General features: G+C 49.6%; 59 protein-coding genes, 1 tRNA gene and 1 pseudogene (1 of these 61 running past the window's edge). 27 read left to right on the top strand and 34 right to left on the bottom strand.

The features are described 5' to 3' along the window. From rpmA to L2082_RS02380, 5 genes are all read left to right on the top strand, one after another. Nucleotides 1-60, top strand: partial view of a 50S ribosomal protein L27 gene (gene rpmA, locus L2082_RS02400; protein ID WP_446007774.1) — the 3' end only. Its footprint begins 198 nt before the window's first position; the window shows 60 of its 258 coding nt (coding positions 199-258); its start codon lies off the left edge, out of view; its stop codon occupies nt 58-60. 262 nt (nt 61-322) lie between these two features. After that, nucleotides 323-1,360, top strand: coding sequence for a GTPase ObgE (gene obgE, locus L2082_RS02395; RefSeq protein WP_446007773.1), 1,038 nt, complete (start codon nt 323-325; stop codon nt 1,358-1,360). Continuing rightward, on the top strand, nt 1,357-2,553 hold the full coding sequence (proB, locus tag L2082_RS02390; protein ID WP_446007772.1) for a glutamate 5-kinase: 1,197 nt from the start codon (nt 1,357-1,359) through the stop codon (nt 2,551-2,553). The genes obgE and proB overlap by 4 nt, the downstream gene beginning before the upstream one ends. A 132-nt stretch (nt 2,554-2,685) precedes the next feature. Further along, nucleotides 2,686-3,213, top strand: a complete 528-nt coding sequence (locus tag L2082_RS02385) for a bacteriohemerythrin (protein ID WP_446011411.1) — start codon at nt 2,686-2,688, stop codon at nt 3,211-3,213. Nucleotides 3,214-3,717: 504 nt separating this feature from the next. Beyond that, nucleotides 3,718-3,864 (top strand): hypothetical protein, encoded by a 147-nt coding sequence (locus L2082_RS02380; RefSeq protein ID WP_446007770.1) that lies wholly within the window; start codon nt 3,718-3,720, stop codon nt 3,862-3,864. A gap of 70 nt (nt 3,865-3,934) precedes the next feature. On the opposite strand, the gene cobA is transcribed toward L2082_RS02380, so the two are convergent. From cobA to L2082_RS02310, 14 genes are all read right to left on the bottom strand, one after another. Continuing rightward, nucleotides 3,935-5,488, bottom strand: a complete 1,554-nt coding sequence (gene cobA, locus L2082_RS02375; RefSeq protein ID WP_446007769.1) for a uroporphyrinogen-III C-methyltransferase — start codon at nt 5,486-5,488, stop codon at nt 3,935-3,937. Between the two features lie 60 nt (nt 5,489-5,548). After that, nucleotides 5,549-6,475 carry a hydroxymethylbilane synthase gene (hemC, locus tag L2082_RS02370; protein WP_446007768.1) on the bottom strand — a complete coding sequence of 309 codons (927 nt, stop codon included), beginning with the start codon at nt 6,473-6,475 and terminating at the stop codon, nt 5,549-5,551. A gap of 27 nt (nt 6,476-6,502) precedes the next feature. After that, the gene (locus L2082_RS02365; protein WP_446011410.1) at nt 6,503-7,189 is read right to left on the bottom strand and encodes a nitroreductase family protein; all 687 of its coding nucleotides are present in this window, start codon (nt 7,187-7,189) and stop codon (nt 6,503-6,505) included. Next, nucleotides 7,189-7,800: a hypothetical protein gene (locus tag L2082_RS02360; protein WP_446007766.1), complete on the bottom strand. Its 612-nt coding sequence runs from the start codon at nt 7,798-7,800 to the stop codon at nt 7,189-7,191. The genes L2082_RS02365 and L2082_RS02360 overlap by 1 nt, the downstream gene beginning before the upstream one ends. Nucleotides 7,801-7,915: 115 nt before the next feature. After that, nucleotides 7,916-8,215, bottom strand: coding sequence for a hypothetical protein (locus L2082_RS02355; RefSeq protein WP_446007765.1), 300 nt, complete (start codon nt 8,213-8,215; stop codon nt 7,916-7,918). Between the two features lie 8 nt (nt 8,216-8,223). After that, a complete protein-coding gene (locus L2082_RS02350; protein WP_446007764.1) occupies nt 8,224-8,568 on the bottom strand; it encodes an element excision factor XisI family protein in 345 nt (114 codons plus the stop codon). Next, nucleotides 8,556-8,855, bottom strand: coding sequence for an element excision factor XisH family protein (locus L2082_RS02345; RefSeq protein ID WP_446007763.1), 300 nt, complete (start codon nt 8,853-8,855; stop codon nt 8,556-8,558). Before L2082_RS02345 ends, L2082_RS02350 begins: the two co-directional genes overlap by 13 nt. 8 nt (nt 8,856-8,863) lie before the next feature. Further along, the gene (locus L2082_RS02340) at nt 8,864-9,721 is read right to left on the bottom strand and encodes a hypothetical protein (protein ID WP_446007762.1); all 858 of its coding nucleotides are present in this window, start codon (nt 9,719-9,721) and stop codon (nt 8,864-8,866) included. A gap of 91 nt (nt 9,722-9,812) precedes the next feature. Next, a complete protein-coding gene (locus L2082_RS02335; RefSeq protein ID WP_446007761.1) occupies nt 9,813-9,974 on the bottom strand; it encodes a hypothetical protein in 162 nt (53 codons plus the stop codon). A gap of 270 nt (nt 9,975-10,244) precedes the next feature. Further along, nucleotides 10,245-11,408 (bottom strand): RNA-binding domain-containing protein, encoded by a 1,164-nt coding sequence (locus L2082_RS02330; RefSeq protein ID WP_446007760.1) that lies wholly within the window; start codon nt 11,406-11,408, stop codon nt 10,245-10,247. A gap of 50 nt (nt 11,409-11,458) precedes the next feature. Continuing rightward, nucleotides 11,459-12,415: a hypothetical protein gene (locus L2082_RS02325; protein ID WP_446007759.1), complete on the bottom strand. Its 957-nt coding sequence runs from the start codon at nt 12,413-12,415 to the stop codon at nt 11,459-11,461. Between the two features lie 15 nt (nt 12,416-12,430). Next, nucleotides 12,431-13,357: an Rpn family recombination-promoting nuclease/putative transposase gene (locus L2082_RS02320; RefSeq protein ID WP_446007758.1), complete on the bottom strand. Its 927-nt coding sequence runs from the start codon at nt 13,355-13,357 to the stop codon at nt 12,431-12,433. Between the two features lie 27 nt (nt 13,358-13,384). Continuing rightward, nucleotides 13,385-13,978 carry a D-sedoheptulose-7-phosphate isomerase gene (locus L2082_RS02315; protein WP_446007757.1) on the bottom strand — a complete coding sequence of 198 codons (594 nt, stop codon included), beginning with the start codon at nt 13,976-13,978 and terminating at the stop codon, nt 13,385-13,387. Nucleotides 13,979-14,084: 106 nt separating this feature from the next. After that, complete coding sequence (locus L2082_RS02310; RefSeq protein WP_446007756.1) at nt 14,085-14,759, bottom strand: adenylate kinase; 675 nt, start codon at nt 14,757-14,759, stop codon at nt 14,085-14,087. Between the two features lie 279 nt (nt 14,760-15,038). Here L2082_RS02310 and L2082_RS02305 point away from each other — a divergent pair, with 279 nt between their 5' ends. From L2082_RS02305 to L2082_RS02270, 8 genes are all read left to right on the top strand, one after another. After that, on the top strand, nt 15,039-16,343 hold the full coding sequence (locus L2082_RS02305; protein WP_446007755.1) for a homoserine dehydrogenase: 1,305 nt from the start codon (nt 15,039-15,041) through the stop codon (nt 16,341-16,343). Between the two features lie 72 nt (nt 16,344-16,415). Further along, complete coding sequence (locus L2082_RS02300; RefSeq protein ID WP_446007754.1) at nt 16,416-18,425, top strand: tetratricopeptide repeat protein; 2,010 nt, start codon at nt 16,416-16,418, stop codon at nt 18,423-18,425. A 477-nt stretch (nt 18,426-18,902) separates the two neighbouring features. Further along, the gene (locus tag L2082_RS02295) at nt 18,903-19,973 is read left to right on the top strand and encodes a hypothetical protein (RefSeq protein ID WP_446007753.1); all 1,071 of its coding nucleotides are present in this window, start codon (nt 18,903-18,905) and stop codon (nt 19,971-19,973) included. A 159-nt stretch (nt 19,974-20,132) separates the two neighbouring features. Continuing rightward, nucleotides 20,133-21,122 (top strand): hypothetical protein, encoded by a 990-nt coding sequence (locus L2082_RS02290; protein WP_446007752.1) that lies wholly within the window; start codon nt 20,133-20,135, stop codon nt 21,120-21,122. A gap of 59 nt (nt 21,123-21,181) precedes the next feature. Further along, the gene (locus L2082_RS02285; protein ID WP_446007751.1) at nt 21,182-22,432 is read left to right on the top strand and encodes a cofactor-independent phosphoglycerate mutase; all 1,251 of its coding nucleotides are present in this window, start codon (nt 21,182-21,184) and stop codon (nt 22,430-22,432) included. Next, entirely contained in the window at nt 22,425-22,880 is a 456-nt protein-coding gene (locus tag L2082_RS02280) for an acyl-CoA thioesterase (protein ID WP_446007750.1), read from the top strand. The genes L2082_RS02285 and L2082_RS02280 overlap by 8 nt, the downstream gene beginning before the upstream one ends. Nucleotides 22,881-22,958: 78 nt before the next feature. Next, nucleotides 22,959-23,035 (top strand) — tRNA-Met (locus L2082_RS02275). Nucleotides 23,036-23,225: 190 nt separating this feature from the next. Beyond that, the gene (locus L2082_RS02270) at nt 23,226-23,840 is read left to right on the top strand and encodes a flavodoxin family protein (protein WP_446007749.1); all 615 of its coding nucleotides are present in this window, start codon (nt 23,226-23,228) and stop codon (nt 23,838-23,840) included. Nucleotides 23,841-23,954: 114 nt separating this feature from the next. On the opposite strand, the gene L2082_RS02265 is transcribed toward L2082_RS02270, so the two are convergent. From L2082_RS02265 to L2082_RS02255, 3 genes are all read right to left on the bottom strand, one after another. Next, nucleotides 23,955-24,260: a hypothetical protein gene (locus L2082_RS02265; protein ID WP_446007748.1), complete on the bottom strand. Its 306-nt coding sequence runs from the start codon at nt 24,258-24,260 to the stop codon at nt 23,955-23,957. A gap of 123 nt (nt 24,261-24,383) precedes the next feature. Beyond that, entirely contained in the window at nt 24,384-24,728 is a 345-nt protein-coding gene (locus L2082_RS02260) for a two-CW domain-containing protein (protein WP_446007747.1), read from the bottom strand. Nucleotides 24,729-24,893: 165 nt separating this feature from the next. Continuing rightward, the gene (locus tag L2082_RS02255) at nt 24,894-26,270 is read right to left on the bottom strand and encodes a substrate-binding domain-containing protein (protein ID WP_446007746.1); all 1,377 of its coding nucleotides are present in this window, start codon (nt 26,268-26,270) and stop codon (nt 24,894-24,896) included. Between the two features lie 315 nt (nt 26,271-26,585). On the opposite strand from L2082_RS02255, the gene L2082_RS02250 reads away from it, so the two are divergent. Beyond that, entirely contained in the window at nt 26,586-27,119 is a 534-nt protein-coding gene (locus tag L2082_RS02250; RefSeq protein WP_446007745.1) for a Uma2 family endonuclease, read from the top strand. A gap of 10 nt (nt 27,120-27,129) precedes the next feature. Here L2082_RS02250 and corA read toward each other — a convergent pair whose 3' ends face one another. The 13 genes from corA to L2082_RS02185 all read right to left on the bottom strand — a co-directional run bounded on the left by corA (nt 27,130) and on the right by L2082_RS02185 (nt 38,026). After that, nucleotides 27,130-28,317 carry a magnesium/cobalt transporter CorA gene (gene corA / locus L2082_RS02245; protein ID WP_446007744.1) on the bottom strand — a complete coding sequence of 396 codons (1,188 nt, stop codon included), beginning with the start codon at nt 28,315-28,317 and terminating at the stop codon, nt 27,130-27,132. Nucleotides 28,318-28,360: 43 nt separating this feature from the next. Further along, entirely contained in the window at nt 28,361-28,768 is a 408-nt protein-coding gene (locus tag L2082_RS02240) for a type II toxin-antitoxin system VapC family toxin (RefSeq protein ID WP_446007743.1), read from the bottom strand. Beyond that, on the bottom strand, nt 28,765-29,004 hold the full coding sequence (locus L2082_RS02235; protein WP_446007742.1) for a hypothetical protein: 240 nt from the start codon (nt 29,002-29,004) through the stop codon (nt 28,765-28,767). Before L2082_RS02235 ends, L2082_RS02240 begins: the two co-directional genes overlap by 4 nt. A 163-nt stretch (nt 29,005-29,167) precedes the next feature. Further along, a complete protein-coding gene (locus L2082_RS02230) occupies nt 29,168-29,803 on the bottom strand; it encodes a GyrI-like domain-containing protein (RefSeq protein WP_446007741.1) in 636 nt (211 codons plus the stop codon). A gap of 118 nt (nt 29,804-29,921) precedes the next feature. Beyond that, on the bottom strand, nt 29,922-30,479 hold the full coding sequence (locus tag L2082_RS02225) for a hypothetical protein (RefSeq protein WP_446007740.1): 558 nt from the start codon (nt 30,477-30,479) through the stop codon (nt 29,922-29,924). Between the two features lie 41 nt (nt 30,480-30,520). After that, a complete protein-coding gene (locus L2082_RS02220; RefSeq protein ID WP_446007739.1) occupies nt 30,521-30,994 on the bottom strand; it encodes a hypothetical protein in 474 nt (157 codons plus the stop codon). A gap of 65 nt (nt 30,995-31,059) precedes the next feature. Further along, nucleotides 31,060-31,518 (bottom strand): hypothetical protein, encoded by a 459-nt coding sequence (locus L2082_RS02215; RefSeq protein WP_446007738.1) that lies wholly within the window; start codon nt 31,516-31,518, stop codon nt 31,060-31,062. Nucleotides 31,519-31,747: 229 nt separating this feature from the next. Next, nucleotides 31,748-32,317: a hypothetical protein gene (locus tag L2082_RS02210; RefSeq protein ID WP_446007737.1), complete on the bottom strand. Its 570-nt coding sequence runs from the start codon at nt 32,315-32,317 to the stop codon at nt 31,748-31,750. Then, nucleotides 32,295-33,176 carry a hypothetical protein gene (locus L2082_RS02205; RefSeq protein ID WP_446007736.1) on the bottom strand — a complete coding sequence of 294 codons (882 nt, stop codon included), beginning with the start codon at nt 33,174-33,176 and terminating at the stop codon, nt 32,295-32,297. Before L2082_RS02205 ends, L2082_RS02210 begins: the two co-directional genes overlap by 23 nt. Nucleotides 33,177-33,312: 136 nt before the next feature. After that, nucleotides 33,313-33,789, bottom strand: coding sequence for a hypothetical protein (locus tag L2082_RS02200; protein WP_446007735.1), 477 nt, complete (start codon nt 33,787-33,789; stop codon nt 33,313-33,315). Then, complete coding sequence (locus L2082_RS02195) at nt 33,786-34,598, bottom strand: hypothetical protein (protein ID WP_446007734.1); 813 nt, start codon at nt 34,596-34,598, stop codon at nt 33,786-33,788. The genes L2082_RS02200 and L2082_RS02195 overlap by 4 nt, the downstream gene beginning before the upstream one ends. 175 nt (nt 34,599-34,773) lie before the next feature. Next, entirely contained in the window at nt 34,774-35,292 is a 519-nt protein-coding gene (locus tag L2082_RS02190; protein WP_446007733.1) for a hypothetical protein, read from the bottom strand. Nucleotides 35,293-35,350: 58 nt separating this feature from the next. Next, nucleotides 35,351-38,026, bottom strand: a complete 2,676-nt coding sequence (locus tag L2082_RS02185) for a bifunctional acetate--CoA ligase family protein/GNAT family N-acetyltransferase (protein ID WP_446007732.1) — start codon at nt 38,024-38,026, stop codon at nt 35,351-35,353. Between the two features lie 258 nt (nt 38,027-38,284). On the opposite strand from L2082_RS02185, the gene L2082_RS02180 reads away from it, so the two are divergent. Beyond that, the gene (locus L2082_RS02180) at nt 38,285-40,090 is read left to right on the top strand and encodes a tetratricopeptide repeat protein (RefSeq protein ID WP_446007731.1); all 1,806 of its coding nucleotides are present in this window, start codon (nt 38,285-38,287) and stop codon (nt 40,088-40,090) included. A 72-nt stretch (nt 40,091-40,162) separates the two neighbouring features. Continuing rightward, complete coding sequence (locus L2082_RS02175; RefSeq protein ID WP_446007730.1) at nt 40,163-41,359, top strand: TraB/GumN family protein; 1,197 nt, start codon at nt 40,163-40,165, stop codon at nt 41,357-41,359. 57 nt (nt 41,360-41,416) lie between these two features. Here the strand turns inward: L2082_RS02175 and L2082_RS02170 are convergent, their stop codons facing one another. Beyond that, nucleotides 41,417-42,817 (bottom strand): hypothetical protein, encoded by a 1,401-nt coding sequence (locus L2082_RS02170; protein WP_446007729.1) that lies wholly within the window; start codon nt 42,815-42,817, stop codon nt 41,417-41,419. 122 nt (nt 42,818-42,939) lie between these two features. Further along, nucleotides 42,940-44,268 carry a glutamate synthase-related protein gene (locus L2082_RS02165; RefSeq protein WP_446007728.1) on the bottom strand — a complete coding sequence of 443 codons (1,329 nt, stop codon included), beginning with the start codon at nt 44,266-44,268 and terminating at the stop codon, nt 42,940-42,942. A 410-nt stretch (nt 44,269-44,678) separates the two neighbouring features. Here L2082_RS02165 and L2082_RS02160 point away from each other — a divergent pair, with 410 nt between their 5' ends. The 7 genes from L2082_RS02160 to L2082_RS02130 all read left to right on the top strand — a co-directional run bounded on the left by L2082_RS02160 (nt 44,679) and on the right by L2082_RS02130 (nt 52,775). After that, entirely contained in the window at nt 44,679-45,326 is a 648-nt protein-coding gene (locus L2082_RS02160) for a TetR/AcrR family transcriptional regulator (protein ID WP_446007727.1), read from the top strand. Further along, nucleotides 45,323-46,477, top strand: a complete 1,155-nt coding sequence (locus L2082_RS02155; protein WP_446007726.1) for an efflux RND transporter periplasmic adaptor subunit — start codon at nt 45,323-45,325, stop codon at nt 46,475-46,477. Before L2082_RS02160 ends, L2082_RS02155 begins: the two co-directional genes overlap by 4 nt. A gap of 128 nt (nt 46,478-46,605) precedes the next feature. Next, on the top strand, nt 46,606-49,851 hold the full coding sequence (locus L2082_RS02150; protein WP_446007725.1) for an efflux RND transporter permease subunit: 3,246 nt from the start codon (nt 46,606-46,608) through the stop codon (nt 49,849-49,851). 567 nt (nt 49,852-50,418) lie between these two features. Then, nucleotides 50,419-51,003, top strand: a complete 585-nt coding sequence (locus L2082_RS02145) for a LemA family protein (RefSeq protein WP_446007724.1) — start codon at nt 50,419-50,421, stop codon at nt 51,001-51,003. A gap of 21 nt (nt 51,004-51,024) precedes the next feature. After that, on the top strand, nt 51,025-51,933 hold the full coding sequence (locus L2082_RS02140) for a TPM domain-containing protein (protein WP_446007723.1): 909 nt from the start codon (nt 51,025-51,027) through the stop codon (nt 51,931-51,933). Between the two features lie 3 nt (nt 51,934-51,936). Beyond that, entirely contained in the window at nt 51,937-52,566 is a 630-nt protein-coding gene (locus L2082_RS02135) for a TPM domain-containing protein (protein ID WP_446007722.1), read from the top strand. Between the two features lie 5 nt (nt 52,567-52,571). Next, nucleotides 52,572-52,775, top strand: a complete 204-nt coding sequence (locus L2082_RS02130; protein ID WP_446007721.1) for a hypothetical protein — start codon at nt 52,572-52,574, stop codon at nt 52,773-52,775. 33 nt (nt 52,776-52,808) lie between these two features. Here the strand turns inward: L2082_RS02130 and L2082_RS02125 are convergent, their stop codons facing one another. Next, nucleotides 52,809-54,026: a TMEM43 family protein gene (locus L2082_RS02125; RefSeq protein WP_446007720.1), complete on the bottom strand. Its 1,218-nt coding sequence runs from the start codon at nt 54,024-54,026 to the stop codon at nt 52,809-52,811. 122 nt (nt 54,027-54,148) lie between these two features. Here L2082_RS02125 and L2082_RS02120 point away from each other — a divergent pair, with 122 nt between their 5' ends. From L2082_RS02120 to L2082_RS02105, 4 genes are read left to right on the top strand one after another with little or no spacing between them, the layout of a single operon-like run. Then, nucleotides 54,149-54,787 (top strand): NADAR family protein, encoded by a 639-nt coding sequence (locus L2082_RS02120; RefSeq protein WP_446007719.1) that lies wholly within the window; start codon nt 54,149-54,151, stop codon nt 54,785-54,787. Beyond that, on the top strand, nt 54,784-55,128 hold the full coding sequence (locus L2082_RS02115; protein ID WP_446007718.1) for a zinc ABC transporter substrate-binding protein: 345 nt from the start codon (nt 54,784-54,786) through the stop codon (nt 55,126-55,128). The genes L2082_RS02120 and L2082_RS02115 overlap by 4 nt, the downstream gene beginning before the upstream one ends. Nucleotides 55,129-55,164: 36 nt before the next feature. Beyond that, nucleotides 55,165-57,144, top strand: coding sequence for an ATP-binding cassette domain-containing protein (locus L2082_RS02110; RefSeq protein WP_446007717.1), 1,980 nt, complete (start codon nt 55,165-55,167; stop codon nt 57,142-57,144). Nucleotides 57,145-57,187: 43 nt separating this feature from the next. After that, nucleotides 57,188-57,502 carry a hypothetical protein gene (locus L2082_RS02105; RefSeq protein WP_446007716.1) on the top strand — a complete coding sequence of 105 codons (315 nt, stop codon included), beginning with the start codon at nt 57,188-57,190 and terminating at the stop codon, nt 57,500-57,502. Here L2082_RS02105 and L2082_RS02100 read toward each other — a convergent pair. Next, nucleotides 57,450-57,671: pseudogene (locus L2082_RS02100) on the bottom strand (IS66 family transposase); the annotation flags it as partial. The gene L2082_RS02105 and the pseudogene L2082_RS02100 sit on opposite strands and share 53 nt — an antisense overlap.

The raw sequence follows: 57,671 nt of genomic DNA, 5'->3' as shown, positions 1-57,671 counted from the left end.
GTCAAATTTGAAGACTTTGGCAAAAATCGCAAGCGAGTGTCTGTTTATCCTGAGGCATAATGCCCAGACAAAAAAACAGGACAAGGATAGCTGACCTTGCTTCAGCATACGACGAAGTTACTCGACATCATTTTTGTGGTGTCGAGTTTTTTTTTGCTCGGTAGGGGCACGGCGCGCCGTGCCCCTACGGCCCTCGGAACATCAATGACCCCGTAGAGGAGGGCGACCACCGGTCGCCCCTACGGCATTCGAAAGAACGGGTAGAATATTTATTATCCCTCCCCAAGGGGAAGGATGAAAATCTATACGACAAGAGAACATAATGGGTTTTGTTGACGAAGTAAAATTCTTCGTAAAAGCTGGTGACGGTGGTAATGGCTGCGTTAGTTTCCGGCGGGAAAAATTTGTACCCAAAGGCGGCCCCAACGGTGGCGATGGCGGGCGAGGCGGCTCTATCTTTATTGAGGCTGATTCCCGCAAACATTCATTAATAGATTTCCGCTATCGTTCCCATTTTAAGGCAGAACGAGGCGGTAACGGCCAAGGCAGCGACAAACACGGTCGCAGCGGCAAGGATACCATCATTTATGTTCCTCCAGGCTCTGTGGTTAAAGATGGAGAAACCAGCCAAACCCTTGCAGATCTCACCCAGGCTGGTCAACGTTTTATTGCAGCCCAGGGCGGTAAAGGCGGCTTTGGTAATGCCCGCTTTGCCACCTCAACAAACCGGGCCCCGCGCAAGGCCACGCCTGGCGTTCCTGGTGAAGAATTCTGGCTCAAAATCGAACTCAAACTGCTGGCAGATGTGGGACTGATCGGTCTGCCTAATGCAGGCAAATCCACCCTGCTCTCCAAACTATCTGCGGCCAATCCCAAGGTGGCACCCTACCCCTTTACCACTCTGACCCCCCAGTTAGGGGTTATGCACCTGAAGTTCATGGATCCTTGTATCATTGCCGATATTCCCGGCCTGATTAAAGGGGCCAGTGAAGGCGTCGGGCTGGGGCATCAATTTCTCCGTCATGTGGAACGAACCAGCATTCTCCTCCATGTTATTGACGCTGCAAGCGAGGATGAACAGCCTCTCCAGGATTACCAGGTGTTGGCAGCGGAACTTGCCGCCTATAATAATGAACTCCTGAATCGGACCCACTTGATAGGCCTGAATAAAATTGATTGCCTTGATAAGGACAGAATTGCAGAACTCCGGCTTCTTTTTCAGGAACAGGGCATTGAGGTGCTCACCTTTTCTGCAAAAGAAAACATTGGGCTGGATATACTCAAAGAGCTGCTTGCCGATCTTCTCGAAAAAAAGCGGGAGGCAGCCTCAAAAAGACAAGAGGAGAAGAACACATTATGACCTTTCAGGTTCCTCGGGATGATGGTCTCTATTACCGCCAAACCCTCTTTGACCAGGCCAGGATCGTGGTCCTTAAGGTAGGCAGTGCTGTCTTGACCACAGCAGACGGGCTGGATATTGATTTCATTGATACACTCTGTCATCATATCGCCTTTCTTCGTGCCAGTGGACGCGAGGTCATCCTGGTCAGTTCCGGTGCTGTGGCTGCCGGCAGAAAACGCCTTCAGGTCCATCACCAACCAGGAGAGGAACTCAAGGTCAAACAGGCCCTTGCTGCTGTGGGACAAGGACTCCTTATGCAGGCTTATGAGCAACGCTTTGCCCGCCATAGCAATCAGCAGGTGGCCCAGATCCTGCTCACTCATACGGACCTTTCCCAGCGCGATCGCTATCTCAATGTCCGCAACACCATCCTGACCCTGTTTGAATTCGGGGTGGTTCCCATTATCAATGAAAATGATACAGTTTCTGCCCTGGAACTGCGCTTTGGTGATAATGATACCCTTGGTGCTCTGATCTCCAATATGATTGGAGCAGATATGTACATCATGCTGACTGATGTGGATTGCCTGTACACAGCAAACCCGGCAACAGACCCCACAGCCAAGCCAATCTACACTGTAGCCGCTATTGACAGCAAGATTGAGATGATGGCGGGCAATACCAGTAGTGTCCTGGGAACCGGTGGCATGCAATCCAAAATCAAAGCAGCCAGGATGGTTGCCGCCTGTGGCAGCTCTTCCTTTATCGGACCTGGCCACAACAAAGATGTTCTCAAAGAACTTTTTTCCGGTGACATGGTGGGAACCTTTTTTCTCCCGGAACAGGAAAAAATAATCAAAGGAAAAAAACACTGGATAGCCCATGTGCTCCGGCCATCAGGAACCTTGTATCTGGATGCCGGGGCCTGCCGGGCCATTGTTGAACGCGGCAAGAGCCTGCTCCCTTCAGGAATCACCCGGGTTGAAGGCGATTTTGAGGTCGGTGATTCGGTGCAATGTCGTTGCCCTGGCGGACAAATGGTTGCTGCTGGTCTGACCAACTACACATCTGATGATCTGGATAAGATCCGAGGGAAAAAAAGCGCTGAAATAGAAAGTATTCTTGGATTTTACGATAGCGATGAAATTATTCATCGGGACAACCTGGTGCTCTTTGACAGAGAATTCGAACCGCTTCCCCAAAAGACATAATAATCTCCTTCCAGATTCCCAGGCTGGGAGAACAACATAGACAAATTACTTCTGACTACCGCTGACTTAAGGAAGCGCTGGACAATTCTATAGAAACCATTATTACTACCTACTTTTTCTCAAGGAGTAACTATGAGACTGCAATGGGATCCCCAAAAATACAATACAGGCTTTACTCACATCGACAAACAGCACCATGAAATGTTTGAGGGCGTCAACGGCCTCATACTCTTCCTCAAACAGTCCACACCAAAAGAGGACGAGAAAAACATAGAAAAAATCCTTGAAATGCTCAACTTCCTCGGTGAATATGCGCAACAGCATTTTCGGGATGAAGAAATAATTTTTGAAGAATATGACCATCCGATGAAGGATGTTAATAAAGAAGAGCATCGGCTATTCCTTGAAAAATACGTTCATTATCAAAAAAAACTGCAAGAAAAAATGGACCAGGGCCGTCTGACCCGAGGTGTACTCATTCAAATCCACATCTTTCTCCAGTCCTGGTTGGTAAAGCATATCCTCAAGGTTGATGTTTCTTTACGGGAATGTGCGGTACATATTAAGGAGGATGAATATGAAGAAGTGCTCCCTGAAGGTGTTTTTGCCCGTTTCCTTTCCTTTTTTAAGCGAGATACAACTGCTCAGGCAGCTTCGTGATACCCTCCCTCCTTTCCCAAAGAACCCTTTCGCAGGAACAGCAAACGATCTACCATGCATTTAAATTTAGAGAACGTAACTATTCAGAAGGCAACATCCAAACATCTCAAAGACATATCTATCCTTGCTCGGTCACCGAGCCTTTAACGAATACCCTCTGATCTCTCTGAACAACTCGGGTTCCTGGTATCAGAATTTCTGATTATAACGGATTCTATTGATACGGCAACGCGTTGTTTTCTCATGATTAATATTTGAAGCACCAGCTCATTTTTCGGCAACTGTGTCCTCAAAAACGTCTAAAACGGAATATCACCGGTATTATTTGCATCCATAACAGTTTGGTTTATATACGGAAAGTAAAATAAACAGAATCCGTTATAAACAGAAGAACCACCCTAAATGCGTACGACAATGTATGCAAAGGGCATACTGCCAGTGGTAATCTGCAAACCAACTGAACTCCGCTGTTGGTGTGCCTTGCACAAGACAACCAGGAGCATCTTGAAAACAACGGACTTCAAAGGCCAGGCCAGCAGGGTTAAAAAAAGCATGTTCGTGCTGGCCTTGCCTGCTTATTGCCTGATCCTGATTGGTGATCAGGGCTTGGCAGGTGCGACAGCGTATGGGATTTTTGCCTTTTTTCTTTGATCTGCTGGTTGTTGTACTGAGCAGATCGTTTTTCGGCTCTTTTTCAGAAAAGACTTGTCGGAGAAGAACCTCAGGTAGCTTCAGGGCGGTAATAGTCCACAATACTGGTCACCATATCGGGAATGGTATAATTGTCTGGCTGGATATCAACGGTCAGGCCATTTGTACGGGCAGTCTCTGCGGTAACAGGGCCTATGGCAGCAATTTTTACCCCGTCCAATAGTTGATGGAGTTTCTGGTCATTGTCAGCGTCAATCATGCTCAGAAAATTGGTCACTGTTGAAGAACTGGTAAAGGTGACCAATTCGATATTGCCGTCAGCCAGTTCTTCCCGCAGTTCATCCTTGCGTCCCTGGGGAGGAATGTTGCGATACACCGGAGCCACGGTTACGTTTGCACCTGCGTCTTCCAGCATCTCTGGCAGGGTCTCCATAGCCTTTTCAGCCCGTGGTAACAGGACATGTTTTCCTGAGATATTGCCGTTGACCAGGGACTCTGCTAAACCAGCCCCAGTAAATTTTTCCGGAATCAGATCAGCCCGAATACCGTGCTTGAGCAGCTCATCCGCTGTTGCCCGGCCCACCGCACCAATGCCGCAACCGGCCAGGATACGGCTATCTTGACCTGTCGCCTCCAGTCGTTTGAAAAAATAGGTGATCGCGTTCAGGCTGGTAAAGAGAACCCAGTCATAGCTGCTTATGTTCTGAACAGCATGATCCAGCAGGCTGTAGTCATCCACCGGTTCAATGTGGATAGTGGAGTATTCCAGGCAATCAGCTCCGTTTTCTTCCAGCAGGGAAACCAGCTCACTGGCTTGTTCACGGGTGCGGGTCACCACCATTCGTTTACCAAACAGAGGGCGTCGCTCAAACCAGTCAACGCTGTCGCGCAGGTTCACCACTTCACCGACAATAACCAGGGCAGGGGGGGTGATGCCCGTTTTCTGTACCACCTCGCTAATAGTTGACAGGGTGCCGACCACGGAACGCTGAATTGGGGTTGAGGCCCAGCGGACCACAGCTACTGGCGTTTCCGGGGCACGACCGTGCTCCATAAGTTTTGACGTAATAATAGGCAGGTTCTTGATCCCCATATAGACGACAATGGTGCCCGCACCAGTGGCCAGTTTATCCCAGGCCACAGTGGACTGCCGTTTACCAGTGGCTTCATGTCCTGTGATAAAGGCCACGGAAGTGGTGTACCCCCGATGGGTTATAGGAATACCAGCATAGGTGGCAGCAGCTGTTGCCGAGGTTACGCCGGGAACCACCTCAAAATCAACCCCTTGTTTTACCAGCTCCTGAATCTCTTCAGCGCCGCGTCCAAAGATAAAAGGGTCGCCACCCTTGAGACGAACCACTCGTTTGCCGGAAGCACCGTACTCGACCAGCATTTTGTTGATCCCTTCCTGGGTGTAGGCATGGAGCCCACCGCCTTTTTTACCGACATAAATCAGCTCGGCGGTGTCAGGTACATGGTTCAGCAGTTTTTTGTTGACCAGATAGTCGTAAAACACGACTTCTGCCCGCTGAAGGAGATATTTTCCCCGCAGGGTGAGCAGGCCCGGATCACCGGGACCGGCACCGACGAGGTATACTTTGCCTTGTATATTTTTTTTGCTCATGAGTTATTTACTTTTTGTTCAAATTTGAAACAGCAGACAAATTTTACGATCAGGGCGTCATCACGCCTCATAAACCTCATCCAGAATCGCCTTGCCGCCTCTGTCCAGCAGGATTTCAGCAAGAGTGATGCCGATTTTTTCTGCATCAGCTGTCGTGCCGCTGAGTTGCTCTCTGAGGATAGTCTTACCATCTAGCGAGGCGATCAGACCGGTGAGGGTGATGGTCTCCTTATCAATCGTGGCAAAGCCGCCGATAGGTACTTGGCAACCGCCTTCGAGGCGAAGGAGAAAGGCCCGTTCCGCAGCAATAGCGGTAGCGGTTTTCTGGTCATGCAGGAACTGCAAGCCTTCCAGCAACTCGTTGTCCGCAATTCGCAGCTCAATGCCCAGTGATCCCTGTCCGATGGCAGGCAGCATCTGCTCCGTGGTGAACAAGGTCGTAATTCGTTTTTGCATGCCAAGACGATTCAGACCAGCTCCTGCCAGAATAATGGCATCATATTCTCCTTCATCCAATTTCCGCAGTCGGGTGTCCAGATTACCACGGAGATCTCTGATTTCCAAATCGGGACGCAGGTAGCTCAACTGGGCCTTGCGTCGGAGACTGGAGGTGCCGATGACTGCTTCTTGGGGTAGGGCCTCAATATTTTTATAGCTCACAGAAACAAAGGCATCCTGAGGGACTTCCCGCCCCGGCACAATAGCGACGTGCAAACCCTCAGGTAACTCGGCAGGTACGTCCTTTATGGAATGCACGGCCAGATCCACGCGTCCATCCAGCAAGGCATCTTCAATCTCCTTGACAAACAGGCCTTTGCCGCCCACTTTAGCCAGGGGAACATCCAGGATTTTATCGCCCTTGGTGACAATTTTCACCAGTTCTACAGTGGTGTCGGGGTACTGCTTTTCGATCTGATTTTTTACCCAAGTTGATTGAGTCACAGCCAGGAGGCTGGCCCGGGTTCCGATGCGTATTTCCTTTCTCATATTTTTCCCAAGTTTAGCCAGTACATTTCACTGGTTATTTTTTTTATTTTCGCCGACCCAATGGATAAAATATTCCGTATCCCGTTTTCTTTTGTTATTGGGCGGATGTTTCGGCATTCCTACAACACAGCCGTTCAAGGCCCATTGTCCTGGGGGCAGGTTGAGAAGCTGCATAAAACCTTTGTGCTGAGTTAATCCGTTGGTGACCGAAAGTATCTGGATCCCGACTCCGTGCGCTGTTGCAGTCAGCCACATATTTTCCATAACATGGGCCAAGGTCTGACTTGCAAGCGGAGGAAAGCCTTTTTTTTCTGCTGCCACGATATAGAAGGCCCCCTCAGTAAGGCCGGGGATTCCCTGCGTAGCTGTGGTGCTGATCCGGTCAGCAAAGAATCCCATCTTTTTGCGGAGAAAGGGAAGGAATCGGACTGCCATGCCAATCCTGGAGGCTCCACTGCGGAGTTGGGCCTCAATGATCTGTCGGGCCTGATCCATCGCTTCTGTACCTTGGCGGAAGATAAAAATCCGGCGTCCTTCCTTCAAAGATATCCCGGCTCCGGCAGCAAAGGGGGCATAGATCGCAGATTCAACGATCTTTTGCAGTACCTCATCAGGAACCTGACCAGCAAAGCTCCGGCAGGAACGCCGGGAGCGGATAACCTTCTCAAGGGCGTCAATCCGGGTAATCTGTTGTGGATCAGTCATGACAGTCATTAATACGGAGGTTCCGCAGGGCCGCTGTAGCCACACCGTCCGGTTCTCGGTGAATTGAGGATGGGCATCAGGGCGTGATCCTGGTGCTCGTCCTTGGCATGTTTATCGCACAAGAGGGCAACTTCATCATCTTGCTCTGCGCAGTCCAGGCATAACCAGGCACCGGATTTGCCGCAGGTGCAGGTCGCCACTTCCGGCAGCTCGTTACGGGCCATTAAGTAGATCGGGTGCTCGGTCATGGGCGTGCCTTCGCGTTCGGAGACGACTTTGATTTGCGTTTCTGAAGACTCTCCAAAATCATAGATATGGGTCAGTATCAGGCCAGGGCGAAAGATGGACTGGACATTGGTATCCATTGCGATTTCTTCGCCTTTCCAGCCTCCAACGGAAAATTGGCTCAGGTGGCCGCAACATTCCAGCCAGATTGATCGCAAATAGCTGTCCAGATCCTTTAAGATTGCTGAACCGCATATCTCCAGGTGGAGCCAAAAGTCGTTCAGCCAAGCGTCTTGGACTTTGAGATGATAGATTTTCTGTTTTTTACCGGTTTTCTGGTCGTTTTCGCTTAAGGTATCTTTGCGTTTGGGGCAGGCGGATAGATGTTTCACCATGCCGTTTCCGGTCATCTTACGACCGCAGAAGGCGCATGCACCGCGAGTTTGTTTTGTTTGAGTCATGTTATTTTTTTATAAGGGATGTCCTTGTTAGCATGATCGGCCAGCTTTTTTATACGACCGTTATTGCCTTATAGATTTCGTTCAACGAGTTGAACTCTGTGAATGCCATAGATATTTCCGTATTTCTGTTCATTGTCCGCAGAACTTGATCTATTCCTTGCCGTTTTTGCTTTGCGTAATCCGTTTTTTCAGGTTGCGGATAAGTTGCCTGTGGCAAATCCGCTTCCGGCTTTGCAGTTTCCCGTTCATCCAGAACCTTGTCAGCTTCGGAAGCCGAAAATCTGCCCCATTTATCCAAAAGGGCGTCAAAAGAGGTTTTCTGTTCTGTTGCATCTTTCTTGAGAACCATATTAAACCTCATTTTTTCTGTTTATCCGGCCCGAATCCTGAGTACGGTCTCTTGTACGGCGGATGATAGGCTAAGATTATATCCTCTTTGGGAACGCCAAGTTCTGCTAATTCATCGGCAATGCCGGTTTCAGTGCCGTCGTACTGTATCCATATTCTACCGTCTTTTATATCTAGATGGGCAATACAGCCGTACATACGTTCCAGCTCGAACCAGCCTGTATGGACAAGCTGATAGTGGTCGCGTTCCGTATCAAAAATTTGCTGCACTTCGGCATCGCCGTATGATGAGGGAATGCTGTGGCGGGCGATTACCTCTTTGATATACTGCCGGTAACGGTCTATTTTTTCCATGCTGTCACAGCCTCCTTTACAGGGTCGTAAATTATCAATTTCAGATTGTAATCCGCAATACACTCCGAAATAAACGGGAGGGTGAAAAATGAGTTGAACGTCTCTTTCGGAACAGCCAGATATAACAGACGATCCGGCTCACTTTTTCCAAGAGCCTTCCGGTAATTCATATACTGTCCCACTGCTGCATGAAACTCGGAAACAGCCGAGGGCCTGACAAAGCTCTTAATCTCTATCGCTATTTTTTCGTTACCTTTTTCCGCAGCAATTACTTTTTCGGCTCCCAAGTCAATCTTTACTTGTGCTTTGAATAGTTCATCTGATTGACATCAAAAGGTATTGTATCCCCTCCTGATATACTGATCGCAATCTTTAGTAGGGTTTGACGTGCGTCAAGGAGCATTTGGAGTATGTCGGTATGGAGGGTTAGGCTATGCTTTCCGTATGTTAAAATACCTTCTGTGAATATTTTTTTTTGATCGAATATCGTAAAAGCGTCAGGATGTATTTTATTTCTGACTTTTCCTAACGCACGATCTTCAATATGTTCAAATGCGTTGCGAATTTCTCGAAGTGACTGCACATTGCCTGTTATCGAATTTGGCAATTGTAGATTAATTGAAAAATTTCCAGAAAGTTGTTGAAGCATGTTAACTGCTCGGTTAAGAGCGATGCAGAGAAATTCGGATAGTCCAAGAACCGTAATTATCTGCTGGCACTGGTGCGGAAAAGATCCAGATATGTCCTTTGCTATAGATGTAATTTGACTATAAGCAAAGTATGCCGTATCAAGACGCTTAGAAGCGGCAACAAGAAAAAGGAAGAGATTCTGATCAACAGGTGCGCAAAATTTCAGCCATGTTTGGATAGTATATGTAACAGGTGCATATCCGTTTGAATCGACCTCTGCTATCCGATCTATATCGTAGATAGTAAATTTAAGATCACCCGGACGAAATTCAATCTTTTCCCCGGCACTCGGATTATAACTTATCGGAACACCAGAATCTTCTTCGCCAGGCATTAAGGTGCGTCCATAAACTGTCGTGCCATCACGACCGGCTGGTACAACACGTACAGCGACTACCCAATCATTTGCCCCAACTTCTGGGGTGATATTTATTGAGATGTATTTAATTTCAACTGTTGACATCTTGCCACCCATCACTTTTTTTCAGCACTGTGAGATGAATTTGCAACATTTTGTTATCATAGAATTAAAATTACAAAAAAACTGACTTATATCAAAGCTCCCCCAACCTGTCCACAACCGCCGCAGCCATCATCGCAGCCACCTCACTGGCCTCTGCTCCGCAGTCAGTCTCATCCGCCACGAAAGCCACACCATCCACAGCCCCAACCCTGTTTTGCCTGCCACAAAACCCACGTAAATCACCCCGATTCACACTTAAATTGCCCCGTTTTACGCTTAAATCGTCTTAATTCAAATTTAAATCAGAGCAATTTAAGTTTAAATCATCTTGATTCACACTTAAATCACCCCGATTTACACTTGAATCGTCTCAATTTCAATTTGAATCAGGGTGATTTCAATTGAAATCGTCTTGATTCAAGCGGCAGATTGCGCGTTGCAAGCGGCAGAAGATTCAATTAACACGCCATGCTATTCAGTCATAGCCAGCTTATCCACAATCGCCGCCGTCCGCAGCGGAATCTCAATCCTGCTTCATCCCAGCTTCCCAAAGCGTCACCCTGAACGAGGCATGATCCACATCAAAAACAGGCGGGCGCAGGCCGCGTTCCTGGTAATAGTTGACCACCTTCTGCAATCCGCGTCCCACCCGGTCTGCCATTTTGTAATCTTTGAGCATCTGTGAAATAATCGGATTACGGTAATAGGAAATGCCGGATAATGCACGGGTTAAGTTTAATGTGTTCGGCAAGCTGCCCGGAGAAAACACCTCCATGCGGTCGGTAAAGATGTTGAGGCGTATTCTCTGTCCGAAAATCGACCAGTCGCGGTGCATAAAGGCATTGACGATCAGCTCCCGAACGATGCCTGTATCATAGGTCGGAAGTTCTTTCCTGTGCCCGGTCGCCGGATCAAAGGCAAGCTGGACACGGCTGTGTCGCTTGACGAATCCGATGGCGTATTCAATACACTCGACAATGCTGCAATCTTCAGCCTGATAGTCTGTAATCTCGCTGCCAGTGTCCGGTCCGGCGAAACAGTTGCACTCTATGCCGCTTTGGGGAAGAAAACGCGAAGGAGTTCTGGTAAAGAAGAGGGCACCAAGTACGCTCACACGATTTTCCTCATCAATGCAGTGCAGGTTGTACAGGAGCCGGTCCAGTTCTGTCTCGTCGTAGTCTATCCCCCGATAGGTTTCCACATAATCACGAAAACGCAGTATGTCGAACTGGTTGCGTTGATAGGGAAAGACCGGGGAGACCTCAAAATGGAGCTGCTCGCCGTCCTGAAATAAACGTACAAGCTCCTCGTTACTCGGTTCGATAGAGACCGAGCCAGCCCGAATGTAGAACTTATTTGTTTTTTTTACCTTATACGGTTTATATCGGCCTCTGTCTATATGAATGCAGAGTATTCGTTTGTCCTCAATCAGTAATGTTTCTATATCAGGGATGATTGAGGGAAGAATATTGTTTCTGCATATATTAACAATGCGTTCTTCGATTTTTCGGTCAACGCCTTCAAGCTCTCCATTATCGCGCACACCGATATAGATTCTTCCGCCTTTCATATTGGCAAAGGCCACGATTTCCTTTGCTAAGGAATCATTATGAAAGTCGCATGCTTTAAACTCAACGCGCGAACTTTCGCCTGCTCTTACCAATCTCTTAAATTCGTTGAGCTGCATTGGATACTCTCTGCTGAACAAATTATTTTCTGGAATAATCCCTCACTCTATCAAGTATCCCCCAGCCTGTCCACAATTGCCGCAGCCAGCAGCGGAATCATTAGCTCATGATGTCCGGTGAAATTGAATCCCTTGCCGCCTTCCAGGGTAGGGCGATGCACCACATTGGTGGCAGGTCGATAGGCCCGGATAAAATCAAAATTCGCCGTGGTGAACCGCTTCACCTCATGGCCCAGATTTCGGACCACAGTAAGGGCCTTGAGAAAGACCTCCGGCAGCAGCACCGCTGAGCCAACATTCATATAAACCCCGCCTTCCAGCTCACTGACCAAGCTACAGAAGACCCGGAAATCATGATGGCTACACTGACCAATGGCTGCCCCATCAGCATCAGGATGGATATGGATGATATCTGTGCCCACGGCCACATGCACGGTCACAGGGATGTTCAGCCGTCGGGCCTGGGCCAGAAGGCTCTGCTCGTTAAAGGGAAAGTCTTCCCGGAGCAGGGTGTTGCCAACAGCCTCACCTAAGCCGATGCCTTGTTCTGCCCCCTGATTTATGGCCCTGTTGAGCACCTCGCCGGTCTCTTTGGCTGCCCCGAAAGCCCCGGCCCCTAGCACATCAGCTACATCCTCGGAGGTGCGTCCCACCATAGCAATCTCTGTGTCGTGGATGATGCCTGCTCCGTTCAGAGCGATAGTCGAAATAATTCCTCGCTCCATCAGGTCAATGAGGATGGGATTCAGACCGACCTTGATGACGTGTGCGCCCATGCCCAGAAGGATTGGGCGATCATTATGAAAAGCGGTCATCATCCGATCAATAAACTCTGGAAAATCTACCCCGGCAAACTGCTTGGGCAGGCCATTGATCAGCTCAGCAACGGTCATGCCGGGATGAACCGGGCGGGCGAAATCCTCCACTGTTACCTTGGAGTGGCGGTCGTGGACGGAGTAGGTGTTGAGACCGGTGAAGTCAAGTGGTTCGATATTTCGTGCATTCATGGAGTTGAAAAAGAATCAGTTATCAAAAATATCGTTGAGTGTTGTCGCGGTCAGGATGCGCTTTCCCCATTCTTCAAGCTGTTGATCATTGGCTGCTTGGAGTTGCTCAACAATTCTTGCTTCAAGGGTGCCGAATTTATATTCGAGTAGCTGATGCAACATACTGAATTTTCCTTTTTGAAGTCCTTTTTGAAGTCCCTCTCGCAGTCCTTCTTGGATGGCCTCTTTTTTCCACTCTTTTTTCCATTCCTGTACACGTTCAGCAAGCATTACTCGTACCTCACTCAGTTCATTTAATGGTCCGATTTTTTTCGGTACCGGCTTGTCAGCAAAAAGTACCCGATGAAACCAAACAGTAAAGGCCCGGCGCAAAGAAGCCTGTTCCGGTTCTTTGAGCCAATCGAGTAGATTTTCAACCACTGCGGCGAGATGAGCCGGTTCTTGACTGATTTCAAGTCGAAAAAGGGCGGCAACCAAATTTTTAAGCGGTTGCAGCTCCTGATCCCGGAAGTTGTGCTCCGCCAGCAGCAGATAAGACATGGAAGGCTGATAACGACGCAGACTGCCGGGGATTTCCTCCACAAGTTCATTAAGATCCGTGGCTGCATTCCAGCACGTCTTTCCATTATACAGAACTATCGGGAAAACTGGTGGTAATTTTTTGGTCTTGGTCAGCTTGCCCGTTCTTATGAGATCCTGATATAATAGCCCAACATAGGTCATCATCCGAACACCCATCCAGTGATCGACCGTTGATTGAAATTCAAGCAGCAGATAAATGTAGATCCAGCTTTTGCCCCAGCGCACCCGCCAGACAATATCATCCTCACGATCCCGGATGTCATCGCTGATATAGGATTCGCTGACTTTTTCAAGCGTACTGAAGTCAAGCTGTTCCACCCATTCTCCCCGCACAAAGCCCTTGAGCAGGTCTTCGACCATGTCGTTTTTCGGTTAGCTAGCTCGCAGCTATTCCTCATCCCAGCGGCCGAACATCATTTTTTCCACGATCTCGCAGACAAGGTGCTCAATCCAGAGGTGGGCTTCCTGGATGCGAGGCGTGTAATTGGAGGGCACATTGAGCACCATGTCGCAGTGGGGGTGTACCCCGTTTTCAGGGATAATAGTGCCGCCGGTCAGGGCCACGGTTGTCAAACCCATCTTTTTTGCCTCAGCAAGGGCCTGCACGACATTAGGGGAAGTACCGGAGGTGGTCAGCCCCAAGGCCAGATCTTCGGGCTTTCCCAATGCCTGGATTTGTTTGGTGAACACCATTTCATACGAAAAATCATTACCAATAGCGGTCAGGATAGAGGCGTCAGTTGTTAAAGCAATAGCAGGTAGTGGAGCGCGATTGAGGAGAAAGCGATTAATAAATTCTGCTGCCACATGTTGGGCGTCAGCAGCACTGCCGCCGTTTCCAAAGATAAGCACTTTGCCTCCTTTATTAAAGGTAGCAACAATCTCTTCAGAGAGCTGAATGACCTTTTCGGATGATTCTTTAGCAAAGTCTTCCTTAGCGAGAATAGATTGACTCAAACGGGTATATATAAATTCGTTCATCGGTGATACTGATCAATGTACTGATGTTACAGTTGAGAGAAATGAAAAGCGTTTCCGTACCCGGACGCACGAAAACGCTTTTTGTGATCATAAAGTGATTGAAGAGTTAGGTCAGTTGGTTCATGATTTCTTCAGAGATCTCCTTGATCGCTTTGGAACCATCCACGGAGATAACCTTGGCACTTCCGTTGTTCTTAAAGTAATTTACCGCAGCCATGGTCCCGGTGCTGTCGTCATAATAGATATCATGGCGTTTGCCGATAGCTACTTCGTCCTGATCATCATCACGGGCACTCAATTCGCCGCCGCAGACCCGGCAGACCAACTTGCCGTCTTTTTCTACTGGCTTGATTGCCTCAAAGGCGATGTGATTGGGGTGGTTATTATCATTGGCACAGAGGCGGCGTCCCATGATCCGTTCTTTTGCGATTTCACGGTCCAGCTTAATTTCAATCACATAATCCAGAGCCATGCCAGACTCGGACAGAGCCTTATCCAGGGCCTCGGCCTGGGCCAGGGAACGGGGAAAACCATCCAGAAGCCAGCCTTTTTCTTTTGATTTCTCCAGGGTCTCCAGTACCATGGGGATAGTGATTTCATCCGGTACCAGATCGCCCTTGTCAATGTACTCTTTGGCCTTCTTGCCCAGCTCAGTGCCACCCTTGATGTGCTCGCGGAAAATAGCACCGGATTCAATATGATCCAGACCGTATTTTTCTTTGACAAGAGCACCCTGAGTACCTTTGCCGCTTCCATTAGGACCGAAAGTAAGAATGTTCATAGCTGACTCCTTTGGAAATAAAATAAAAGAACAGGCACTCACTTAAAAAGCCTGTTCTGTTGGTAACAGAGGAAAATTTCCCGTGAGAACACATGGGGCAGCAGGAATCCCTGCTGGTTGAAACACGAATATACAGCAACTGAAAGGCTTCTGCCATGAAAAATATTGGTGTATATTTTGACAACTGCGTATAAAGAGGGTAAGAATGAGTGCGAAATATGCCTGCCTGGCAGGTTGCACTCTATGCTCTAACAAAATACTTTTACAATATAATTTACCATGAAATATGTGAACGTAGGACTGATCGGCTTTGGTACAGTGGGGAGTGGTCTGGCCGAGGTACTTCTTTCTCAGCAGGAGCGTATCCAGCAACGCACTGGCCTGCTGGTTCGTTTGGTCAAGGTTGCTGACAGGTCAGCAAGAGAATTACCAGCCCGGTTTGCTGATACAGTTCTGACCAACGATGCAGCCGATCTCATTAATGATCCTGAGATAGATATTATTGTTGAGTTAATCGGTGGTATTGAGCCTGCCAAGACCTTTGTTATGGAAGCCATTGCTGCTGGTAAGCATGTGGTGACCGCCAATAAGGCTCTGCTTGCTCAGGAAGGCAAGGATATTTTTGCTGCTGCTGCGGCTCAGGGGGTTGAGGTGGGCTTTGAAGCCAGTGTGGGTGGCGGTATTCCCTTGATCAAGGGTCTGAAGGAAGGTTTGGTTGCCAATAATATCCTGTCTATTATGGGAATCCTCAACGGGACTGCCAACTATATCCTGACCCGGATGACCGATGAGGGCAGTGCCTTTGCTGAGGTGCTCAAGGATGCCCAGGATCTGGGCTTTGCTGAGGCTGATCCCACTTATGATGTGGAAGGGATTGATACTGCTCATAAGCTGGCTATTCTGATGACTATGGCCTATGGCATGAATATCACCCATAACGAGATCGTGACTGAGGGGATCAGTAGTATTGAGCCTGTTGATATTGATTTTGCCCGTGAGTTTGGCTGCCGGATCAAGCTACTGGCTATCAGCCGTAATCATGGGGATCATGTGGAGGCCCGGGTTCATCCGACAATGGTGCCGGATTCCCATTTACTGGCATCCATTAATGGGGCGTATAATGCGGTGCATTTTCATGGTGATATGGTGGGCAATGTGCTGCTTTACGGTCAGGGTGCAGGCAAGATGCCCACAGGTTCTGCGGTTGCGGCTGATGTTATGGATATTGCCCGTGATATCGCTGCCGGTTCTGTGGGCCGGGTGCCTTCGCTCTCCTATCTGCCCGAGCATATTCAGGACCGAGGCGTGACCCCACTTGATAAGATTTCCTGCCCCTACTACTTCCGTATAACAGCCCTGGATAAGCCAGGTGTGCTGGCGGCAGTGGCCGACGTGCTCAGCCGGCATGCAATCAGTATAGAATCGGTGCTTCAGAAGGGACGTGAGGAGGCAGGCCCGGTCTCTATTGTTATGCAGACCCATACAGCGACCGAATCTGCTGTATCTGCGGCCCTGGCTGAGATTGATGCCCTGGACACTATTACTGCGCCTACGGTGAAGATTCGGATGCTGGTGGAGGAGTAACTCTTTTATTGATTTTCCAGGCACACTTGATAAGAGCCTTGTGATGTATCGCGGGCATACAAAAGGTAAGCTATGACCAACCGATTCCATAACAAAGATGGTGATCAGAATAATCATTACCCAACCACCAAGGCGGAAGCAACCTGCGTCCTGCCTGCTGAGGACGATATCTTCCTGCACCGGGAGGAGGAACTGGCCTGGCTCGACAAGCACCTGTACCCAGACAAGGTGGTTGCTGTGTGCGGACCCGGCGGCATGGGTAAGACCTCACTGGCAGTCCGTGCCGTGCGCAGGCTCCCTGTTGACCGCTTCCCGGACGGCATCATCTTTCACAGCTTTTACCATCAGGCCGAGACTGCCAAGGCCGTTCAGACTATTGCCCTGGCCTTGGGCATCAAGGGAGAGGCCGACTCGGAGCAGGAGGTGGCTGCGGCTCTGGGGAGCAAACAGGTACTGCTGATTCTGGACGGGGCTGAGGAGGCGGGCGACCTCTCGGCTGTGCTGGGCCTGCGCGGGCAATGCGGGGTACTGATCACCACCCGGAAGAAAAGCGATTGTGGGCCGCTGCGCCTGGACCTGCAACCCCTGCCGGATAAGCAGTCCGAGGATGTGCTGCGGGCCTGGGGCGGGGATGCCGGGGATCAGGATGCCGTTGAGCAGATTGCCGAGCTGCTGGGTGGCTGGCCCGTGGCCCTGCGTCTGGCCGGGCATTACCTGCACAGCACCGGAGAGCCTGCGGCGGACTACCTGCGTTGGTTGCAGGTAGAGCTGTTGATGGAGAAGGCCCAGAATGGGAAAAATCGGGCCGTGGGCTTGGACGGGATCATACAGCGTAGCGTGGATCAATTGAGTAAGGAGGCCCGGCTTGCTCTGGAGATCATCGGGGTATTGGCCTTTGCTCCTTTTCGTGAAGGGGCAAATGTTGCCCTGCTCAAGCACTTTAACCACCGTATGGTGTGGGAACTCTGTCGACTGCTCAAGTCCCTGCTTGTCCAGCGTAAGGCATGGTTGCTCCATTCCACGGAAAGAGATCTGCGCTTTTGCCGCAAGGTGCTGAATGAGCTGGTGGATATGGGCCTGCTGGCGAGATGTGGCAAAGGCTGGCAAGTGAGCCACATCTTGATTTACACTTACGCACACAAGAAGATGTTCTTGAGTGATGTGACGCATAAATTGCTGGCCTGGTATTACAGGGATTTCTTTGAGAAGCACAGTAAAGCCGGACCCGAGGGCTATGCACTGCTGGATGAAGAGCGTATACATTGCCTGCAGGTGATGGAGAGTTGCCTGAACAGGGAGCAATGGAAAGAGGTGCAAGACCTGGCAAAAGCAATATGGGAGTACCTTGACCAGAGCGGGCACTGGCCAGAGCAACTGGCTGCCCAGAAGATGCGTCTGACTGCGGCCCGCAAGTCCGGGGACCGTTACGATGAGGTAACGTGTTACCATATCTTAGGATATGACTGCGGGAAGCGTGGGGAGCATGAGCAGGCCATTACATACTATACATCAGCTTTGAAGAGAGCACGCAAGCTGAATGATAATAAGGAGCAGATATTGCTTTTGGACGGCATTGCTCTGAGTTATCAGGATCTGGACAAGCACGAACAGGCCCTGGAGTGTTATCAGCAGGCCCTGAGTCTCTGTCAGAAGATCGGCGATCAGGAGCAGGAAAGCGACATCCTGAATTATATAGGACAGCTTTTTGAGGAGCAAGACAACTATGACCAGGCTTTGCACTATTACAAGCAGGCCCTGGCTCTGGAGCAGGAGGGCGGGAACAGGGGCGGAGAAGCAGCTGTCCTGGATACTCTTGGTGCCATCTATCAGAACCAGGGGCAGCTTACCAAGGCAATGGAATGTCAAGAGCAAGTCTTGAATATTTTTTACGAGCTGGGTGACCAGGACCGTCAGGCAGAGTCACTCATCAACATTGGCTTCACCCAGGCAGCCTTGGGTGAGTTTGCCAGAGCAGAGGAATCTATGGCCCTGGCCGTGGAGATTGCTGAGGCTCTTGATCTCCCTGAATTGGATGAATGGCGTGGGGAACTGGAGCAGCTGCGGGCTGAGCGGCAGGGGTAGGGGCGACCGGCCGGTCGCCCGTACGGAACGTGGCGGGGGTATATAGCCGGGGATATCGTCGGGCAGAGTAGGGGCGGACCTGCGTGTCCGCCCTTTCTATTTTTGGGTAGGCACAGGGGTCTACCCCTACGGGGTTGTGTTGATTCATCGCCGGGTGTGTAGGGGCAAATCCCCGTGTTTGCCCAGCGTTGTTTCGGGTGGTATGCAAGGGCGACCGGCCGGTCGCCCCTACGAAATCCCCTCCTGGCCTCCTGTGAACCCGCCTCCTGGCCTCCTACGAACCAATCTCCTAGGCTCCTATGAACCCTCCTCCTGGCCTCCTACGAGCCTTCCTCCTGGCCTCCTATGAACCAATCTCCCAGGTACCTGTGAGCATGGCAAAGAAACCCTTGACAAACCCCATGCCCCGCCGTAGGATCTAACCCTTAGAGGTATTATAGGATATCATATCAATATTGCAGAAAAAGGAGGCAGGACATGGCAACAATACAATGGCGGCCCGAGGTCAACGCACTTACTACTCCCCAATCATACTGGATTCGCTTTGTTCCCAGGAATGTGGTTGATTCTGAAGAGCTGGCAAAGCGCATGGCAAAGGCCATGCCCAACTACAGCGAGGAGGAGTTCCGCGCCTTCCTGAACCTGCGCAACGAGATCATCCAGGAGGCCCTGACCAATGGCGAGCAGGTTACTGAGGAGAATGCCTTTATCTATAGTCTGTCCTTTACCGGCAGGCTGGACGAGCCAGATGACCCGCTACCAGACATCAACGAATGCCTCCAGGTACGGGTTCGGGCCTCGCCTACCATGACCGACGCTATCCGAAAAGAAGCCAAGACTGAACGCCTGCCTATGAGCAAGAAGCTCCCGCTTATCAACGCTGCTGAAGACACCCTGCTCAAGCTGGACAATGTGCTCAACCCGCAAGGCGCACTCCAGCTCACAGGCAATAATCTTTTGTTCGATCCAGAGGGTGGCAGTGGTGAGTGCGTGATCAAGGGCACCCGGAATGACCAGGTTGTACAGACCCGCTTTCCCTCTATCTCCAATACCATGGTTATGGTTATGCCAAGGGTTCCTGTCCAGGACGCCCCCTGGAACAACGAATACACCATCTCGGTAAGCACCTATTACAGCGAGCACGGAACCCTGCGTACCGGCACCTATGGCCGGATGTTGCGTTCCCCCTTGCTCGTGGAGAGCTTTGGCGAAGAGACCGGCATCCTCACCGGCAAGGCTACCAGTCCTAATGTCAGTATAGTGGGGGGTGATGTTGCTGCCCCGACCGACCTGCGCATCCGGGCAGTGTTGGACCTACGCGAGGATGTCCTGCTCTTCAGTCTCATAGGTATGCGGCCAGAGGACGACACAGGGCCAACAGTGACGGTTACAGGCAACGGTAATTACCTGCTGGAGGGGCCATCGGGTTCCCATGTGAACAATCTGAGTATCCGGGTGAACAGCTATGCTGCGCTCAAAGATATGATCCGCAGTGATTATAGCGGTAGTCTGATAGATATCCTTCAGATCCTGGTCTATCCTGCCTGAGCAGGGCTTGCTGATGCCCGGATTTTTCTATCACCATGATTTCCCCTGAGACAAGGCCCATGTCCGGCTTTTGGGTAAGGGGTACAATAAGAGTAACGTTGGGCAGGTGACTCCAGGGAGTCACCCCCTCAGTATAATAGAGTAGAGAGGAGACAATCCATGAACATGATGCTTTGCCAACAACGCTTGCAGATGCGGGCAGTTATCTTTTACGCAGCATTGCTTTGCCTGTTGCCACTCAACACGGTGCAGGCCCAATCAGGCAATAACGTGTTATCCGAGATCCTGTCAGGCCTGCAACCTTTTCTCCAACCGGGAGAACCGCAACCGCATATGCAGCCGCAGTCTGCATCAGGGAGCTGCAATGCCCGGTACGAGATCGTCATCAACAATGTAGACGGCAGTGTGGATAATAAGGTGATTCGTTTTGGTGAGTTTCAGAGTCAGGGCTACGGACGGAGGTCTGACCGGGCTGCTGCACGGGCCAGGCAGAACGCGGAACAATGCGTAAGAAGCCATTGGCAGGCCAGGGGGAGTGGTATGGTGCCCTCGCAATGCCAGGATCAGCAGCGGATTATGGGGTACCATATCCATGATCTTGAGCAGACCTTGCAACAGGAGGTCTGTCAGGGGATGAATCCGCATTCCTGTACCCGGGATACTGTCCCGGTTCGCTATTCCCTGTTTGCCACAGTGGACGGAGAGCAGGGATGCGGTACAATGAACGAAGGGATGTCCAGGACCCTGCTTGCCAGCGGCCTGACAACCCGCTGCCCATGTCAGGACAACAGGAGGGGACCAGGCTGGGGCAATGATCGGGGCCGTGGCCGGGATGGCTGGCCAGGTCATAGACCACGCAGGCAGATTGCTACTCCTCAGCAGGTTTCACCTGCCCAGGGCATAACCTTTTATCATATTCCCCGCACCACCTTGGTCACCTGGCAACCTGTACGCAGGGCAGCAAGCTACCTGGTTGAGGTGAAGTATAATGGGAGAGTATGGACGTCCCTTACCACAAGCGGAGATGCTACCTTTGCCAGCTTTGATTTTCCTGGAGCCGGGCAGGGGCAATGGCGGGTTACGGCCAAGAACCGACGCGGCAGGCAGGGAACCCCGAGTCCATGGTATAGCTTCAGTTATCAACGTTAATCAACTCCCTGTCTTCCTGTTGTCTCTCTACAGGCAGACAGGGACAAGGTGAAGAACCTATGAAATACATTCTCCTTATCGGTGATGGCATGGGCGATACCCCGGTGCCGGAACTTGGGCATAAGACCCCGCTGGAAGTGGCAAACAAGCCCTGTATTGATCGGCTTTGCGCAGCAGCAGAACCTTTGCTGGTTCGCACTGTGCCAGAGGGCTACCCGCCAGGCAGTGATGTGGCGAATCTGTCCCTGCTCGGGTATGAGCCGGAAAAGTACTACACAGGCCGGGCCCCGCTGGAGGCGGCCAGTATGGGCGTGGACATCCCGGAAGGTGCGCTGGCCTTTCGTTGTAACCTGGTGACCATGCGCTCTGAAGGCGATGGACGGTTCACCATGCTGGATCACAGCTCAGACCATATCACCACCCCAGAGGCCACCGAGCTTATCAAGGCTGTGCAGGCGGCCTGCGGCACGGATCGTTTGCGGCTGTACCCTGGCGTGAGCTATCGCCACCTGCTCATCCATCAGGGAGATGCCCCGGCCTCTTTGACCACGGTACCCCCGCATGATTATCTGGGCCAGGACGTGACCGCGTTCTATGAACAGTATCTTGCTGTGGATTACCTTGCCGAGCTGATGCAGACCTCTGCCCAAATACTGGCTGGGCATCCTGTCAATCAGCAACGGGCCGCCGCAGGCAAGGGCACAGCTGATAGCCTCTGGATCTGGGGTGAAGGGCGCAAGCCTGCCATGAACACCTTGCAGGAACGGCATGGAATCACCGGGAGTCTGATCTCGGCTGTGGATCTGCTCAAGGGCCTGGGCGTGTGCGGAGGTCTGGATGTGCCCGAGGTCAAAGGCGCAACCGGCTGGCTGGATACCAATTATCAGGGTAAGGTGGATGCGGCTCTGGATGCCTTGCAGACCCAGGACTTTGCCCTGGTGCATATTGAGGCCCCGGACGAGGCCGGGCATAAGGGATCTGCATCGGATAAGGTGCTTGCTATTGAGGACTTTGACAGCAAGGTGGTGGCCCCCATTATTGCTGAGATGGATCGCCGGGGCGAACCCTATCGCCTGGTAGTGACCATGGATCATTACACCCCCATTGCCCGCCGCACCCATGAGGACTGGCCCGTGCCTATGTTCCTCTACGATTCCACAGGCGTTGCCCAGCCTGCCCAGGTCACCTACACTGAGGCAAACATCATTGCCGCAGCAGAGCAGGCAAAGCTCTGCCTGGAGAGTGGAGCTGCCTTTTTCACCCGCTTTATAACGCCTCATACCCCAGAGGATGGAGAGAAGCATGGCTGACCTGAATATGAAGATGACAGACCCGATCTTTCGGACCCAGTACCGGGTTATCTACGGTGATACTGACTCTGGTGGGATTATGTATCATGCTAACTATCTCCGCTTGATGGAAATAGGTCGCACAGAGATGCTGCGTAGCTGGGCCATCCCCTACAGCGAGATGGAAAAGCAGGGGCTTATTCTTCCGGTGACAGAAAGCTACCTCCGCTACAAGGCCCCGGCCAGATATGATGATCTGGTCACCATTGCCACCTCCCTTGCGGAGCTGAAGCATGTCTCCTGCCGTTTTCATTACAGGATCAGCCGCTGGGAAGAAGGGCAGGGCCAGGAGCGACTTCTGGTCAAGGGGTTTACCCAGCTTGCCTGCATTAATCGCCAGGGCAAGTTGACACCTTTTCCAGTAAATATTCAGGAAGCTATGCAGGGGATATGGCAGCAGGTCTCATAGTTTGTGTATAAAAGAATGATAGAGAGAAAAAAGCTATTGACGGGATTCTCATACTCATGTATAGTGGTCATCAAGTGTCGCGGGGTGGAGCAGTCTGGTAGCTCGTCGGGCTCATAACCCGAAGGTCATCGGTTCAAATCCGGTCCCCGCTACCACAAAGACATTTCAAGGCCATACAGTAATATTGTACTGTATGGCCTTTTTTTATTGCAAGGTACCTGTTGGCATTTTAGTCTGATGAAGCCAGCTGTTTGCTTTGGTTCGCTTTGACAACTGGCTGGCAAGGACTGAAGGTCATTTGATGTTATTCTAAGCACATTCTAAGCAAATCTATTGGGGGAAGGTATGTACGCACTGGCAGTCAACGGAAGTCCGAGAAAGGGAGGCAATACAGAAACCTTATTAAAAGAGGTTCTGGGAGAGCTTGGTAACGAAGGTTGGGAAACAGAGTTGATCAAAGTCGGAGGAACCGATATCCGTGGTTGCCTGGCCTGTAGTGCCTGTTTTAAAGAAAAGAATAACCAATGCTCTCAGATTAAGGATGCCTTTAACGAGATCTACGCCAAGATGCTCAAGGCTGATGCCATGATTCTGGGTTCACCAGTCTATTTTGCAGCTGTTGGGGCTGACCTGAAGGCCCTTATTGAACGGGCAGGGTATGTTGCCTTTGCCAATAACCATGCCTTTGCCGGGAAGATCGGTGCAGCCGTGGTTGCAGTCCGCAGGGGTGGAGCGACCCATACCTTTGATACCATTAACCACATGTATCAGATGTCCCAGATGATTGTGCCAGGTTCAACCTATTGGAATATGGGATTTGGCCTGCGCCGGGAAGAGGTCACCGATGATGCTGAGGGAATGGCGAATATGCGTCAGCTTGGGCGGGCAATCAGCTGGCTGGGCAAGGCCATTCAACCAGCCTTGGCAAGTTATCCCAAAAAGGGCGGGGCGCATGAGTAGCAGGCAGGAAAGATAGTTTTTTAATGAATCCCACCCCCTTATTTAGGGCTTTAGGGGGCGGGGTCTTTTATTATGCAGAGTATTGAGCCAACTCCAAGGATAGGGATAAGTAAATTACGACATTGTGCTGCAATCAATCCAGACAGTGCCATCTTCAATAAACTGTTCCGCCTCTTCTTCATAATCCCTGTTGCGTAAACAGAGATCAAGCAGGAATTCCCGTGCGTGTTTATACAGTTGCCTGCGTTGTTTTTCTCTCTCCCTGGGATTTTCCTGGCTTGCTATTCCGCTGAGTATCCCATCAATGATAGACTCCAGTATGGGAGTATATTCGGCAGCATTCTCCATAAGGATAGATTCGTGCCGTACATGGAGGTTATCTAATACTGAAAGGAGGATCTTTTCTTCTTGTGTTTGCATTGTTTCTACTGAGCTTGGTTAGAGGGTGATGAAGTGAAAAAGGGCCAACAGGAGCAGGCCTGCAATAAGAAAAACGAGTCGATGAAACAGTGTTTTCATCATATTCCTCTTTTGGAGAAGCAGTTAGGCATGGGATAAAGCAGCCTTATTGCGTTTAATTTCACTCAGGACAACCCCTGTTACTTTAAAAGCTGGGATTTCATCTGTCCTGACCATATGATAAAAATCGCATTGCAGGCAGAGCGTGTTTTGTTCTCTGATATTTTTCTGGGGCATATCGTCGTGGCAAAGATTATTTGGTATAACCCAGCAGCAGCGCCCTGCATTCATCCCAGAATGCACACCATCTGCTCCCTGCTCAACAGCAACCGGGCAGACCCCTTCAGCAGCGTTTTTTCCACCAGGTTCTTTTCCGCATTGCTTGAATTCCCAGCAATTTATTTTTGCCTGTGTCATGATGACTCCCATAATATTTTCTCCTGTTTTGTTCTGATGATAATGAAGGAATGTGAGTAACTGTTCAGCAATTGATGAGGAATCGGTTAATTTCCCCTGGAGCAGAAGCTCACTCCCAGTAAGGTCAGGAGCGAGCCTTTACTTGCAGTTACCAGATCTTATGGTTACTTGATCCGGTTACTTGATCCAGACCTCAACCCTGCGGTTTTTCTCCCGACCAACTTCTGTCTTGTTGGAGGCAATGGGAAGTTCTTCACCCACGCAGAGCACATCACGTACAGGAAGCCCCATAGCCTCGAATTCTTCCTTTACAGCTTCTGCCCGCCGACATGATTTCCTGTAGTTTTCTTCGTATGGTCCTTTGCTGTCTGAAAAACCAACAAGGATAGTTTCTCCAGCCTGATTCTCTGCCAAGAAGTTCATTAACCTGTTCAGGTCACGCAAGCCTCTGTTGTCCAGCTTCATACTTTCTCCTTGAAAGCGAAAGCTTGCAGACAGTTTCCTGGCATTGCGCACGGTATTGAGATATTTATAGAGCTTCTGGAAGTTATGATTCATGCCGGAAATCTCAACCTTATGTTGCTTGGCAGTAATTGTCAGATCAACAAAGCGGTTTTTCCGAACATATTTTTGTCCTTCTTCTCCCAGGGCAAAGGCAATAAATTGTTGTGTATAGGGGTTGTCTGGCAGGGCCGGGGTATAGAGGTACAGTCGTCGGCTCACCGGGTAATCCTCAGTGGCAACAGTGAATACTGTGGGTTTGATGGCTGTGCCTCCGTCTGATACACTGAGTACCTTGTTGAATTTTACATAGGGAAGTCCGCAGTAGCCAATGGCGTTGATATCCGTATTGACTGCATCAGAAAGATCTTCATTGGACTCCCAGCGTTGTGCTGATGCAACGAGTTTATTTTTTTTACCCAGGATGAGGCTCTTAAAGGTGTCATGGGTGCCGGAGTTTTCATCACGGGCATGAACTTTTATAGGAGCGTCTTTGCCACCAACCTGTGACCAGTTATTAATTTCGCCGGTAAATATCTTGCCAAGGGTTTCCGAGGTCATCCGTGAGCGCAGGATATTGGCTGTATTAACAATTATGGCCACACCATCCAGGGCCAGGACATGCTCACTGGCAACGCTCTTCATATCACCAAGCGATGAAAGTGCTGCAACTTCTTTGTCTTTCACCCTTCGTGAGGCCATGGCAATATCGCATTTTCCTTCCTGTAACCCCTTAAAACCTGTTGAAGAACCATGTGCCTTTATTTCAATAACCTGTATAATGTTTTGCGCATTGAAGACACCCTCCACATTTACTTCAACACTTGGTATGATCTCTTTTCTGCGGACAGTATCAGCTCCTATTTTTTTGAGAAACGCCTCTGCCAGATCAGGTGCTAACTTAGCCCCTATGGTGTTAGAACCGTGCAGGCGCAGGATTGTTTTTGAGGTTTGAGCAAAAGCCTGCTGGCTACCAAGCGTTGCCATGAAAAATATCAGAGCTGTGATGGCAATCCATCCCTGATACTTTGTATTTCTTCTGGTCTTCTTCATGTTATCTCCTTGCATTTCCTGTTCATCTTGTCCGGATCGGACTGCTTATTATGTTGCGTGTTTTTTCACAAACAAGCTGTTGAATAATCCGCTAATTAAAGCGAAAAATATTCAGAGGAGATTAAGGGGAGAATAATAATCGGTTAAACAGTATTAAGGATGGGTTAGGAAGGACTGTGGATGTTTTTTATGACCCTGTTTTTCAAGATTTCTTGAGAAATATGTTGTTGCTGCCTATAGTAGATGTAGATATGTTAGGTGTAGATTTGATGAAGATGTTGCTGTTGAGTGATATTTCTAAAAACCGGAGTTTTTATGCCGAACACAGCCTATTTAGAGCATTATACAGTCGAGGACTATGTCCATTGGGAGGGTGACTGGGAATTAATATACGGTGCCCCTTATGCCATGTCGCCGTCTCCTTCCATTACCCAGCAGCGGTTGGCGAAGCGGCTCCTTGTCCTGCTGGATGTACAGTTGAAGGAATGTCCATTATGCGAGGTGCTGAGTGAGGTGGACTGGCATTGTGCTGAGGATATTATTGTCCGGCCGGATATTGTGCTTGTCTGTGATGTGGAAGGAGAGCGGCTGATTGAGACGCCGGAGCTGATCATTGAGGTTGTTTCGCCGTCCACAGTAAAACGGGATGAGCAGATAAAGCGGGTTTTATACCAGGAAAACGGGGTGAAAACCTACATCCTGGTGTATCCGCAGGAGCAAAAGGTGGTCATCTATCAGCTCGTCAAAGGCGAGTATCAGCAGGTCAGAGGAAAGAAAGAGCAGGTTTTTGATTTTCAGGTGCAACATTGCGCCATTAGGCTTGCATTGGATGAGATCTGGCAGGGCTGAGAAGGTCTCCTCATAACCATTTCTTCTTGCGAAAATACCAAAACAAGCCTGCCGGGATAATCAAAAAGAAAAGCCACAGGATCGGATAGGCCCATTTCCAGTGCAGCTCAGGCATGTACTCGAAATTCATGCCGTAGATCCCTGCTAAAAAGGTGAGGGGGATAAACACCGAAGCAAAGAGGGTAAGCACTTTCATGACCTCGTTCATTCTATTGCTGAGGCCGGAGATATAGAGCGAGGACAGACCTGCCAGCAGCTCCCGGTAGGACTCTACTGCTTCGCTGAGGCGCAAGGCATGATCAGAGACATCCCGGAAATAGATATTGGTCCGTTCGTGAATCAGCGGTGAGTCACTGCGCAGGATAGCACCAGTGAGTTCTTTGATCGGTACAACATGCTTTTTAATAAAGATCGCTTCTCGCTTGAGCTGCTGAATGGTTATTGGCATATCCTTGGTGGGCTCGGAAAAAAGGAGCCGGTCTTCCAGCAGGGTGATGGTATCATCCATCGTGTCAGTCAGATGGAAGAGCTGGTCAACCAGGATGTCGATCAAGGCATAGGCCAGGTAATCTGAACCCATGCTCCGTATTTTCCCTCTCCGGGTCTTGATCCGCCGAATCAGCGGCTGAAAGAGATCATCTGTCCTTTCCCGAAAAACAAATACCGCATTGGCAAGAATAAGCAGACTGATCTGTTCATGCTCGACCACCATCTCCTGCTTTTCTTCATTCTGTATTCCCGTGAGGTTACTGGAGACAATAAAGAGGTAGGAGTCGTAGACCTCAAACTTGGGGCGCTGGTGGGTGGTGAGGATGTCTTCGATAACAAGCGGGTGAATGCCTGCCATAATCCCTATTTCTTCTATAAGATCAACATCAGAAAGCCCTTCCACAGTAATCCAGGCCACGCTCTCACTGTCGTCAAACCCGGCAAGTTCTTTTGGCGAGCCAATGCGTTGCTGGTCAACGGTTTCTTTATTATAGGTGACAGAATGGATAGCGGTTTCCAGCTGGCAGAAATCACCTACATGGATCAGGGAACCAGGAGGCAGTCCGGTTTTTTCTGAGGGATTGGTCAGGGAGTCTTTGGAGCGGCCCTTTCTCTTGCTCAGCCTTTTTTTCGGGGAGGTCAAAAGCTGCTGCGCTCCTTTGCGCAAGCGCTTGAAGCTTTCTCCGGGATTTTTGCTTGGTTTCTGCACCTTGTATCTTTTGAGATAACTGAGGATATGTAATAATAACTTATTATAAGTTAAGCAAAGTCACAAACCCTGCCTGTTCAAAATGTTCATCCGAAGTCAAAGCATAAGTGATGCTCTTTTCTTTCATCACAATAAATGACATACAATCCACCAGTCCCCAATCTTTGTCCTGATATTTTCCGAACATTGCCAGAGCGGATTCAAACAGTTCTTGGGAAACAGGGACTATTGCAGTATGTCGGTCATTTTGGAGAAGCTGAATATATCTGAAGGCTTTATCGCGAAGATGAACTGAAGACAGCATGTTGCCGAATTCCATGAGAACAGCGGAAGTTGTGACAAGACGAACAGGTTTTTTTAATGTTTTGCTGAGATCTACGGCTTGTTTATGATATTGATCTCTTTTGTGGGTAATGGCAACCAGGTAGGAAGTGTTAAGAAAATAATTCACTTCTCCGGCCTCTTGGGTAGCCCGTAAAGATAATGATCTGTATTTAGCGACAGATCCTCCGGCCCCAGATCCTCCGCCTGTTCTGCTAACATATCCAAAACCGTTTTTTCCTGAACAGGTTGAACCAGGAAGTGTTTTTCGTCAAATTCCAGATGAATTTCATCCCCCTGGAGGTCGTTTAAAAAACGCAGCAGAATTTCATGAATTTTTTCTTTGTGGACTGTCATTTGTGTCATTTTATCTCCAGAGTTAAGGACGAACAAGGCTACAATTTTTGAAATTAGGGATATTGTAACATCAAGTTGTCATCACGTCAATTCAGCGGGATAAGGTCATGCATTCAGGGGGAAACCGCTTTATCCTCGTTCCTAGACAAGAATTTGATTTTGTTGTACTAAATCAGATCTGTGCTACTGAGGATGCCTTGCAGCAAGGCTGCCGGATCACAGTTTTCCAGTTTGCAGGGGCAGCTTTGCGGATATCGCTGAGATAAATTTCATGATGCTTGCCGATTCGTTGCTCTCCGGCTTCCTCAATAAAGCTGTGAACCTTTGCCACGGTCGGGCCTTCTTCTGAAAACGGGCCGACATGCAGGGTCTGAGCAGCCCTCCCTTCCTCAAATAAGGCAAAGCGTACCTGGGAAAGAGCAGAGGGATTCTTTTTTCGGGCCACTTCTTCTTTGGCTGTATCCACCATGTCCTCGGTTATATATTCCGGTTGCATGATCATGAGCGTCCAGAACCAATATTCTTTCTTGTCCACGCTGAATGCAGCCATATCATCTGCCCACCACAACCCTTCCAAAGGCATTACGCCGTAATCAATGCCTATCTCTCTTTTTTTGATCATAAATTTCAAGGTATAGGCAAGAGGATATAAGGCAGCAACAGCCTCCTGAAATGCCGGCGAGCTGTTGGGGTCACCTTGACCATCGATCATAAGAAAGTTCATTTCCGGGACATCAACCAGAACGACCTTCTTGGCAGACGGTTTATAGAGATGCTTCAGTTCTTTTTTATAGTCTCTCTTGTGCATTTCATTCTCTTCAAACAAAAGTCGGCTTTGTTCAGCCGCTGGCGTGCCGGTCAGATAGTAAAGGCTCTTCAGTCAGTCTGTACCCCTGTTGCGTATAAAAAAAATACTGCTGATCTAATCAAAAGCATCTGATCATCTTAACCGACCGCGGATGATTTTCATTCTGAATGATCCAATGACGATCCACCATTTTTAGAAAAATAACCTTTTCTTCATCTGTGCCGCTTCCGTCTTCTCTGCAATATCTCATCTTCACGGTCAGGGAAGCACTTGTCTCTGAAATATCTTCAGCAAGGAACTCAACAAGGTTAATCGAGGTGATCGGCTGCTCCGGTCGGTTTTCCGCCTTCATCCATCTGGCTGTGGCCTTGATATTCATGGCAGGATGCAGTTTTTTAGCCTCGGCAAACTGCTCTTTGTTCAAATAAGTAAGATAATCAACAACAACGTCTTTGGGAGAGGAGGGAGGGGACAAAAAAAAGCCTTTCAAATGGAGGGAAAGACCCAGCAACAGTAGGATCGCACCGATAACGACTGCGATTTTTTGCCGCTTCGGTGGGACGGTGATTACATTGCCCAGCTTGGAAACAATAGCCAGCAGGAGAAAAAAGAGTCCTGCCACGATGAGCAGAGAATGAACAGGGGAACCTATTAAGACAGCAACGAGTTTATCCATAGTATATTGATGTTATATTCTTCGGATCATTTTTTAACTGCTCATCTCACCTTCTTTTTTTTCCCGCCGCAGAACATAATATCCAGGGCTGCATAGAGCATGAGCAGGCCTATGGGGAAGAAAAAAAGGCTGAGTCCCAGGGGCAGCCAGGTGGCCTGCCAAACCCGCAGGGGCTTTTCTGGTTGAGAGCGGAGAAAGTCCTTGATCTTATCCGCCGTGTTTCTGGCAAGAAAGCCGCCGGTTTCATCAAAGCTGTTCAGGGGCACCTCATCCGAGTCGGTCTGGAGCACGACCCTGTCATTCACCAATCTTTCCGTTCTGCCGGAGCGCCGTACTTGGGTGATTTCCTTGCTCACAGAGGCATTTTTAAGATCAACGATAGAGGTTTTCTGTATCGGAATCAGGCCGACGGCCCGCTCTTCCAGGCGGCAGTTGACTTGATTCGGTTCCACGTATTCACAGGTCAGGACAGAGACCGGATATACATAAAAAAGCACCGAGGTGAGACCGACCATGAAGAGGCCGAAGAAGAGCAGGACGCATATCTCAAAGATTCTGGACTCTTTTTTCTTTCTTGTTCTTACCCGTTTCCAGTGCTGTTGTTTGGTTTTTCCTTTTTCGGGCCGGGTCGGAAGGCTTTGAGGAAGTCGAAAAGGAACTGAGCCTTTTCGCGGATTTTCGGGTAGGCGTTTTCAAATTCCCGGATGCGGCGGGAGGATTGGTACAGCCCTTCCATACAGCGGGAGGTGGCTTGCAGGCGTTGGTGATAGACTGACTGAAGCAGCCGCTCCAGGAGGTGCTCAATAGGTTCGAGATGCTTGACCTCGGCCAGGCCCTGTTCAAGGTCGGCCATGACCTCCGGGCTGAGGCGCAGGGTGTCGTTATGCTCCTGCACCAGTTCGGCGGTGTCGTCCACCATTCCCTGATAACCGGGCAGGGCCTTGTGCAGCGCTTGCACGTCCGCTCCGTCAAGGGGTGGCGTAAGCTCCACGCCCAGTAATTCCGCAACCTGTTCGATGGTGACATTATCGTTCGGCATTGTCAGTCCTCTCTGTAAAAGTTTGATAGGTATGAAATTACGTTAAACCTGCGTGTTTCTGCTGTCAAGGGAAAAAAAGGGGGGGAGGGTGCTATTTCGGGAAGGGCCGGGCTGGGTGGAGATAGGCGGCGTCTGGGTTGGAGGGAGGAGAGGGCTGGGTAAAGCTAGAGTGGTTCTTGGTTGAAGCAAGATGACTTCTAAACACAATCAGAAGAAACACTATTGAAATCTATCTCCGCCTTCTCCCTTTTTGAGCTGTCTGATAAACTAAAAATGTACCGAGAAGTAAAGAGAGAAAAAGAAAGGTTGCACTCCAGAGAAATACAAGGCGTACTCTAATAGTTGCAAGTGATTTTTGAGTCCAAAGGCGTTCAGCTTCATATTCTGCTTGTCTTAATTCATCCAGCCCTAACTCAGGGCAGCGAGAACCGAAAACATTACGAGCATCTGGAGTACAAATATTTCCTTTAGTAAATCGTTCGTTAGTTGTGGGGACTTGATAAGTGTATCTGGATAGATTCCAGAGATAGGTTATTCCGGCTCCAGCGAAGCTTATCAGGCTTATAAGTAAAACTGTATTGACAACAACACGTTTTGCTCCCTTGAATAATTGGAAGGAAACAGCAATAGTAATAAGTTCAATTATGGCGGTAACAAGAACAATCCCTGAAGGCCAAGGAGGAGATAGCTCCGCCAATGCAGCAGCAAAAGGTACTGTCGCACCACCTACTGACCATATAGAGAGCCATCTAAACTCTTTCAGGATGAATTTAAAATCATCTAGTCCTGTAGCCGCCATGAGCTTTCTTCTCTCTGCTTTGACCTTGGTCTTGTGAGATCACTACTGTTTGCCCGTATTCTACATTGGTAAAGGCAAGTGTACCTTTTTTAACAAAGCCATCTGGCCACACTGCATAATACTTATAATCGCCAGCAACATCAAATAAAAGTCCTTTTACATGCTCGCGCCAACGAGTGCATTTCGCTGGATCAAACGGATCAATCTTTTTTACCCGACAAAGTTCATAAAAAAAGGTGGGGATCAACCAAACTCTGCCGTTTTGAGGTACTGTTGATATATTTATACCAATTTCTCCAGCACCACAACCTCCTTCTACCCATACAGGTGAGAGATGTTCGGCTTGGGTTATACGATAAATATTTAAGAGTAAGGCTAGTTTTTTCAAGAAAGTAGCACTATCATCAAACAGATATGTTAATGGGAAATGAGAAGAAGCATACGCTTTAGAAACCATTTTTTTTTGATGCTTCTCTAACATATTAAGTGCGGGACGCCAAAGTTCTGAAGGATAATCAAGCTGATTCAAATTCCATTCAAGCACAACTATCCGAAAGGCCACATCAGCCAGCTCTTCAGCAAGAAAGTTTGGTTTGCTATAAAGATGAGTGGACAAAAAAGAACTTCCATGGTGACAATCAAGCAAATCAACTCTCCCGTCTTCCTCTCGGAAAAAAGTTGGATTTATATTTCCTGTATCAATCATTACCTGAAATGTACGTTTGATCAGGATATAAGCATTGTCTATATCCTGTGGAATTAAATTATCAGGAGGTTGCTTTCCGAAAGAGCAAGGAGTTCCCCAAACAAGAATAAGGAAAAAACAGACTGAAAAACTGCTGAAACATTTTGATAACATTTATACCTCCGTCTATTTTGGTTACAAGGGTACAGCTTAACTGCTACGCTTTGCCCAAATTTTTACTCCCTCTCAATCTCCAACCTTCCCCTGCGCTTTTACGTTAAAGCGAGTCGTTCTGTTTTGCCGGCCCGTTTCAAGGATTAAACGTACTCAAAAGCCCCGTCTTCTCATCCTCAGCAATATATAAATAACTCGTTGCTTCTTTGTCAGGGAGGACGTTTACAATCCGCCACGCACTGTGCAGCGAAACCTCCTCAAATGCTGCGTTTCTAAAAGGGCAGATCTGCTGAAAGGTTTCGATCTTTTCCCATCCAGCTCCAGCTTGGATTTGATCACGCCCTACAGAACTCGCCCAAGGAATCAGAGAGGTAGAGCCGGACAAGAGCCAATCGTAATTTACTCCATCTGCTAATGAAAAAAGCTGGACTTGCGCATCTTCTATCGCCACCCCGGAAGGCAATGCAAGGCCCGTTTCTCGCTGCACAACTTCCTTTGTCCTGGCTTGATGCTCGACCCAGAATTTAATAATGAGCGGACTGGCAAATAATCCCAGAACAAGGAGGAGTATGTAGGGTTGGTATTTTTTAAATTTTCCTTTGGACCTGCTCATTCTCCGCCCTCAATCTCCTCAACCCGCCCCTGCGCTTCCTCCCAAACCGCATACTGCCCCTCCAACTGCTTCGCCACTTCGTTATACTCCTTGCTGGTTTTATTCCAGCGGGGCTGATCCGCATAAAGCGCAGGATCAGCCATTAAGCCCTCCAGCTCCTCCTTGCGCTTTTCCAACGCTTCAACCTGTTTCTCCGCCGCCGCCGCCTTTTTCTTCCAGGGCTTGAGCTGCGAATTGAGCTGCTGCCGCAGTTGCGCCCGCTGCCGTCGTTCTTCCTTGCGATCACCTGAACCGGCAGCGTCCTGTTCCGTTTTCACAGGGACACTCTGTTGCTGCTTCTCCTGTTTCTGCACGGCAAGCTGTTCCTCTTCCATTCCTTTACGGGCCGCAAGGTAATCATCAATATTGCCTTCATGAAGAATCGCCCGTCCGTCCCGGATTTCCAGGACTTTGTTGACAAAGGAGTTCACAAAGGCCCGGTTATGGGAAACCACGATGATGCTGCCCTCGTACTGGGCCATTGCCTCCTGTAAAACTTCCTGAGAAGTTATGTCCAGATGGTTGGTGGGTTCGTCCAGGAGCATGAGGTTGGCAGGCTTGACCAGCATTTTTGCCAGGGCAAACCGCAATTTGCCACCGTCAGCAAGGTGCTCAAGGCCCTTGGTTGCAAATTGGCTGTGGCTTAGGAGGTGCTTAACAAGGTGACAGCACATGACAGAGCCAAGATCCAAAATAAGAAGCCAATCAGGATACTGATATCTATAAAAAGAAATGTTTTCGCCGGATGCTCGGATTGGTCCCTTTTCCACGTTGGCCTTCTTTTACCAAGCGTGAAAATGAAAAGGATGATTTCACCTGTAGAAAAGAAAAAAATTCCTACAATGAATCGGAACAAGACGTGAATAATACCTTCCAGCAGAGTACTTATCATTTCATGACCTCATTATTCTTTCCCCCATCACCTTTGTTCTGCTGGGTATTTTGCTATGTGCTGAACCAATGAATGTACATAATAATTGTGCCCGATTGGGTGCCCATTGTACAGCCCAAAAAATCGGTTCCATTGTTGATTTCGGTTGCGTAGGAAACCGGATTGTCAAGCGAGTTGAGCGACCACCAATCTCTATCAAGGGTCATATTGAAGTTTGGCTCATCCACTTTGTGCGTAAAAAGTTGGTTCTGTAAGAGTTCCGCTTTCTTTTCTTGAGGAATCATGACCTTCAACCATAGGGCATTGTCTATTCCAGAGCCAAGAAAGAAGTAGTTCAATCCCTTTGTTCCTGCTGGCAAATCAATCTCGGTGATTCGTTCAACCTTTGCGAGCACGGAAGCATCTATTTGGTTGCCCTTGAGTTCAACATCGTCGCCAAAATCAAGGCAACCTGACACTATGAAGAGAGCAAGCAGTAGCAGGGCGAGTAACGACCAATAACGTGAACGATAAGACATGGTGATAAAAATAGGGTTGGCCGACCGAAATATTGTCCAGTCGATCGGGCTCAATCAGATAATTCGGGTAATGCGTTGTCCGCTTTTGTTACACGCAAGCAAACTTCCGATCTTACATCCTTAAAACCACATGCTCCATATCCGCATCAGACCGATTAGAGCTGATACTAAAGCCCAGCTTGGTCACCAGACGAAGCATCTCATTATTATTGCGCAGCACATCCCCTTCCATGGTCTGCATGCCATGACTCCGGGCCGTATCAATAAGATGACGCATCAGCTGATGGGCAATACCCTGACGCTGCCATTGATCAGAGATAACAATGGCAAACTCACAGCTTTTTCCGTCCGGGTTAATGATATAGCGGGCAACCCCGATCTCGGTTTCCTTACCGTCCTTTTCCACCACCGCGATCAGGGCCATTTCCCGATTATAATCAATCTGGGTAAAGCTGGTCAGCATCTGCGGACTCAGCTCGGTCAGCGACTGCATAAAACGGAAATATTTGGTCTGCTCTGAAAGATTGCGGACAAAGTCCTGCTCAATCTCCGCATCCTCTGGCCGGATGGGTCGGATCACCATATCTGTACCATTGGGCAACTGCCGTCTGGTCACCAGATGGGCCGGGTAGGGGTAAATCGCCATATGACTGTAGCGGTCAGCAGTCTGGATATGATAATCCACCACAATACGGGCATCCACAGCAATGGCACCGGTTTCATCCACGATCAGGGGATTGATGTCAAGCTCCTTGACCTGGGGCAGTTCACAGGCGATCTCCGAGACCCGCAGCAGCACCTGCTCAAGCGATTCAATGTCCACTGCCGGCATATGCCGAAATGCGTCGAGCAGCTTAGACACTCTGGTTCGACTGATCAGATCGCGGACCAAGCGCCGGTTCAGGGGCGGCAGGGTGACCGCCCGGTCTCCCATGACCTCCACAGCAGTGCCGCCAGCTCCAAAGGTGATCACCGGGCCGAAAACCGGGTCTGTGACCAAACCAACCAAGAGTTCTCGGCCATTGGGTCGCTGGAGCATAGGTTCAATGGTCACCCCGTCAAGCCGGGCCTCTGGCCGATTCTTCTTTACTTCTTCCAGCATTTCGTTATAGGCACTACGGGCGGCCCGGGCATTGCTGATGCCCAAACGCACCCCGCCTGCATCGGATTTATGAGTGATATCTGGCGAGTTAATCTTAAAGGCAATGGGAAAACCAATAGTTTCCGCCTGGACCAAGGCCTCATTGGGTGAGCGGACAATACTGGCACTGGCTGTGGGGATGCGAAAGGCATGGAGCACGGCCTTGGATTCTGCCTCACTGAGCACTTTACGGCCCTCACCAAGTACGCTTTCAATGATCAGGCGCGCTCCTTCCACATCCGGGGCCTTGTCCCGGGACATGGGACCAGGTGTTTCCAGAAGCAGCTTTTGGTTCCGATTATAGTTAACCAGATAGGAAAAGGCATCCACAGCTGTTTCCGGGGTATTAAAGGTGGGGATATCTGCATTGCGAAGAATACGGCGTCCCTCAGCCACCTGAATCTCGCCCATCCAGCAGGTGAGCAACGGCTTTTTCTTGGTCTTGAGTCCAACCAGAGATTGGGCAACACCAGCAGGATCGGTCATGGCCTGGGGCGTGAGCAGGACCAACAAACCATCCACCCCTGAATCTTTCATACAGATTTCTACCGTCTGGGTATAACGCTCCGGGGTTGCATCCCCGATGATATCAATAGGATTCCCTTTGGACCAGGTCGCAGGCAGTACCTCATTCAATCGCTTCATGGTTGCCTCGCTCAACTCGGCCAAGGGCAACTCCAGATCAGCCAGTCGATCCGTGGCCATCACGCCTGGGCCACCTCCATTGGTGATAATGACCAGTCGTTCACCAGCAGCTCGAATAGGATAGGTTAAAGTGCCAGCAGCGGAAAAAAGATTGGCAATGCGGATACCGCGTACTACACCGGCCCGACGCAAGGCACTGTCAAAGACATCATCAGAACCCACCAAGGCACCAGTGTGCGACATGGCAGCCTTTGAGCCTGTGGCATGTCGGCCCACCTTGAGGGCAATAACTGGCTTAATCCGGGCTGCGGCCCGCAATCCGCTCATAAAAGAAAGGGCATCGTGAATGCCCTCAATATAGAGGAGAATGCTCTTGGTCTTGGGATCAGTGACCAGATAATCAAGAATATCACCGAAATCAATATCAGCGGAAATCCCTGTGGAAACCACAGCCGAAAAACCGATATCATTGGCTGCGGCCCAGTCCAGAATGGCTGTACACAGGGCACCGGATTGAGAAACCAGGGCAATGCTTCCCTCGTTGGCATTGCCCTTGTTAAAGGTACAGTTCAATCCAGTGCTCGGTCGCATCAACCCTAAACAGTTGGGCCCCATAACCCGCATGTCGTAGCGATGAGCGTTTTCCACCACGGCCCGTTCCAGCTTCAGTCCCTGCGGGCCGACTTCGCGAAAGCCCGCCGAGATGACCACGGCATCCTTGATACCGTAATTGCCGCAGGCATCAATGATGCCGGGCACGGTTGCCGCCGGGGTGGTGATGACCGCAAGATCAACCGGTTTGCCGATGCTCTTGAGATCAGGAAAGGCCTTACGGCCCTGCACTTTTTTATGCTTGGGATTAACAGGAAAAACATCGCCTTTAAAACCGCCTTCAATCATGTTTTTAAAGACCAGGTTACCCACTGCTCCCTCACGGTCGCTGGCACCAAAAACTGCAACAGCGTCTGGCTCAAACAGTTTGTTCAGATAATGTTTACCCATGATGACTCATTGGTTGAATATAAGTTGAATATTGGTTGCGTTTTTCTTTGCACCTACTTTACTGCGTCCTGTGAAGAACACAAGGCAAGAGCAAAAAAAATATTCCTTACCCTGGAAAGAGATTGCGCGCAAGATCATAAAATACATTATGATTGATTGACATCTCCTGAGTTACGGCCTACATTGTCCAGATTATTCCCTTGTACCATAATCCGTCACAATAATTTCATGCAACTTCCTTAGCAGATAAGGATTATTATGTCGTTTCAAAAAGAATACAGGATGGTTTATACGATTAAAAAGTATTTCTCAGAGCTCTTCCGGCCCTCGCAGAACACAGCGTCTTCTGCCAGAAAAAATACAAAACAAAGCCGGAATAACCAGTCAATCTCCTGCAAAGGTCAAGACACGTCCCCCAAAAAGGCTCCGGCAGAGGCCCCAGCTCAACATCCAACCCAACATTTAAACCAACATTCAAACCAACACAGAGCTTCTGCGAAAAAGACACCCCAAGAAGATATTGCTGACTATCATCATACTGTCCCTGCCCATCAGGAGAAAAATAATCAGAATCATGATCAGCAGAAACAGAAGCAGTCTGAGTCTAAACCTCAACCTGAAATTGATGAGATTGACACCAATGATGGCCTGATCACTGGGGGAATCTACGCTCTTCAGGAACAGGAAGACGGCCCCGATACCGTCTATTGGCTGGCAAAGGTTATTTATGTTGAAAAGCAGGTTGTGCATGTTCTTTGCTACGCAGAGCGTGCTGATCATCTTGCCCCAGACCTCCTGAAACAGGAGCTGACCATTGGCCTGAACAGCGAAGACAGCTCTTTTGGTCTTGCCCACCTGCCCCTGGCCAAAGATGATTTTGCTGCCAATGCAGTCTTGCTCGGCCAGCGTTCCCTGAAAGATAATGATCTTGCAGGCTATCAGATCTATGTTGATTCTGTGTTTGATTGCCTGGATGAACAGGCCCCTGACTGGCTGAAAAAGGCTGCCTCCTTTGCTGCCTGGCGCTATGACCGCAATGCTATGGCTGCCCTTGCAGACCGCTACCTGATCGGGGTTGATCTGCTCAGAGACAGCAAAAAGGCACTGTACTGGATCAACAGGCTTGTCCATGCAGGCAAAGGACAAGTCCAACCCTTTAAAACCATACGTAAAGAACAAGATATCCTCACCGGTGGCATCTATGCTTTCCAGCTGGAAGAGGCAATGTATCAGACCTGTAAAATCGTGCTCAAAGATAAACACAGCGTCCAGTGCCTCAACTTTCCCTCTCTGCTTGGTCAGCTCCCGGAAGGGACACATCCTGTTCAGATAGTTGAGCAGGTAGCAACCCGCCGGGCAGGCACCCCCCCTATGCTCTCCCACGTCTCTCGTGGCGTTGCAGAATTTCTCGCGCAAGCGCCTGTCTTTCTTGGCCTGCTCCCTGTGACCCTGAATGAACTTCACTGCTACAGGGCCCATCTGCCTCATATGTTTGATGGAGCAGTCTTCCGTGAAAGCGCCTGGAATAGCCTGCTGAGAAGGGCTCAACAAGGCGAGGCCCAGGCCCAACTGGAAACAGCCTGCCATTACCTTGACGGGGATCCAGCCTGGGAGGTACAACGAAATATATCAGAGGCCATTCGCTGGTTCACAGAAGCGGCTAACCAGGGGCATAGCCTTGCTGCCTATAATCTTGCCTTGCTCTTTCTACAAGGAGCAGAAGAGATTCAGCCTGACCCCCAACTGGGTCTTGAATGGATGACCTATTCTGCCCAACTGAATTACGGATTAGCCCAGCTCTGCATTGCAGACTGTTATCAGCATGGGAAAGGCTGTCCAGCAAGTCCAGCCCTTGCCCATGCCTGGTATTCACTGGCAATTACAGCGGATAATAATTTGTCAGAAGAGGCTAGGAAAAAAGCAAGACAACGTAAATACTACATAGAAGGTACCTGCTCTGACAAACAGCTGGCAGCAGCAAAGCAATATTTCCTGCAATTGCAGGGAGCAGGCAGTGACGTAATGTCGTCCCAAGGTAACATGTACGGGGACATGTACGCATAAGCCCAGCCTTTTGTCCACAAATAACCCTTTAACGTTATTAACCTGTTATTAACCTTTAATTTGAACAACCTGATGACTGAAACCAATTTCCCAACCAAAGAGTATTCCGATGACGTTGCTGTCATTCACCATGATGACAAAACCATCCTCCTGGTTGGAACCGCCCATATCTCCCAACAATCTGCTGACCTGGTCAAAGAAATCATTGATCAGGAACAACCCGATACGGTTTGTATTGAGCTGGATGAAAAACGCTATGCTGCCCTGTCCAATCCCCAGCAATGGGAGAACCTGGATCTGAAACAGATCATCCGCAATAAACAACTCTCTACCCTGCTGGTGAATCTTGTCCTGGCCTCATACCAGAAAAAACTGGGCGGCAAGCTGGGCATCCAGCCGGGTACTGAGCTGCTCACAGCAGCCAACACTGCCAAGGCCCATGATATTCCAGTGGAGCTCTGCGACCGGGACGTGCGCATAACCTTACGCCGGGCCTGGAAAGCCACCTCATTATGGAAGAAATTCTACATGATGGCTACGCTGATGGCTTCTCTTTTTGACGACACCGAGTTGGATGAGGAAAAGCTGGCAGAGTTACGCCGCAACGATGTGCTTTCCGAGCTGATGAACGAGATCGGCAAAGCCTTGCCAGCAGCCAAAGAAGCCCTGATTGATGAACGGGATATTTTTATGTCAGAAAAGGTCAAACAGGCTCCTGGAAAACGGATTGTTGCGGTGGTGGGAGCCGGTCATATGGAAGGCATCAAACGTGTCTTTTCAGCAGATAATAGCAAGAGGATGGAAGACATCAACACCATCCCACCGGTCTCTAAGAGCTGGAAAGTTGTTGGTTGGTCTATCCCGGCAGCTATCCTGCTCTCCCTTGTGATTATCGGCTTTCGCCAGGGAGCTGGAGAGGCCGGGGCCAATGCCCTGTACTGGATTCTGGCGAACGGGATTCCTTCAGCCATTGGGGCAGTGATTGCCTTTGCTCATCCAGCCACAATTCTTGCCGCCTTTGTGGGTGCCCCCATCACCAGCCTGACCCCGGTGATCGGAGCTGGTTATGTCTGCGCCTTTGTCCAGGTCATGACCCGCCCCCCTGTGGTCAAGGAGTTTGAGAGAGTATCGCAGGACATAATGACGGTTCGCGGTTGGTGGAGCAATAAATTGCTGCGGATCTTTCTGGTTTTTATCCTGACCGGGTTTGGCTCTTCCATTGGAACCTGGGTTGGGGGTTATCGAATTTTCACCAACCTGTTTGCCTGAAACAGGCTCCTGTCCGTTGCCGGGAACCACAAAAAACGTTCCCGGCTCACTTTCTCTCTATTCTTTTTTCTCTGCTTTTTCCTCTGCCTGCTGCTCCTGCCGCTCCTGAGCACCCCAAGCACTTATAATATTAATTATTTTATCTTTTTCCTGGGCAGAAAGATAATTGGGATCTCCAGTGCTCTCCACCATACTATTGACAATATCTTCCCATTCTTCCTTATTCCGCCCCTCTCGTTGAATCCGATTCAAATCATGGCAAACATTACATTTATTGTCAACCAAGGGATGAATATTCTCTGAGGCATCAGGATGAAGACCACCTAAGCTGCTGCTTTTTTCACTCTGTTCCCGGGTGCTGAGAAAATGAACGATTTTCTTCTTTTCATCGGGAGTGAGAAAATTCGGATTACCAGTTATCTCCACCATGCTGTCCACGGTGTCAAGCCATTCCTGTTCATTTTTCTTTACCCGCAGCACCCTGTCTAAGGCGTGGCATCCAGCATTGCATTTCAACGCAACAAGGGGTTTGATTTTATCCACTGATTCAGCAGGAGGATCTTCAACAATTTTTTCTTTGCTTTCATCCTTCCTGATATTGGTTAAGAAATAAACAATATCTTCAGCTTCCTGTTCAGACAGAAAATCATCATCACCATTGGTTATGGTCATCCTGCTGACAGTCTCAGTCCATTCATGCTCTTTCTTTTTGGCACCAAAAACCCTGTCCAGATTATGGCAATGGCTGCATTTTTTATTTACTAAACTCCGTCCGATCTCCATACGAAGCTTATCCTGTTCCTCGCCCTGTCTTTTTTGTTGTTGCTGTATGAGGTAGCCGACAATCTGTTGCACATCAAAATTTGTGATATTCGGGTAATCAAGCTCTGCCATCTTATTGATGGTCTCTGACCAGGCAACATCTGATTTATAACTCTGATAGACCCGTTCCAGGCTATGGCATTTACTACATTTTCTGTTGGTAATCTTCTGGCCGATTTCCACATTCAGTATATCATCATCCACATCAGAAAGAACTGCATATTTATAATCAGAACGATGGAGCGCATAATAACCAGCTGTTATGCCGGTCAAGCCAAAGGAAAGGCCAAAAATCGCCAGTCCTAACATAATTAATTTGGTACTGAGCTGGGCATGCCTCCTGGCGATCACCACCTTGACCATGATCAGAGGGACAAGGAGCAAGGCCAGGATAATATGGATCATTGCCCGTGCTGGAAGTTCCTCTTGAAAACCACCTGCCTTGACTACCATAAAAACCAGCATAGAGGCAAAAAGAATAAGAAAGAAATATCCGAGGATGCGGTGCAGGAGTATCCAGCCTTTTCTTCTGGGGCTGTCCCAAACCTTTCCGGTCATTTCCAACATGATCAGAACTGCTACTCCGCCGATAACAACCAATAACGTTGCTAACATTGATGAAAAATGGGGATGCATAACACTTACCTTATTCGTTCCTTTATGATCTGCTCAGGCTATTGCCAGAGGGAGTTACTTGGTTTTTCCAGAGGGAGTACCTAAACGCGGGAACTTATTTTTTGTTGGTTTCCTTATCAAACTCATTCAATACCTGTAATCCGTGCTATCTCAGGATGCAGAGCTGCCAGATCTTGTCGTTCAAGGGCATGGACAGAATTCCGCCCGCAGCTGCGAGCAATAACTCGTAGCTCCTCATTCGTGGCCTGGATAAAACGGGTAATACGGGCTGCACCTTGTTCCACGTCCAGCCGTTTACGTAATTTCTTGTCCTGCGTTGCAATGCCATGAGGGCAATTGCCAAGATGACATTGACGAAGATAGGTACAGCCAAGGGCGATCTTGAGGGCCCCACCCATATATACCCCCTCAGCTCCCAAAGCAAGGGCTTTGGCAACATCTCCGGCATGACGAAGACCACCGGCTGCCAGCAAAGTGACTCGGCTGGTGAGTCCCTTTCTTTGCAAAAAATCAGCAATCTTAGGCAGGGCATAGACCAAAGGAAGCCCTACATGATCTTTCATGGTCACAGCAGCTCCACCGGTTCCACCTTCTCCACCATCAATAACCAACACATCAGGAATATCGTCCTGATTGAAAATGGTATTCAGATCATCCTCTAAATGGCCCCCGGCTATTTTTACGGCAATGGGCTTTCCTTGGGTCAATTCCCGAAGTTCAAAAATTTTTTCTGCCAATTCTCTGCCGTTTTGGATATCCGTAAACACTGCTGATAAACGTGCAGCCTTTCCTATGGGAACTCTCAAGGTTGCAGCAATATCCACATTAACACTTATTGCCGGCAGTACTGCTCCTGTCCCTGGATGCGCTCCTTGAGAAAGTTTTATTTCCACCATATCAGCTAACAACAAACGCTCCCGTTGCCCCCCAAAACTTCCTGGAGCATACTGCAAGGTAAGATATTCGGCAAGCTCCCGCTCCTCTTCCAACATCCTTCCTTCTCCAGTATTGGCAATACTCCCCACATTAGTTGAAGCCATGGCCAAGGCCATCTTTGCTTCCTTGCTCAAGGCACCATAGGACATGGCAGCATTAAGGATCGGAGTTTTAAGGACAATTGGCTGGCTGGCTGTTTTCCCCAGTATAAGCTCTGTTGATACCTCAGCTGTCTCGGGCAGGGGCACACGAGCAATCACAGCAGGCCGAAAGATCAGGTTGTCCATATTCAGAAAAGCCCTTGCTGTTCCCATACCTTCCTGGACCGACTGCCCTGTCTTTGCCATTTCCTTGATCATCCGCACTGTTCTGATATCCCAATTTCCCGGTTTATCTCGATCAAACACAGTATAATCCATAAACAGATCAACGGGGGCATGACAAAGCGGACAAAAATGAAAATCAGGACCTCCTGAATGCAGATAGCCACACACTGAACAACGATAGGTTTTCATAGACACTCCCACCCCTCCTCTGTGAGAAGGGACAAACAAGATAAGTTATTTTTTTGTCTCTTGTGTTTTCCCAGTCTGTCCGGGCCGGAATATTTTTTAAAAAACCAGGAGCAAGCAAAAACACTCTGGATAGAAGTATACATCTTTCGTAAAAAAACCCAAAGGCTGTTATCAAATCGTACTGAATTCTTTCCCGCTGAATTACTCCTCAACGCCTTCCATTCCTCCCACTCCTTGGTGAGGGACAACAAAAAATAAAAGTTGACCACAGTCATTTTTCCTCTTGACCTTTCCCCAGGCCACGCTTAAAATCTCGACCAAAGTCATTATTACATATTTCATCTGGAAACAGGTACCAACCTGTTAGGCTGGAAATTTACAAGAAAGACATTCTATTTTCTCAGGAAACTATGGCAGGATTACGGGAACAAAAGAAAAAAGCAACCAGAGCAGCAATCTTGAACGCTGCAATAAACCTCTTTGGTGAGCGGGGATATGAACGCACCAGTGTTTCAGCCCTGGCCAAGGCTGCGGGCATAGGAAAAGGAACCATCTATTCCTATTTTTCTTCAAAAAACGAGATACTCCTGGCTTTTTGCGAGGAAGAACTGGCCTTTATCAACAGTGAAATCAAGAGTAAACTTGATCCTGATGCGCCTTTAGCAGAAAAAATGCTTTTGGTGTTTATGAGTGAATTTCGCTTTGTCACAAAAAATAAAGAATTTGGGAGGACATTGCTTCGGGAAATGACCTTTCCCAAAGAAATTACCATTGATAAATCATTAAAGATTGAAGAACGTTTTCTCAACCTCTTTGTCAGCCTCTTACAAGAAGCCCAGGAAAAAGGGGTACTGCGCACTGATATTGAACTCATTATTGCTGGGGGACATTTTTACAGCCTCTACCTCATGACGCTCTCGGCCTGGTACTCTGGTCGTCTTCTTAGTGAGGAGGATGTCCAGGAGACCCTTAAATTATTAATTGACCAGGCCCTGACCGGATTACTCCCTCGGAAGATTCCTGCAAGCAGCACCACTGACCAGAGAAACAACTCATGAACGCCCCCACCCCCAAAACCTTGCGCGGAAAAATTGTCTGGTTTCTGCTGAAGATCCTGCCAGGACTCGTCTTTGTTCTTATCCTGCTCGCTGCTGCCTTTCTGATCCAAGTACGGGTTGATGCACAAAAGGCAGCCCGAAAAGAGGAACTCAAGAATTCCACATCCGTGGAAGCTCCGCCCACCAATGTTGTTACTTTGGAACTGAAACCAACAACCCTGCAGGATAAGATCAACCTGCCTGGCCTGATAGAACCGTGGACAAAACTGGCTTTGATGTCCAAGATAGGAGGAACTATTGAAGAACTTGCGGCTCAGGAAGGTGATTATGTCCAGAAGGGACAGCTTATTGCCCGGCTTGAAAGCAAGGATTACCGCATAGCACTGGATTCTGCCAAAGCAGCCTATGCCCTGGCCCAGGCCGACTATTCCCGTAATAAGGCATTGCGTAAAAAAGGTATATCAACCCAGGCTAATCTGGATGAACAGTATTCAAAGTTACGCCAGACTAAGGCAGCATTGGAAAACGCAGAACTTGCGCTCTCCCGTTGTCGGGTCACCGCCCCTATTTCCGGCATTATCAGCCGGATTGATGCTGAAGTCGGGATGGTGGTCAATCAGATGATGCCTGAACCCATTGCTGAAATACTCCAGATTGACCGGGTCAAGGCAGTGGTGGGTATTCCAGAGGCAGATGTTAATGCAGCACGACAGCTGCAACAGACGGAGGTACATATCCGTTCTCTGGAGAATGCCCGTTTTCTGGCACAGGTTCATTTCCTGGCTCCGGCACCGGAGTCGATGGCCCATGCCTACCGGTTTGAACTGGCCCTGGATAATCCGGATGAAAAGATCCTGCCAGGTATGTTTCTCCAGGCAAACATTGTCAAACAGACTGAAGAGCAGGCGGTCGCTGTGCCTCTGTATACAATTATCTCCCGTAATGATGAACACTTTGTTTATGTGGTAGAGAATAATATTGCTCACAAACGAGCTGTGGAAACCGGTTTTACCGAGGGTTGGCAAATCCTGATCCGCAACGGGCTTCATCTGGGCGAAAAGGTCATCATTCAGGGACATCGGACTGTGGAAGATGGGCAGAAGGTTCGAGTTGTTAAAAAAGTCGATGATCTCAAAGAGTTTATGCCCTGATTTTTATAGGTATCCCTTTGACCAAAAGCCTGCGTCACAGCATCAATCTCCTCCGTTGATACTCTTCATCTGTGGCGTGGGCAATGGTCATTTTTCATCTACAGCAATAATTTAAGAAAATTCACATAATGATCATCTCCGATCTTGCCGTTAAAAAAAGTATATCCGTGCTGGTACTGGCTGCCCTTATCCTGGTCATAGGAACCTATAGCTACCTGATCCTGCCCAGAGAGGCTGAACCGGATGTCAGCATCCCCCATATCTTTGTCTCCACGGCCTATCGAGGCGTGGCCCCTGGTGATATTGAAAGCTCCATCACCATTGAGATTGAAAATAAACTCAAGAGCCTGGATGGCGTCAAGAACGTCAAGTCTATCAGTTCTGAAGGAGAATCCCTGATTGACGTTGAATTCATGACCGGTGTGGATATTGACGATGCCCTGCGCAAGGTCAAGGACAAAGTGGATGAGGCCAAGGGCGAACTGCCCACAGACCTGGAAGATGATCCCTATGTCTTTGAGGTCAATATCTCAGAAATGCCCATCCTGATTTTTTCTCTGGCCGGAACCTGCGGTGCGCGTTGTCTCAAAGAGATTGCTGATGATCTGGAAGATGAAATTGAGGGTGTCAGCGGTGTACTGGATGTGGAGATCACCGGGGCACGGGAGCGGGAGATCCGCATTGAGTTTTTCCCGGAAAAACTGGCCTATTTCGGCCTGAATCTTCCTGCGGTGCAGGCTGCTGTTCGGGGTGAAAACACCAACACCTCGGGCGGTGCCCTCCATATGGGTGATGGCAAATTCCAGGTTCGTGTGCCTGGCGAATTCAAGACACCAGAAGAGTTATACGATCTTGTCATTGGCACCCATGACGGTCAACCGGTCTATGCCCGTGATGTGGCAAGGGTGCTGGATACCTTTAAGGAGGAAACCAGCCGTTCCCGGCTCAACGGCCTGCCTGCTGTCAATATTGTGGTCAAGAAGCGTTCCGGCGAAAACATCATTGCCATTGCCGATGCCGTGGAAGACATCCTGCACAAAAAGCAGCCAAGCTGGCCTGGCGGTACGGCCATCACCAAGGTTCTGGATAAATCAAAAGACACCAAGAATATGGTGGCAGATCTGGAGAATAATATCCTCTCCGGTCTGGCCCTTGTGGTGGTGGTCATCTTCTTTGCTATGGGGATCCGCAATGCCCTGCTGGTCAGTATGGCTATCCCCTTTTCCATGCTGCTCTCCTTCACGGTGCTCCATGTTTTGGGGATCACCCTGAATATGATCGTCCTGTTCAGTCTGACCTTAGCTCTGGGTATGCTGGTGGATAATGCCATTGTCATCATTGAAAATATCTACCGCTTTATGGAGCAAGGCGTGGGCCGGGTTGAGGCGGCTATGAAGGGCACCTCAGAGGTGGCCATGCCCGTGATTGGCTCCACCCTGACTACCCTGGCTGTGTTTTCACCCATGCTCTTCTGGCCCGGTATTATGGGTGAGTTTATGGGCTACTTACCTCTGACCCTGATCATCACGCTCTCCTCCAGTCTTTTTGTGGCCCTGGTGATCAATCCGGCCTTGGCCTCGCTGTTCATGAAGAGTGCCAAAAAAGTGGACACTGTCTCCTCTGCCGAGATAGAAGCAGCCGGTGAACAACCAGTGACCATCCGGGGACCGCTGTTGCGCTCCTATGCCGGTCTGCTCAGATTCAGTCTGGCCCATCCCTTTGCCCTGGTTGCCGCTGCCGTGTTCCTCCTCATCTTCATGGTCCAAGGCTGGCTCCTGGTGGTTGGTATTGAAAAGCCCGTGGAATTTTTCCCGGATATTGATCCCAAGGGAATTTACGTGAACACGGATATGCCGGAAGGCGCAGATCTGAATTATATTGACCGTATTCTTCGCCAGATTGAAGCAGCAGTGGCAGGGACAGGAGAAAAAGCCTCCCATGAAGGCGTTCCCGGCCCCAGTGATTTGAAAAATGTCAAGATTATCTACAGCAAGGCCGTCACCTCAACTGGCGGAAGTTCCGAGTTTGAACCCAATACACCCAACCATGTGGGGGTTCGTTTTCTTGATCTGGAAGACCGCTCCCGCTCCTCCTATGAAACGGTGGAGGATATCCGCAAACGGATCAAAGATATTGCCGGTGCCAAGGTTACCGTGGCCATGGAGGCGTCTGGCCCCCCCACTGGTGCGCCGATAAATATTGAAATCAGCGGTGATAATTTTGCCGTGCTTGCCTCTATTGCCAAGGAGATCAGGGCTGCTCTGGAAAAAATCCCCCATGTCGAAGATATTCGCGATAATTTTGTAGAGGGAACACCATCAGTGCGTATCAAGGTTGACCGGAAAAAGGCAGCCCTGTTTGGCCTGAATACCAATACCATAGGCTCTGCTATCAAGACCTCCTATAACGGCCTGATCATTTCTTCGTTTCGTGAGGGTAATGAGGACTATGATATCACGGTCCAGCTGCCGGAAGAGTATCGCCAAAATGATAATATGTTGCGTGAGTTCATGATTCCAACTCCAAGCGGAGTCCTTGTCCCTTTGTCCACCTTGGCAACTGTGGATTATACCGGCTCTCTGGGTAACATCAACCGGATCAACAACCAGCGAACCATTACGGTCAAGGCTAATGTGGATGAAACCAAGATTCCAGGGCCTGTAGTACGTGAGCAAGCTGAAAAACTCCTGGCTGAGAATCCTCCGCCACCGGGATATACCATCCGTTTTACCGGGGAAAATCAGGAACAGGAGGAATCCCAGAGCTTCCTGAGCAAAGCCTTTTTTGTTGCCCTGTTTTTTATCTTCCTGATCCTGGTCACCCAGTTCAACTCGGTGAGCCAGCCTTTTATCATCATGACTTCAGTGATTCTGTCCATGGGTGGGGCCTTTTTCGGACTCATGCTCTATAAGCAGCCCTTTGGGGTCATCATGACCGGTATCGGGGTGATCTCCTTGGCCGGGGTGGTGGTGAACAACGCTATCGTGTTGATCGACTACACTAATAAGCTGCGGGAAAGCGGCTTTGCCCTGCTTGAGGCCGTGGTCTCTGCTGGTGCCACCCGCCTGCGCCCGGTCCTGCTCACTGCTGTAACTACAGTCCTGGGCCTGATTCCCATGGTCACCGGGGTGTCCTACGACTTCCGCAACCTGCGCATTTCCTGGGTCAGCGAATCCAGCCAGTGGTGGCAGTCCATGGCTATCGTGGTGATCTTCGGCCTGCTGGTCGCCACCTTCCTGACTCTGGTCGTGGTGCCGGTGCTCTATTTCCTGATTGAGCGAAGCAAGGAGCTGTTTGTGGCTGGTGGGGAATGGTATGCGCGGAAGAGGTTGGAGGTGTATTGGGTGCTTTCCGGAGAAAAAGAAAGGCCCTGATATCCGCTTCACGGCGTGGAAAGTGTGCCATCATAACCTCCTATGCTGTTTTTCCGGTTCTTTTTTATATGTACAATGCCGCACTGTACGCTTCACATACCCAGTTGTACACTTACAACGTCACGTTGCAGGCTTAACATGCCGCACATGAAGCTTGCACTGGCTCGTTGTAAACATACAATGCCTCATTGTACGCTTACAATGCCTTGATGTAAGCTTTACATGGCCTGTTGTAAGCTTGCAACGTCACATTGCAGACCTGCAATGCCTCACTGTAAGCTTCATATACGTCACTGCACGTTTACAACGGGTTACTGTAAGCATGCAATGCGCTGTTGTAAACCGCCGACACCCCATGTTCTGACCGCAGCAGTATCTTTTTTGCCGTAGCCCAAACTGATCGGACATTAACATAATGCAGCGATGTGGAACAGTCAGTGAAATTTTACTCTGCCCCTCTTTTAATAATACTTGACATGAGCCGAGCAGGTATTATTCTGTTCTCTAAATGTATTTTTCAATACACCTTTTCATATTTCACCTGTGTCCTATCAGGAGGATCATTCCATGCGGCATTTTGTTCTTTTTCTGGCTCTTGCTTTGATTGTACCCGCCCTCACCGGCTGCGGCTATAATACCATTCAAAAAAATGACGAGGCGGTCATTGCCGCCTGGGGTGATGTTGAGGCTGCCTATCAGCGCCGGGCCGATCTGATTCCTAATTTGGTGGAAACAGTGAAGGCATATGCGGCTCACGAGAAGGACACCCTGACTGCGGTAACCGAGGCGCGGGCCAAGGTTGGTCAGTTAAATATGGGCAGTGATACCTTGAATAACCCCGAGGCCATGGCCAATTTTCAGGCGGCTCAGGGCAGTATGAGTTCAGCACTTTCCAAGCTCATGGTCGTGGTGGAAAAATATCCCGACCTCAAGGCCAACCAGAACTTTCGCGACCTCCAGCACCAGTTAGAGGGCACTGAAAATCGCATCAACGTGGCTCGGGTTCGCTACAACAAGGCAGTGCAGATTTTCAATACCTCTATCCGCACCTTTCCGAACAATCTGACCAATAATTTTCTCTTGAATCTGCCCAGACGGGAGCCGTTCAAGGCTGAAGAAGGGGCACAACATGCACCAAAGGTAAAATTTTAACCTTTTCTGACGGAGATTATTGTGCAACTGTTTAGCACTCCGCGTCGTGCCTCGGCCAGCCCGCCTTTATCAGGGTCAGCAATGCAGGCCGGGGGTATCTCGCTCTTGGCTCTGCTCCTCATCATCCTGGCTGTTCTTCCTGTCTCGGCCCGGACGATTCCGGAATTCAAAGGCTATGTCAACGACTATGCCAATATGATCAGCGGCCCGGTCAAGGCCAAGCTGGAGCAGACCCTGAAATCCTTTGAACGCACTGATTCAACCCAGATAGCTGTGCTCACCATTGATTCTCTGGAGGGCGATCCTCTGGAAGATTTCAGTATCCGGGTGGCAGAAAAATGGGGTGTCGGTCAGAAGGGCAAAGATAACGGCGTACTGCTGCTGGTGGCCAAGAATGAGCGTCGAGTACGGCTGGAAGTCGGTTATGGGCTGGAAGGGGTGCTGACCGACCTGCTCTCGGGTAGAATTATTGATGATGTAATTACTCCCCGTTTTAAGTCCGGTCAATTTGACCAAGGGTTTGAGGGTGGAGTGGAGGCTGTGATACAAGCGACCCGAGGTGAATTCAAGGCTGAGCCAAGCTCATCTCGACGTGGTGGGCGGCGTGAAGAATCGCCACTGTTCTCGTATCTTCTCTTCGGCGGGTTTTTCATTTCCTTTTTGGGGCAATTTTCCCGCAAAGTAGGGATAGTTGCCGGGGCAATTGCTCTGCCTGTTGTATTTTTGCTGGCCTCATTCCCAGGCTGGCTGATGCTGCTTGTATTGATCCCGGTCGGGGCCCTTGCTGGCCTGCTGCTGTCGATTATCTCGCCTGTTTTTCTCAGTGGGAGTGGCGGCGGAAGCAGCAGTGGCGGTGGCAGTGGATTTGGAGGTTTCAGTGGTGGCGGTGGCGGCAGTTTCGGTGGCGGTGGTGCCTCAGGAGGTTGGTAACATATGAAATCAAAAACATTTTTTTCAGCAGCAGAGAATGAAGAAATCACCCGAACCATCCAGGAGGTGGAATTGCAGACCTCCGGCGAGGTGGCGGTGATGGTGGTTGAACAAAGCGACTCTTACCCGGAGAGTCGAATCCTGGCCGGGGTGATTATAGGTTGCTTACTGGCCCTCGGTGTAACGGATTTCCTGCTGGATGATTCGCTGTGGGGATTCCTGCCGCTGGCCGCAATTTTTTCCTTGTTAATCGCTCGGCTGACGGAATATCTGCCCTTGATGAAAAGATTCTTCGTCCCCGCTGCTAGGCTCGAAGAAATGGTTCGCGAGCAGGCTGTACAAGGCTTTTTTCAACAGGGATTGTACAAGACCAAGGATGCCACCGGGGTGTTGTTTTTTATCTCTCTATTTGAACGCCGAGTCTGGGTACTTGCTGATCAAGGCATCAACGAGAAAATCTCCCAGGAAAGCCTGCAAGCCTATGCCGCCGACATTGCAAAGGGCATCAAGGATGGTCGAGCCGCCGAGGCACTCTGCCAGGAAATCCGCCGCGCAGGCAAGGTGTTGGCAGAACATTTCCCGGTCCGCGACGATGACATCAACGAGCTGCCCGACGAGGTAATGCACGGCTGAGAACAATGTTTATCTCCATTCTTTTCATGCACCCCTCAATACTTAACCAGCAGGTGAGAATATGGGTGATGGTGCCTGTACTCTATTTCCTGATAGAGCGAAGTAAGGAGCTGTTTGCGGCGGGTGGGAAGTGGTATGAGCGGAAGAGGGTAGATGTGTACCTGGCCTTGGCCGGGGAGAAGGAAAGGGTTCAACTGGACGGAAGATAATTCTCCCGTCCAGTTAACGAATTCACCCGGCAATTATGCCCCAGGTGGCGGAGGAGGAGGTACCGCTCCGGCTCCACCTGCCGCACCAAGCGTACTCATCCTCTTGGCCTTACCCGCTTTCACCTTACCACCAATCAGCACGATCAATCCAACAGCCGCGACGAGCAGGATAATGGCCAGCAAAGGCCGGAAGACAATCCAAGCCACCGCAATAGTGATCAGGGACAGGACAGCTGCCAGCAGGAAGGCAATAAAGCCGGTGCCCGCTTCAACAATATTGCCCAGAAAGGGTATAACATCTGCCAGGACAGAAAAAACTTTAAAGATTAAACTGAGCCCTATCATCATCACCAGGAAGCCCACAACCCGCAGTGCCCAGGTCAAAATCTTATTATCGGTCTGGGCCTTCTGAAACATAGCCTCAGCCGTGTGTACACCGACCTGAAGGAGTTCAATATCGCCCCCGGCCTGAGCGTGATACGGTCGTAATCCGCTGCCGCTCTGTTGGGCAACAATGCTCACCTCGGTCGGGGCCACTGATTCGAACTGAATCCGCACATCGCCGACCTGTGGCGAAGCAGAATCCGCACCGAGATAGTATCCGCTCTGCCAAGGTATTATGCGGCCTTCCAGATTCTCTGATAGCGAAGCATCTTCACTGGCGGCAAGGGGTTCAAAGCCGTTGATCCGCTTGACCTGTGAGGTTGATAACTGAAAAGCCCCCAAGGTAACCTGCTGGGCAGTCTGCTCCTCTGTGGTATAGGGCATTGCGCCAGGATTCTCGTGCCCTTCCGGCTTTTTAAAACTGGAAGAGCTGATGATATTATCCTCCCACCCTTTGCTGTACGAGTAGGTGGTCACGGTTTCCGTGCCACCGCCGAGTTTTTTCTTGGTTTCACTCTCCGAGCTTTCCTGCCACTGATACATCTCCACCTTGCGCAGCAGACGCAAGGCATTATCCGCAACCCCGAATACCGGATCTGTCAGGATCTCCTCGGTGTTCGCCTTACCGCTCAGGTGGATCAGCTTACCCTCGTTGCTTGGATCAACCCGATCCGAGGCGACACTGATCACTGCCCCGCCCCCTTCCTTCAAGGTCTTATAGGTCTTTACCGCCCTGCCTTCGTTCCAGAACAGGAGCGGAAAGGCGATAAGAAAAAGAATAAAGCCGAAGATGATTCCCTTGATGGCCCCGCCGATCCGGCTGAACCAGGACTGTTCCGTGACTTCCGTGTAGCTGTCTTCTGACATGGTGCGTTCCTCCCTGATAGTAATGGGTTCATTAATGCCCCCATTGTAAAGCAGAGGATTGCGAATCAGCAATAACTCTTTGCGTACTCTGAAAAAAATCTCCGGAAAGCAATACTGCAATTATGACTGAAATCAGTTATAATGCTCCGTTCGGGCGACATAACAGAAAAAAACCCAGTAAAGAAATAACTCGTATGAAACCGGAAGAGACCAGGACAGTTCATGAACTCATACAATCCCTTAATGCGGGACACCGACCGGAACACGTATTTTTCTGGGGGCATATCCCCTCCGAAGACGGTTCTGTCAATCAATCCTGCCTGAGCCAATGGTACGCAGCTTCCTTTGAAGTTGACGGTATGCAATTCCTCACAGCTGAGCATTACATGATGTATTGCAAAGCGAGGCTCTTTGGTGACAGCGATGCAGCGGCAAAGGTCATGCAAGCGGATAATCCTGGTGAGGCAAAGAGAATTGGCAGAATGGTGCAAGGATTCCGGCAGGAGGAATGGGATAAACACTGTATTGAGATAGTTGTCCAGGGGAACATTGCTAAGTTTGCCCAGAACAAAGAAATATTAACCTATCTCCTGGCAACGAAGAACAAGGTACTGGTTGAGGCCAGTCCCTGTGATAAGGTGTGGGGAATCGGTCTGGGCTGCCATGCAACGGGGATCGGAAACCCTTCAGCATGGAAAGGAAAAAACCTGCTCGGCTTTGCCTTGATGGAGGCAAGAAAAAAGATAAAGGCAGAGCTATGACGATTTCAGGAAAACAGGAAATCTATACGGAAATGCTCTTTCTGGCCCTGCCTACCATCCGCAATATCCAGACGCAGTCCATGGTAAAAAAAGCCTTTGACCGGACCTGCCTTGAGGAAGCGGAGCTTGTTCATACCCTGCATTATTCGATTCTTGAACCTGCGTTCACGGACAACGATATCCATTTCTTGAATGTCCAGGCAAAAAACTATGCTGCAAAGGGAAAAATGTCTCCCGCATACACAGCCCAGCTCAAGCTGATTGCAGAACTGTTCAGCTTGGTGCCTTTCGACCGGGCTACGCAATTGCACTGGCACGGCCCATACAGAGAAAATAAATAATCTTCAGCTAATACCTACAAAGTTTCTTTTAGTTTTATGCTCACCATAAATAACCTCAGCCTGCAATACGGCTCAAAGCATCTCTTTCGTGAAGTCTCCGGCCAAATCCATGCAGATGACCGCATCGGGCTAGCCGGGGTCAATGGCACAGGAAAATCCACCCTGATGAAAATCATCACCGGGGCACTGGAGAGCGATCCCGGTGTGATCAGCCGGGCCTCTTGGTTCACCGTGGCCTACCTGCCCCAGGAAATCTCCATTGAGCTGGGACAACGCTCGCTCTTTGACGAGGCGGAAAACGCCTTTGACGAGGTGCTCCATTATCAGGAGGAGATTGAAAAAATCAGTCAACAACTGGCTACCCTGGACCAGGACAGCCCGGAGCTGGAATCCTTACTGGAACGACAGGGTGAGCTTCAGCACTTGCTGGAAGGCCACGACATCTTCCTCATCCGTCCCCAGATTGAGCGCATCCTCTTTGGCCTGGGTTTTTCCAAGGACGATCTGGACCGGCCCGTAGCCGAGTTCTCTGGTGGTTGGATCATGCGCCTGCTCCTGGCAAAGCTGCTCTTGCAAAAGCCCTCTCTGCTCTTGCTGGATGAGCCCACCAACCATCTGGACCTGGATTCCCTGACCTGGATGGAAGAGTTCCTCCAGCAGTATCAGGGTGCCATGATGATTATATCCCATGATCGTTCTTTCCTGGATAGGGTGACCAATAAAACCTGGGAACTCAGCCTGGGCCGTTTGACCGCTTATAAGGGCAATTACTCCAAATATCTGGTGGATAAAGCCCAACGCATGGAGCTGGAGCGGGCTGCTTATGAGAATCAGCAGGCCATGATCAAGCAGGCAGAGCAGTTCATTACCCGTTTTCGGGCCAAGTCCACCAAGGCCAAGCAGGTGCAGAGCCGGGTCAAGCAGCTGGAAAAACTGGAGCGGCTGGAGCTTTCTGAAACCGAGCGCACCATCCACTTTTCTTTTCCACCAGCCATGCCTTCGGGCCGGGACATCTTGCAGCTCGACAAGGTCAATAAATCCTTTGATGGCAAGCAAATCTTTAAAGATGTCCATCTGAACCTGCAACGAGGCGATAAACTGGCTGTGGTCGGAGTCAACGGGGCTGGTAAAACCACTCTGATGAAGATTATGGCGAGTCTGGAACCTGCTGAAGGCGAGATCAGTCTGGGGCATAACGTCATCCTTACCTATTTCGGCCAGCACCAGGCCCAGGAACTCTATGGCGAATCCAGTATCTTGGACACGGTTTACCATGCGGCCCAGGACATGACCGTGACCAAGGTGCGCTCGCTGCTCGGGGCCTTTCTCTTTACCGGCGACGAGGTGGACAAGCAGGTGCAGGTGCTGTCCGGTGGCGAGAAAAGCCGGGTGGCCCTGGCCAAGATGCTGGTCAAGCCTGCCAATCTCATGCTCCTGGATGAGCCTACCAACCATCTGGACATTACTTCCCAGGAGGTGCTTCAGGAGGCAATGGCCCAGTATGAAGGCAGCATCATCGTGATTTCCCATAACCGGGCCTTTGTCAATTCCTTTGTCAATAAGGTGCTGGAGATCCGGGATGGTCGGGCGATTTTGCATGAAGGGAATATTGATGATTACCTTGCGGCCCGCCAACAACTGGACGAGGAACAGCTTGCTGTAAAAAAACAGGAGAAGCAGCAACAGAGCGGCCCTGCGGAGGTAAAACAGGATGCTTCCGGCTCAGTTGATCGCAAGGAAGAACGACGCCTGCGGGCGCAACGACGGCAACAGCTCAGTTCTCAGCTCAAGCCCTGGAAGAAAAAGGCAACAGCTGCGGAGAAAGAAATAGATGTCCTGGAGGAGCGCAAAGGGGAGCTGGAGACCTTAATGGCCGATCCTGATCTCTATGCGGACCAACCCCGCTGGCTCAAGGTCAACAAGGAGTATAATGAGGTGGAGCAAACGCTGAAGCGTCAGTACGGGGTTTGGGAGGAAGCGCAGGGGAAGATTGAGGAGATTGAGGGGAACGAGTAAAGCAAAGAAATGGACTAAGAAACAACTTGATGGGAGGTGAATTATGGAGCTGAATACGGAATTAGGCAATCAGCATTATGAGAAACTTCGGCAGCTTCAGCGTACTGTGGGAAAAGATATGCGCAGCGTGCTGGAACTTGCCATTGATGAACTGTATGCACGCCGTCAAGTTGCTGTCGGTGCGGATGCGCTGGCAATCCTACGCAAGAACGGGGTGGTCGGCTGCTTGCATGATGACAGTGATCTCTCCGAAAAATATAAGGAAAAACTGGATTGGAGTAACCGTTCAGATCCCTCTCATTTTTTTACGCAGCAAGAGGCAGAGGAGGCACATCCAGCCCCTGGCGCCGAGCCGTGATAACCTCAGCGAGATATTTCCACGGACAGGCGTTGCGCTTCTTACACGTATCAATCACGCTCGCAAGTATGGCGAACACATGACTGCCTTGGCCATTACGGGTACCGTGGCTTAATTTGCGCGCAATAACCCAATGACGTAGTGCTTGCTCCGCCTCATTATTGGTCAG

The organism is Candidatus Electrothrix sp. (genome assembly GCF_052785085.1).
The sequence above is the reverse complement of the archived record's forward strand: the minus strand, read 5'-3'. Positions and strand labels throughout refer to the sequence as shown.

Bases quoted from the DNA above. Each gene is read 5' to 3' on its own strand.
- L2082_RS02150 (WP_446007725.1), top strand. From the start codon at position 46,606: ATGATCATCTCCGATCTTGCCGTTAAAAAAAGTATATCCGTGCTGGTA.
- L2082_RS02325 (WP_446007759.1), bottom strand. From the start codon at position 12,415: ATGAATGCACGAAATATCGAACCACTTGACTTCACCGGTCTCAACACC.
- L2082_RS02305 (WP_446007755.1), top strand. From the start codon at position 15,039: ATGAAATATGTGAACGTAGGACTGATCGGCTTTGGTACAGTGGGGAGT.
- L2082_RS02210 (WP_446007737.1), bottom strand. From the start codon at position 32,317: ATGGCGGCTACAGGACTAGATGATTTTAAATTCATCCTGAAAGAGTTT.
- L2082_RS02250 (WP_446007745.1), top strand. From the start codon at position 26,586: ATGCCGAACACAGCCTATTTAGAGCATTATACAGTCGAGGACTATGTC.
- L2082_RS02235 (WP_446007742.1), bottom strand. From the start codon at position 29,004: ATGACACAAATGACAGTCCACAAAGAAAAAATTCATGAAATTCTGCTG.
- L2082_RS02105 (WP_446007716.1), top strand. From the start codon at position 57,188: ATGGAGCTGAATACGGAATTAGGCAATCAGCATTATGAGAAACTTCGG.
- L2082_RS02280 (WP_446007750.1), top strand. From the start codon at position 22,425: ATGGCTGACCTGAATATGAAGATGACAGACCCGATCTTTCGGACCCAG.
- L2082_RS02290 (WP_446007752.1), top strand. From the start codon at position 20,133: ATGAACATGATGCTTTGCCAACAACGCTTGCAGATGCGGGCAGTTATC.
- L2082_RS02125 (WP_446007720.1), bottom strand. From the start codon at position 54,026: ATGTCAGAAGACAGCTACACGGAAGTCACGGAACAGTCCTGGTTCAGC.
- obgE (WP_446007773.1), top strand. From the start codon at position 323: ATGGGTTTTGTTGACGAAGTAAAATTCTTCGTAAAAGCTGGTGACGGT.
- L2082_RS02185 (WP_446007732.1), bottom strand. From the start codon at position 38,026: ATGGGTAAACATTATCTGAACAAACTGTTTGAGCCAGACGCTGTTGCA.
- L2082_RS02175 (WP_446007730.1), top strand. From the start codon at position 40,163: ATGACTGAAACCAATTTCCCAACCAAAGAGTATTCCGATGACGTTGCT.
- L2082_RS02270 (WP_446007749.1), top strand. From the start codon at position 23,226: ATGTACGCACTGGCAGTCAACGGAAGTCCGAGAAAGGGAGGCAATACA.
- L2082_RS02300 (WP_446007754.1), top strand. From the start codon at position 16,416: ATGACCAACCGATTCCATAACAAAGATGGTGATCAGAATAATCATTAC.
- L2082_RS02330 (WP_446007760.1), bottom strand. From the start codon at position 11,408: ATGCAGCTCAACGAATTTAAGAGATTGGTAAGAGCAGGCGAAAGTTCG.
- L2082_RS02110 (WP_446007717.1), top strand. From the start codon at position 55,165: ATGCTCACCATAAATAACCTCAGCCTGCAATACGGCTCAAAGCATCTC.
- L2082_RS02225 (WP_446007740.1), bottom strand. From the start codon at position 30,479: ATGGATAAACTCGTTGCTGTCTTAATAGGTTCCCCTGTTCATTCTCTG.
- cobA (WP_446007769.1), bottom strand. From the start codon at position 5,488: ATGAGCAAAAAAAATATACAAGGCAAAGTATACCTCGTCGGTGCCGGT.
- L2082_RS02120 (WP_446007719.1), top strand. From the start codon at position 54,149: ATGACTGAAATCAGTTATAATGCTCCGTTCGGGCGACATAACAGAAAA.
- L2082_RS02115 (WP_446007718.1), top strand. From the start codon at position 54,784: ATGACGATTTCAGGAAAACAGGAAATCTATACGGAAATGCTCTTTCTG.
- L2082_RS02285 (WP_446007751.1), top strand. From the start codon at position 21,182: ATGAAATACATTCTCCTTATCGGTGATGGCATGGGCGATACCCCGGTG.
- L2082_RS02310 (WP_446007756.1), bottom strand. From the start codon at position 14,759: ATGAACATTCTTACTTTCGGTCCTAATGGAAGCGGCAAAGGTACTCAG.
- L2082_RS02165 (WP_446007728.1), bottom strand. From the start codon at position 44,268: ATGAAAACCTATCGTTGTTCAGTGTGTGGCTATCTGCATTCAGGAGGT.
- hemC (WP_446007768.1), bottom strand. From the start codon at position 6,475: ATGAGAAAGGAAATACGCATCGGAACCCGGGCCAGCCTCCTGGCTGTG.
- proB (WP_446007772.1), top strand. From the start codon at position 1,357: ATGACCTTTCAGGTTCCTCGGGATGATGGTCTCTATTACCGCCAAACC.
- L2082_RS02265 (WP_446007748.1), bottom strand. From the start codon at position 24,260: ATGCAAACACAAGAAGAAAAGATCCTCCTTTCAGTATTAGATAACCTC.
- L2082_RS02205 (WP_446007736.1), bottom strand. From the start codon at position 33,176: ATGTTATCAAAATGTTTCAGCAGTTTTTCAGTCTGTTTTTTCCTTATT.
- L2082_RS02340 (WP_446007762.1), bottom strand. From the start codon at position 9,721: ATGTCAACAGTTGAAATTAAATACATCTCAATAAATATCACCCCAGAA.
- L2082_RS02200 (WP_446007735.1), bottom strand. From the start codon at position 33,789: ATGAGCAGGTCCAAAGGAAAATTTAAAAAATACCAACCCTACATACTC.
- L2082_RS02360 (WP_446007766.1), bottom strand. From the start codon at position 7,800: ATGGTGAAACATCTATCCGCCTGCCCCAAACGCAAAGATACCTTAAGC.
- L2082_RS02365 (WP_446011410.1), bottom strand. From the start codon at position 7,189: ATGACTGTCATGACTGATCCACAACAGATTACCCGGATTGACGCCCTT.
- L2082_RS02230 (WP_446007741.1), bottom strand. From the start codon at position 29,803: ATGCACAAGAGAGACTATAAAAAAGAACTGAAGCATCTCTATAAACCG.
- L2082_RS02170 (WP_446007729.1), bottom strand. From the start codon at position 42,817: ATGCATCCCCATTTTTCATCAATGTTAGCAACGTTATTGGTTGTTATC.
- L2082_RS02385 (WP_446011411.1), top strand. From the start codon at position 2,686: ATGAGACTGCAATGGGATCCCCAAAAATACAATACAGGCTTTACTCAC.
- L2082_RS02255 (WP_446007746.1), bottom strand. From the start codon at position 26,270: ATGAAGAAGACCAGAAGAAATACAAAGTATCAGGGATGGATTGCCATC.
- L2082_RS02180 (WP_446007731.1), top strand. From the start codon at position 38,285: ATGTCGTTTCAAAAAGAATACAGGATGGTTTATACGATTAAAAAGTAT.
- L2082_RS02160 (WP_446007727.1), top strand. From the start codon at position 44,679: ATGGCAGGATTACGGGAACAAAAGAAAAAAGCAACCAGAGCAGCAATC.
- L2082_RS02350 (WP_446007764.1), bottom strand. From the start codon at position 8,568: ATGGAAAAAATAGACCGTTACCGGCAGTATATCAAAGAGGTAATCGCC.
- L2082_RS02130 (WP_446007721.1), top strand. From the start codon at position 52,572: ATGTTTATCTCCATTCTTTTCATGCACCCCTCAATACTTAACCAGCAG.
- L2082_RS02355 (WP_446007765.1), bottom strand. From the start codon at position 8,215: ATGGTTCTCAAGAAAGATGCAACAGAACAGAAAACCTCTTTTGACGCC.
- L2082_RS02260 (WP_446007747.1), bottom strand. From the start codon at position 24,728: ATGGGAGTCATCATGACACAGGCAAAAATAAATTGCTGGGAATTCAAG.
- L2082_RS02215 (WP_446007738.1), bottom strand. From the start codon at position 31,518: ATGCCGAACGATAATGTCACCATCGAACAGGTTGCGGAATTACTGGGC.
- L2082_RS02295 (WP_446007753.1), top strand. From the start codon at position 18,903: ATGGCAACAATACAATGGCGGCCCGAGGTCAACGCACTTACTACTCCC.
- L2082_RS02145 (WP_446007724.1), top strand. From the start codon at position 50,419: ATGCGGCATTTTGTTCTTTTTCTGGCTCTTGCTTTGATTGTACCCGCC.
- L2082_RS02220 (WP_446007739.1), bottom strand. From the start codon at position 30,994: ATGGTCGGTCTCACCTCGGTGCTTTTTTATGTATATCCGGTCTCTGTC.
- L2082_RS02135 (WP_446007722.1), top strand. From the start codon at position 51,937: ATGAAATCAAAAACATTTTTTTCAGCAGCAGAGAATGAAGAAATCACC.
- L2082_RS02320 (WP_446007758.1), bottom strand. From the start codon at position 13,357: ATGGTCGAAGACCTGCTCAAGGGCTTTGTGCGGGGAGAATGGGTGGAA.
- L2082_RS02315 (WP_446007757.1), bottom strand. From the start codon at position 13,978: ATGAACGAATTTATATATACCCGTTTGAGTCAATCTATTCTCGCTAAG.
- L2082_RS02155 (WP_446007726.1), top strand. From the start codon at position 45,323: ATGAACGCCCCCACCCCCAAAACCTTGCGCGGAAAAATTGTCTGGTTT.